This window comes from Salinisphaera sp. T31B1, from assembly GCF_040361275.1.
Lineage (GTDB): Bacteria > Pseudomonadota > Gammaproteobacteria > Nevskiales > Salinisphaeraceae > Salinisphaera.
The window spans coordinates 1,192,751-1,250,421 of sequence record NZ_APNH01000001.1 but is presented as its reverse complement, the minus strand read 5'-3'; the positions used below and the strand labels follow the sequence as shown (position 1 = coordinate 1,250,421).

At 66.2% G+C, this 57,671-nt stretch carries 41 protein-coding genes (2 of these 41 running past the window's edge); 22 read left to right on the top strand and 19 right to left on the bottom strand.

Translation table 11 applies throughout. The annotated features are described in order from the left end of the window. Positions 1-1,129: the 3' portion of a TonB-dependent siderophore receptor gene (locus T31B1_RS05745; RefSeq protein ID WP_353248483.1), read on the top strand. Its footprint begins 1,052 nt before the window's first position; only the last 1,129 of its 2,181 coding nucleotides appear in the window; the start codon falls outside the window, past its left edge; it ends in the stop codon at positions 1,127-1,129. A 41-nt stretch (positions 1,130-1,170) separates the two neighbouring features. Here the strand turns inward: T31B1_RS05745 and T31B1_RS05740 are convergent, their stop codons facing one another. After that, positions 1,171-1,764: a GNAT family N-acetyltransferase gene (locus T31B1_RS05740; protein ID WP_353248482.1), complete on the bottom strand. Its 594-nt coding sequence runs from the start codon at positions 1,762-1,764 to the stop codon at positions 1,171-1,173. Positions 1,765-2,173: 409 nt separating this feature from the next. On the opposite strand from T31B1_RS05740, the gene T31B1_RS05735 reads away from it, so the two are divergent. The 6 genes from T31B1_RS05735 to T31B1_RS05710 all read left to right on the top strand — a co-directional run bounded on the left by T31B1_RS05735 (position 2,174) and on the right by T31B1_RS05710 (position 13,394). Beyond that, positions 2,174-4,510, top strand: a complete 2,337-nt coding sequence (locus T31B1_RS05735) for a hypothetical protein (RefSeq protein ID WP_353248481.1) — start codon at positions 2,174-2,176, stop codon at positions 4,508-4,510. Continuing rightward, on the top strand, positions 4,507-6,171 hold the full coding sequence (locus tag T31B1_RS05730; RefSeq protein ID WP_353248480.1) for a hypothetical protein: 1,665 nt from the start codon (positions 4,507-4,509) through the stop codon (positions 6,169-6,171). The genes T31B1_RS05735 and T31B1_RS05730 overlap by 4 nt, the downstream gene beginning before the upstream one ends. A 34-nt stretch (positions 6,172-6,205) precedes the next feature. Continuing rightward, positions 6,206-7,804, top strand: a complete 1,599-nt coding sequence (locus tag T31B1_RS05725) for a hypothetical protein (RefSeq protein WP_353248479.1) — start codon at positions 6,206-6,208, stop codon at positions 7,802-7,804. 150 nt (positions 7,805-7,954) lie between these two features. Beyond that, entirely contained in the window at positions 7,955-10,318 is a 2,364-nt protein-coding gene (locus tag T31B1_RS05720) for a hypothetical protein (RefSeq protein ID WP_353248478.1), read from the top strand. Continuing rightward, on the top strand, positions 10,315-11,622 hold the full coding sequence (locus tag T31B1_RS05715; RefSeq protein ID WP_353248477.1) for a toxin-antitoxin system YwqK family antitoxin: 1,308 nt from the start codon (positions 10,315-10,317) through the stop codon (positions 11,620-11,622). The genes T31B1_RS05720 and T31B1_RS05715 overlap by 4 nt, the downstream gene beginning before the upstream one ends. Further along, a complete protein-coding gene (locus T31B1_RS05710; RefSeq protein WP_353248476.1) occupies positions 11,619-13,394 on the top strand; it encodes a toxin-antitoxin system YwqK family antitoxin in 1,776 nt (591 codons plus the stop codon). The genes T31B1_RS05715 and T31B1_RS05710 overlap by 4 nt, the downstream gene beginning before the upstream one ends. Before the next feature lie 13 nt (positions 13,395-13,407). Here the strand turns inward: T31B1_RS05710 and T31B1_RS05705 are convergent, their stop codons facing one another. Genes T31B1_RS05705 through T31B1_RS05695 form a run of 3 tightly spaced genes read right to left on the bottom strand, consistent with a single transcriptional unit; the run spans position 13,408 to position 17,383 of the window. Further along, the gene (locus tag T31B1_RS05705) at positions 13,408-13,935 is read right to left on the bottom strand and encodes a response regulator transcription factor (protein WP_353248475.1); all 528 of its coding nucleotides are present in this window, start codon (positions 13,933-13,935) and stop codon (positions 13,408-13,410) included. Next, on the bottom strand, positions 13,932-15,212 hold the full coding sequence (locus T31B1_RS05700) for an ATP-binding protein (protein ID WP_353248474.1): 1,281 nt from the start codon (positions 15,210-15,212) through the stop codon (positions 13,932-13,934). Before T31B1_RS05700 ends, T31B1_RS05705 begins: the two co-directional genes overlap by 4 nt. Before the next feature lie 35 nt (positions 15,213-15,247). Next, on the bottom strand, positions 15,248-17,383 hold the full coding sequence (locus T31B1_RS05695; protein WP_353248473.1) for a TonB-dependent receptor: 2,136 nt from the start codon (positions 17,381-17,383) through the stop codon (positions 15,248-15,250). A gap of 145 nt (positions 17,384-17,528) precedes the next feature. Between T31B1_RS05695 and T31B1_RS05690 the strand changes: the two genes are divergently transcribed. After that, a complete protein-coding gene (locus T31B1_RS05690) occupies positions 17,529-18,422 on the top strand; it encodes a metallophosphoesterase (protein ID WP_353248472.1) in 894 nt (297 codons plus the stop codon). On the opposite strand, the gene T31B1_RS05685 is transcribed toward T31B1_RS05690, so the two are convergent. From T31B1_RS05685 to T31B1_RS05665, 5 genes are all read right to left on the bottom strand, one after another. After that, the gene (locus T31B1_RS05685) at positions 18,419-19,648 is read right to left on the bottom strand and encodes an MFS transporter (protein ID WP_353248471.1); all 1,230 of its coding nucleotides are present in this window, start codon (positions 19,646-19,648) and stop codon (positions 18,419-18,421) included. The two genes, T31B1_RS05690 and T31B1_RS05685, sit on opposite strands and share 4 nt — an antisense overlap. A 26-nt stretch (positions 19,649-19,674) precedes the next feature. Continuing rightward, complete coding sequence (locus T31B1_RS05680; protein ID WP_353248470.1) at positions 19,675-20,688, bottom strand: bile acid:sodium symporter family protein; 1,014 nt, start codon at positions 20,686-20,688, stop codon at positions 19,675-19,677. A gap of 328 nt (positions 20,689-21,016) precedes the next feature. Beyond that, positions 21,017-22,084, bottom strand: coding sequence for an NADH:flavin oxidoreductase/NADH oxidase (locus T31B1_RS05675; RefSeq protein WP_353248469.1), 1,068 nt, complete (start codon positions 22,082-22,084; stop codon positions 21,017-21,019). 948 nt (positions 22,085-23,032) lie between these two features. Further along, a complete protein-coding gene (locus tag T31B1_RS05670) occupies positions 23,033-26,173 on the bottom strand; it encodes an efflux RND transporter permease subunit (protein WP_353248468.1) in 3,141 nt (1,046 codons plus the stop codon). A 9-nt stretch (positions 26,174-26,182) separates the two neighbouring features. Further along, positions 26,183-27,382 carry an efflux RND transporter periplasmic adaptor subunit gene (locus T31B1_RS05665; RefSeq protein ID WP_353248467.1) on the bottom strand — a complete coding sequence of 400 codons (1,200 nt, stop codon included), beginning with the start codon at positions 27,380-27,382 and terminating at the stop codon, positions 26,183-26,185. A gap of 158 nt (positions 27,383-27,540) precedes the next feature. On the opposite strand from T31B1_RS05665, the gene T31B1_RS05660 reads away from it, so the two are divergent. Both T31B1_RS05660 and T31B1_RS05655 read left to right on the top strand, forming a co-directional pair. Continuing rightward, positions 27,541-28,626 carry an alpha/beta fold hydrolase gene (locus T31B1_RS05660; protein WP_353248466.1) on the top strand — a complete coding sequence of 362 codons (1,086 nt, stop codon included), beginning with the start codon at positions 27,541-27,543 and terminating at the stop codon, positions 28,624-28,626. Positions 28,627-28,750: 124 nt separating this feature from the next. After that, positions 28,751-30,220, top strand: a complete 1,470-nt coding sequence (locus tag T31B1_RS05655; protein WP_353248465.1) for an amidase — start codon at positions 28,751-28,753, stop codon at positions 30,218-30,220. Here the strand turns inward: T31B1_RS05655 and T31B1_RS05650 are convergent. Continuing rightward, the gene (locus T31B1_RS05650) at positions 30,195-30,881 is read right to left on the bottom strand and encodes an arylesterase (protein ID WP_353248760.1); all 687 of its coding nucleotides are present in this window, start codon (positions 30,879-30,881) and stop codon (positions 30,195-30,197) included. The two genes, T31B1_RS05655 and T31B1_RS05650, sit on opposite strands and share 26 nt — an antisense overlap. Before the next feature lie 8 nt (positions 30,882-30,889). Between T31B1_RS05650 and T31B1_RS05645 the strand changes: the two genes are divergently transcribed. Next, positions 30,890-31,570, top strand: a complete 681-nt coding sequence (locus T31B1_RS05645; protein WP_353248464.1) for an ABC transporter ATP-binding protein — start codon at positions 30,890-30,892, stop codon at positions 31,568-31,570. Then, positions 31,560-34,085: an ABC transporter permease gene (locus tag T31B1_RS05640; RefSeq protein ID WP_353248463.1), complete on the top strand. Its 2,526-nt coding sequence runs from the start codon at positions 31,560-31,562 to the stop codon at positions 34,083-34,085. The genes T31B1_RS05645 and T31B1_RS05640 overlap by 11 nt, the downstream gene beginning before the upstream one ends. Positions 34,086-34,160: 75 nt before the next feature. Here the strand turns inward: T31B1_RS05640 and T31B1_RS05635 are convergent, their stop codons facing one another. Further along, positions 34,161-34,628 carry an Hsp20/alpha crystallin family protein gene (locus T31B1_RS05635; RefSeq protein ID WP_353248462.1) on the bottom strand — a complete coding sequence of 156 codons (468 nt, stop codon included), beginning with the start codon at positions 34,626-34,628 and terminating at the stop codon, positions 34,161-34,163. Between the two features lie 171 nt (positions 34,629-34,799). Here T31B1_RS05635 and T31B1_RS05630 point away from each other — a divergent pair, with 171 nt between their 5' ends. Next, on the top strand, positions 34,800-36,077 hold the full coding sequence (locus tag T31B1_RS05630) for a PQQ-dependent sugar dehydrogenase (protein WP_353248461.1): 1,278 nt from the start codon (positions 34,800-34,802) through the stop codon (positions 36,075-36,077). A gap of 92 nt (positions 36,078-36,169) precedes the next feature. Here the strand turns inward: T31B1_RS05630 and T31B1_RS05625 are convergent, their stop codons facing one another. Next, complete coding sequence (locus T31B1_RS05625) at positions 36,170-37,723, bottom strand: flavin-containing monooxygenase (protein WP_353248460.1); 1,554 nt, start codon at positions 37,721-37,723, stop codon at positions 36,170-36,172. A gap of 205 nt (positions 37,724-37,928) precedes the next feature. On the opposite strand from T31B1_RS05625, the gene fhuF reads away from it, so the two are divergent. Together fhuF and T31B1_RS05615 are read left to right on the top strand one after the other, a co-directional pair. Next, the gene (gene fhuF / locus T31B1_RS05620) at positions 37,929-38,681 is read left to right on the top strand and encodes a siderophore-iron reductase FhuF (RefSeq protein ID WP_353248759.1); all 753 of its coding nucleotides are present in this window, start codon (positions 37,929-37,931) and stop codon (positions 38,679-38,681) included. Between the two features lie 6 nt (positions 38,682-38,687). Continuing rightward, a complete protein-coding gene (locus T31B1_RS05615) occupies positions 38,688-40,358 on the top strand; it encodes a multidrug ABC transporter permease/ATP-binding protein (protein WP_353248459.1) in 1,671 nt (556 codons plus the stop codon). A 102-nt stretch (positions 40,359-40,460) separates the two neighbouring features. Here T31B1_RS05615 and fhuB read toward each other — a convergent pair whose 3' ends face one another. The 3 genes from fhuB to T31B1_RS05600 are packed head-to-tail and all read right to left on the bottom strand — an operon-like array spanning position 40,461 to position 44,172. Next, entirely contained in the window at positions 40,461-42,416 is a 1,956-nt protein-coding gene (fhuB, locus tag T31B1_RS05610; RefSeq protein WP_353248458.1) for a Fe(3+)-hydroxamate ABC transporter permease FhuB, read from the bottom strand. A 17-nt stretch (positions 42,417-42,433) separates the two neighbouring features. Further along, positions 42,434-43,408 carry an ABC transporter substrate-binding protein gene (locus T31B1_RS05605; RefSeq protein WP_353248457.1) on the bottom strand — a complete coding sequence of 325 codons (975 nt, stop codon included), beginning with the start codon at positions 43,406-43,408 and terminating at the stop codon, positions 42,434-42,436. Beyond that, positions 43,405-44,172 (bottom strand): ATP-binding cassette domain-containing protein, encoded by a 768-nt coding sequence (locus T31B1_RS05600; RefSeq protein WP_353248456.1) that lies wholly within the window; start codon positions 44,170-44,172, stop codon positions 43,405-43,407. Before T31B1_RS05600 ends, T31B1_RS05605 begins: the two co-directional genes overlap by 4 nt. Before the next feature lie 171 nt (positions 44,173-44,343). On the opposite strand from T31B1_RS05600, the gene T31B1_RS05595 reads away from it, so the two are divergent. The 4 genes from T31B1_RS05595 (at position 44,344) to T31B1_RS05580 (ending at position 47,212) form a co-directional block, all read left to right on the top strand. Further along, positions 44,344-44,589, top strand: coding sequence for a FeoA family protein (locus T31B1_RS05595; RefSeq protein ID WP_353248455.1), 246 nt, complete (start codon positions 44,344-44,346; stop codon positions 44,587-44,589). Continuing rightward, positions 44,586-46,424, top strand: coding sequence for a ferrous iron transporter B (gene feoB / locus T31B1_RS05590; protein ID WP_353248454.1), 1,839 nt, complete (start codon positions 44,586-44,588; stop codon positions 46,422-46,424). Before T31B1_RS05595 ends, feoB begins: the two co-directional genes overlap by 4 nt. 16 nt (positions 46,425-46,440) lie before the next feature. After that, complete coding sequence (locus T31B1_RS05585) at positions 46,441-46,725, top strand: DUF6587 family protein (RefSeq protein ID WP_353248453.1); 285 nt, start codon at positions 46,441-46,443, stop codon at positions 46,723-46,725. 91 nt (positions 46,726-46,816) lie between these two features. Beyond that, entirely contained in the window at positions 46,817-47,212 is a 396-nt protein-coding gene (locus tag T31B1_RS05580; RefSeq protein WP_353248452.1) for a DoxX family protein, read from the top strand. On the opposite strand, the gene T31B1_RS05575 is transcribed toward T31B1_RS05580, so the two are convergent. Beyond that, on the bottom strand, positions 47,209-48,885 hold the full coding sequence (locus T31B1_RS05575; RefSeq protein WP_353248451.1) for a phosphoethanolamine transferase: 1,677 nt from the start codon (positions 48,883-48,885) through the stop codon (positions 47,209-47,211). The genes T31B1_RS05580 and T31B1_RS05575 overlap by 4 nt on opposite strands. Before the next feature lie 413 nt (positions 48,886-49,298). Here T31B1_RS05575 and T31B1_RS05570 point away from each other — a divergent pair, with 413 nt between their 5' ends. Beyond that, the gene (locus T31B1_RS05570) at positions 49,299-50,327 is read left to right on the top strand and encodes a ketoacyl-ACP synthase III (protein WP_353248450.1); all 1,029 of its coding nucleotides are present in this window, start codon (positions 49,299-49,301) and stop codon (positions 50,325-50,327) included. A gap of 209 nt (positions 50,328-50,536) precedes the next feature. Here the strand turns inward: T31B1_RS05570 and T31B1_RS05565 are convergent, their stop codons facing one another. Continuing rightward, positions 50,537-52,717 carry a TonB-dependent receptor gene (locus T31B1_RS05565; protein WP_353248449.1) on the bottom strand — a complete coding sequence of 727 codons (2,181 nt, stop codon included), beginning with the start codon at positions 52,715-52,717 and terminating at the stop codon, positions 50,537-50,539. A gap of 407 nt (positions 52,718-53,124) precedes the next feature. Between T31B1_RS05565 and T31B1_RS05560 the strand changes: the two genes are divergently transcribed. Continuing rightward, positions 53,125-54,282, top strand: coding sequence for a TAXI family TRAP transporter solute-binding subunit (locus T31B1_RS05560; protein ID WP_353248448.1), 1,158 nt, complete (start codon positions 53,125-53,127; stop codon positions 54,280-54,282). Positions 54,283-54,409: 127 nt separating this feature from the next. Continuing rightward, positions 54,410-56,410 carry a TRAP transporter permease gene (locus T31B1_RS05555; RefSeq protein ID WP_353248447.1) on the top strand — a complete coding sequence of 667 codons (2,001 nt, stop codon included), beginning with the start codon at positions 54,410-54,412 and terminating at the stop codon, positions 56,408-56,410. On the opposite strand, the gene T31B1_RS05550 is transcribed toward T31B1_RS05555, so the two are convergent. Both T31B1_RS05550 and T31B1_RS05545 read right to left on the bottom strand, forming a co-directional pair. Then, entirely contained in the window at positions 56,407-56,841 is a 435-nt protein-coding gene (locus tag T31B1_RS05550) for a hypothetical protein (protein WP_353248446.1), read from the bottom strand. The two genes, T31B1_RS05555 and T31B1_RS05550, sit on opposite strands and share 4 nt — an antisense overlap. Beyond that, positions 56,838-57,671, bottom strand: partial view of a histone deacetylase family protein gene (locus T31B1_RS05545; protein WP_353248445.1) — the 3' portion only. It continues 96 nt past the right edge of the window; 834 of the gene's 930 nt are visible here — the last part of the coding sequence; its start codon lies beyond the right edge, outside the window — the gene reads right to left on this strand; the stop codon is at positions 56,838-56,840. The genes T31B1_RS05550 and T31B1_RS05545 overlap by 4 nt, the downstream gene beginning before the upstream one ends.

Genomic DNA, 57,671 nt, shown 5'->3' with positions numbered 1-57,671 from the left:
CAGCAACGATCTGCGTACGCTTGCGCGAAGCATGCGCCTGCGCTACGACGACGGGTCAACGGTTACGGCAGACAACCAGCTGGTTACCGAATTCGAGCACGGCGCGTTCGAACACCAGCTGCTCACCGGCTTCGACTACAAGCACATAAACTACGACTCGCGCGGCACATCATTCACCGACCCCACCGCCGATATTCCGCCGCTGGATCTTTACGACCCCGACTACAATCAGGCGTTCTCGCGCCCGACCGGCTTCACGCCACGCAGCACCGACGCCAATCAGTACGGGTTGTACCTGCAGGATCACGTACGCTTCGACGATCGCTGGGCGCTGACCGTGGGCGCCCGCCAGGACTGGGTCGACGAACAGACGACCGACGCCAGGAAGAACACACAGAACAATCTGAGCTGGCGCGCCGGTCTGGTGTATCTCGCCGACAACGGTCTGGCGCCCTACCTCAGCTATTCGGAATCATTCTCGCCTCAGTACGGTGTCAACGACGCCACCGGCCAGAAATACGAACCGATCACCGGCGAACAGTACGAAGCCGGGCTGCGTTATCGCCCGAACGGGTTTGACGCAACGTTCTCGATCGCTGCGTTTGAGCTGTCGCGCAACAACGAACTCGTCGCCGATCCGTTGCAGCCCACTATTCAGTCGCAGGTCGGCGAGACGCGCTCACGCGGTGTCGAGCTTGGTGCCGAAGTAGACCTGAGCGCCGGACTCTCGGCCATCGCCAGCTATACCTATAATGAGGTCGAAGTCGTCGAAGCCGGCGGCAGCCAGGCAATCAACGGCAAGCGCGTAGTTGATCGGCCCGATCATCTGGCCAAACTCTGGCTGAACTACGACTTCCAGTCGTCCGCCCTGGCCGGCCTGGGCGCAGGGGCAGGCGTACGCTATACCAGCTCGTCCTTCGCCAACGCCGACAACACGGCACGTTTCCCGTCGGCCACGCTCGTGGACGCCGCGGTGCGCTACGACTTCGACAATGTCCGGCTGCAGGTTTCGGCGAACAACCTGCTCGACGAGGTCAAGCTCTATTGCAACGGCAGCGCGCCGAACTCGCTCTGCGACTTCGGCACGACGCGGAACGTGGTGGGCAGCATCACCTACCGATGGGATTGACCGGCTCCCCCCGCCCGCTTGTAGCTCGAGCGGGCGGAGTACTACTCGAAGCGCTCGAGCTGGAAGTCCAGGTTCTGGCGCACGGCCGGCCATTCGGCAGCGATGATCGAAAACACCACGGTATCGCGCAGGATGCCGTCGGCGCTCACCTGGTGGTTGCGCAATACGCCATCCTGTTTCGCACCCAATCGAGCGATCGCCGCCCGCGACGCCCGGTTGTGCCAGTGGGTGCGGAACTCGATCGCGATCGCCTCCAGGTCTTCGAAGGCATGCGCCAGCATCAGCCGCTTGCATTCGGTATTGATCGCGCTGCGCTGGAAGCGGCGCGCATACCAGGTGTAGCCGATCTCGGCGCGTCGATGAGTGCTATCGACATGACAGAACCGCGTGGAGCCGACCACGGTGTCGCTGGCCAAATCACGGACGGCGAATGCCAGCCCGCCGCGTTCGCCCTCGGCCAGCGCGGACTCGATATAGCCCTCGACGCCATCGGGGGCCGGTACGAAGGTGTACCAGAGCCGCCAGAGTTGACCGTCCAGTACGGCCTCGGCGAGCGCGGGCGCGTGTTCGTGGCTCAAGGGCTCGAGCCGGACATGCCGGCCGCCCAGTGTGACGGGTTCGATCCAGACACTCATACAAACTCCCGAAATGGTTTATCCGAACTGTAATTGTATTCCAGTACAGTCGGTTGCCCTATTTTTTTGCTATATTTAACGCTTAATTCTTTTTTCCCTGTCGTAGCGGTCGGCGCGCCGCTCATACGACCGCGGCCTGCCGAAAATGGCCGCACTGTGTGACGGCTTTGTCGCGCCGTCCAACGACGTGCAAGGGGGTTGGTTTGAGTATGCGAAAGAGGCGCCGGCGCGCCGGAATGAAAATTCTATGGTCGGTGCCCGTCGCGACCGAACCGGCAAGCCGGCCATTCACGGGGGCCTCCGACGCCCAGCCGGGCTCATCGTTCACCCCATGCGCATACGCCGTGCAGGCCGGACACGCCGTCATCGCGTCGCGGCCCTTTTGTCTTTCCACCCGCCCGGTCACATTATGAGTCGCCGACACGTAATCGTGGCCGCGCTCGTGCTGAGTGTGGCCGCGGGTGCGGCAGTGTTCTTCAATCTGCGCGAATCGACGCCGTCGCTCGTGTTCGTTCCATCGGCCGGCGACCAATACCGCTACCGGGTGGGCAATCGCGTGAACGTGAAGATCGATGGCCGTAGCCTCGATCACAAGGCAACCGCCTACGGCCTGGTCAGTTATCGCGTGGTTGATGCCGGCGAACCGTTGCATCTGCACGCCGATATCGACCTGCTCGACCTGCAGTTCGACTATCGGTCGGTGTTATCCAGCCTCGATCTCGATCCCGGCGCTCCCTACACCACGCAGGTGGCCGAAGCCCTCGACGCCGGCTTCGACCTGCGCCAGGCCAGGGACGGCCGAATGCAAATCACGGCGGTCAACAAGGCCGCCATGCAGGAGCTTACCAAGCAGTTCGACCGATTCGGTGGCGATCCATTTTCGCAGGCGGTGCTCGGCCCGGCCGTGCCACCCGGCATCCCCGCTCGCGAGGGGGCCCGCGTCAAGCTCGACGGTTTTCAGGGCTTCGACGGGCTGACCGTCACGGTCGACGCACTGGACGAGACGAGCGCCCGGCTCAGCGTGTCCGGCGAGTTCGACACACTGGCCGCCGACTCGCCGCTGATCCAGCGGATGGCGCCGCCCACCGATGCGATCGAAATCTCCGATGTCCGGGTCGCTGCTCGCATGAACGTCGACCGCGAACACGGCTGGATCGAGGACATGACGCTGGTCATCCACCTGCGTATGGCCGTTGGTGAGCGGGCCGCGACGATGCGCTCGATCACCTACGCCCACCGCGACGACCACCTGCTGGCCGGCAGCACACGCACACCGCTCGACGGTTTCAGCATGCTGCCCATCGAAGCTGTTCAGGGCAGCGATCTGATGCAGGCTCAGTACAGCGGCGTGTTCGCGCCACCGCCCATGCACGAACCGCCGCCCCGGATCGAACCGATCGACAGCACGCAGATCCTGATGAGTGCGCGTGGGCACGTGATGATGTATCTCAACGACGGCGATACGCCGTGGCTGCCGTATGGCAGCCTCGAGTTGCAGAATGCGACCGCACTCGATGCCAATGGCAAACCGGTCGATATACCGCTGGCCTACAATCGAATGAATTACGACGACGCGGACGGCGGCGGCTGGCTGTTCGACCTCGTTGCACTCGGCTGGGAGAGCCCGGAACTGAGCAACATCGCCGAGGTCCGCGCCGATATCGGCTATCGCCGGCGCGAAACGGGCGAACCGGTGACCCTGGTACTCGACGACCGTCGCCATGTCCTGGAACACGGCGACGCCCGGGCCGTGGCCGAGCCGATCGCGGGCGAAACCCACGCCTGGCGTGTGACCCTGACCAGCGGCGGCCAGCGCCAATACTGGCTCGACCCGACGACCCTGCCCGACGGCGTGCACGGCACCGGCTGGGTCCAGGATCCGGACACGTGGCTGACCCCGGCCGACCAGATCATGCTCGCGCGTACCGAACATCCCGGCGCCTGGCACAACACGCTGCGAATAGAGGCCGACCGCCCGTCGCTGGCGCTCACCCTGCTGGATGCCGGCAACGGCCGGATCACCCAGACCGAGACCGTGCGCTTCACCAACCCGCTGGCGGTGGCGCCCACCACGCGCCATATCGACCAGCCGCCATACAGCGAACGCGACCTGTCGTTGGCGCAACGCGCCCCCGAGCCGGACGGGCGCGGCGGGCTGCAGATGGATCTGCCGCTGGGTCTGGACGGCCAGTGCGGGCTGGCCGCCTGGGTCGCGCGCCCGGATCGGCCGGTCCGGCTCTGGCGCAAGCTGCCGCGGCCCGACGACGCCGGCCCGCCAACCGGCATGCAACGCTGGCAGTTGACCCTGGCCGACGGCGCCCATGCCGACGTCAGCGAACTGCCGCTGGACACAATACTCACCTGCCCGGGCACGCCGGTATGGCGCAGCATCGCGGTGACCGGGGACCGGCCCTGGCAGCTGGATCTACGCAGGCTGACCGGCCGCTGGCCGCAGTCCACCGGCTCGGCCGCCGACTATTTCGATCACGTGCAGTTTCTGGATGCCAACGACCAACCGCTGCGGCCCCGGCTGCGCGGCGCCGCCGCCGAGGACACGCCCGGCGACTGGGCCGAGGAGTCGCGCCAGCACAGCGTGGACGACTACGTGGGCGACAACGGCGTGATCCGTATCTGGGGCGACGTGGCCCGGGTGGTGATGCTCGATTACGAACCACCGGTGGTGAAGAAGACCTGGCCGAACGCCGCCAGACGCCGGGCTCGAGATCTCGAGGAGCCGCCATCGTGAAACGCGCGATCATTCTGGCCGGCGCGTCGTGCGCTGTCGTCGTGGCAGGCGTGATCGTCTGGCAGACCGGCATCATACAAAGCGCGCAGGGCGACCGCTTCTCGCCGTCCGCCGGCACGACGGTGGTATACCGGGTCGGCCATCGGGTCGTGATGCGCGAGGCCGCAAACGAGAACGGGCCGACCGACCGCTGGGCCCAGACCTATGGCCTGATGCGCTATCGCGCCGAGGATTTCGGCGACACCCGCCAGCTACATATCAGCCCGCTCACGCTCGTCGCCCGCAACCAGGACGGGGCCGTGTTCACCTCACAGCTGGCCGCGCTGTATCCGTCCGGCGAGCTGCGCCGCGTCCAGAAGCGCGGCTTCGATATGCCCTTCGACAGCGACGGCGCGCTCGCGCTCGAACGCCCGCGCAGCCCGGCGCTGGCCACACTGGCCGAACAGATCGATGCGCCCGACGGCAACCCGGTCCTCGACCAGCTCATCGTACCGGCCCTGCCGCCGGCACTGGCCGCTCATCTACCCGTGCGCGTCGGTGCGACGCATAGGCTCGAACGCTATGCCGGGCTGAGCCATATCCGGGCCACCGTCGAACGGGTCGATGACGACACGTTCACGGTCCGCCTGGAAACCACCGAGCGCTCCCGAGCCGTGGCCGACGGTGCCCCTGAAACGGCCGACAGGCCGCGCCTGCTCGCGCGCCTGCGTGTGAACCGCCACGACGGCTGGATCGAGTCCATGACGCGGGTGCGCCGCGATTACGCCACCCGCGACGGCCGGGCCGTGGCCATCGACCACGTCACCCGGGCGCTGCGCAAGCGCGACCTGCTCACCGGCGACATGAACGACACGTCCGACCCGTTCTGGGGCGTGACCGACGAAAGCCCCGACGACGTCGAAGTGCGACAAAGCCCGGCCAATACACGCCAGCCCGACCCGGCCATCGACGACCCGGCGTTCGACACGCGCGAAACCGCGTTACGCGTGGAACTGAGCGTGCTGCATCTGGGCGTGCGCTACGACGACGAGCACGCGCGCCTGCCGCTGAACACCGTGGCGCTGACCGATCTCACGCTCTACGACCGCGAGGACCGGCCGGTGGAATTGCCGATCGAACTGAGCAACATCCTGCCGTCCTGGGATTACCGCACCTTCGAGCCCGGGCGTCTGTTCATCTACTCACCGCTCGCCGGCGATCCCGCGATCTTCGAACCGGTCGCCCGCGCCGAGGCGACGCTGACCTATCGCACGCTGCAATCGCAGAGCGTCACGATCGCACTCGACGACACCCGCCACGAACTGACCCACGGCCCAGCGCGGGTCAGCGTCGAGCCCGATGCAGACACCGACAACGTGTGGTGGCTGCAGATCGAAAATCGCGATGGCTACGCCTATAAGCGCAGCTGGGCACAGGCCGCACCCGGCGTGCACGCCATGGCCGGCGTCGCGCCGCACGATAGCTGGCTGAGCGCCGCCGAAGCCCAGCTTCTGGCGAGGGTCGACAGCCCGGACGCCGAGATCGAAACCATACGCGTACAGGCCGATCACGCGCCCGCCGCCTACCCGCTGATGCGTACCACGCCGGGCTCGACGCGGACCTATACCGTTGAATTCAAACGCCACGACACGCCACCAGACGAGGGCGGCGACCGGCCCTGAACCGTTCAGATTTTATTTGAGTTGGGAGTTTCGCGTGAACACAGGAAAATCGGCGCTGATCTTGATCGCCCTATGGATACTGATCGCTGCCCACGGCCCGGTCGCGGCCGCCGCGTCCGCCCAGGTCGCCTTCGACCCGGCCCAGGACGCGCCACACGCGTATCGGGTGGCCATGCGAACACAGACCGAGGGCACCCGGTATGCCTCCAGCGGCCAGTGGCTCGCGCTCCAGGGCGTGATGCGCTATCGCGTCCGTGCCGGCGCCGACGAGCCGACGCTGACGATGCACGCCGAACCGCGGTTCCTGCAGGCCGATAATCAGGACGGGGTCGTGTTTTCCAGCGCCCGGCCCGGCGGGCCCGAACACGCCCTGCTGGCGCGCGCGATGGACAGCGGTTTCGAGCTCGACATCACGCGCGAAACCGGCGCGACAAGGCTCAAGACCGGCGACGAGCAGGCCTGGCAGGCGATCGCCGCCCAGACCGACATTCCGCTCGAGCAGCTCGGGCAGCTGATACTCGCCCCGGCCGTGACCCGAGCCATACCGGCAAAGCCCGGCGCGCAGGTCACGATCGACCATTGGCACGGCATGCCCGCCTTGCGCCTGACCGTCGAGCAGGTGGATCGCGACAGCGTCACCGCGACCATAGGCCGGGCCGAGAACAGAGCCCCGGATTCCCGTACCGCCGACATCCCGGTGACCGATGTCACCGGCCGCCTGCGTATCGACCGGCGCAGCGGCTGGATCACGGCCATGACGCTGATCAGCGATCGACAGGTCGGGCGCGCCGGGCGGACCCTGCGCCTGCACAGCGCCGTAACCCTGCGCGCCGTCGACGATCCGGCCATCGGCGGCCTGTACGACAGTCTCCGTCAATTCAAGACCAATGCCATGCTCGCCGCGCTGGCCGGCGCCGACATGTACCTGCCCGAAAGTGCCGCCGACGCCCCGGAGCGCCGGGAAATCGAGCCGCCACAAAACCCGCTTGCCGATTCCGAACCCGTGTTTCATATCGACGACGAACACGGCGCGCTGGTCCTCGACATCCGTCATCACAACGGCGAGAACATCGGCATCGACCAGATCACGCTGGATACGCTCACGCTGCGCGACGCCGACGGCAACACCCTGGATCTGGGCTTCGTGCTCGAATCGATCGGGCAGAACCGCGACGAAGACAACACCTCGCGCATACGTCTGCTCGCCCTGGGGCCACAGCCCGACCGGCTCGACGAGATCGCCGAAGTCCAGGCCAGCTTCACCTATCAGCCGGTCGGCGCGCCCACCTACGTGAGCCTGCCGTTGCGCGATACCGCCACCGAACTCGAACACGGGCCGGCCCATGCCCGGGCCGTGCCCGTCGACGACGGCTGGCTCGTCACCTTGATCGGCTCATACAGCACCTACTACACCTACGACCACACGACCGTGTTCAAGGGCCGCTCGGCCATCACCAGCGACCGCGCCGACGGCGGCGCCGCACCCACGGATCAGGTGCTGCTCGACAGCGTCGACGACCCCAATGTCTGGATCCAGCAGTACGAGCTCGAGGGCGATATCGAGGCGTTCGCGCTCAGCCTGTATGCGGCCGAAGCGAACGCGAGCACGCATGAGCTGACGTTCACCCGCTAGGCCCGAAGGCGATGGCGATGGCGATGGCGATAGCGATCGTGGCCGGGCGTTGCCAAGAAGCCGGCGCACCGGCGCGGCGTATCGTGCGGCGCGCCGCATCGGGCGACCGCGCCCTGTCTTGTTTTTCTTTTTCCCCATGGGGAGTTGCACGTGTCGACTAAAAAACTGGTTCTGGCCCTTGTCGCCCTGTTGGCGCTCATCGCGGCCGGCATGGCCGCGATGTTGTTGTGGGCGCCGTCGGGTGTGACCTTCGACCCGGCCAAGGGCGAGACGCGCGATTACCGGGTCGGCGTGATTGCACAGATCCGCGAGGGTGACGACCCGCCCACCGCCTTCAACAGCCAGTCGCTGGTGATGCAGAGCGTGATGCGATATCGCGTCGACGGCGCGGGCCCGACGCTCAAGCTGCATGTCCAGCCGCGCTTCATCGATGTCGCCGACGGTGACGGGCATACGCTGTTTTCCAGCGCCAGGCCGGACAAGCACCGCCGCATGCCGATCGCCGATCTGATGAGCGACGGCTTCGAACTGATCATGGATCGCAAAAACGGCGACACACGCCTGGACGCGGTCAACCAGCGCGCCTGGGACGAGTTCAGCGAACGCGCCGGCACAACGCAGACCGATCAGTTCACGCAACAACTGGCTGCCCCGTCACTCACCGAGAAACTGCCGGCCCGCGAGGGCGCACAGATCACGGTCGATGCGTTTCAGGGCATGCCCGCGCTTACCCTGACCGTCGATACGGTCACCGACGACAGCGTGACCGTCACACTCGAGCGCGCCGACGATGCCGACAGCGCCTATACCCCGATCGGCGGCTCCGACGACAACGCCCGTATGCGCGTCACCGCGGTGCACGGGCGCATGCGCGTGGATCGCGACGGCGGCTGGATCGATGCGATGACCCTGATCAGCGATCAGGACGTCCAGACCGACGACCGAAGCGGCCATATGCATACGATCATGACCATGCACGCCGTCGACGATCCCGCGCTCGGTTCCTTGGCGAACGGTCTGGATCAACTACGCGCCACGGGACAGATGGGCCAACGATCGGACGAGGTCGAGCTGCCCCTGGCGCACCGACCGAGTGAAGCCGACCGCGGGCGCGGGTTCAACCCGGCCGAGACGCCGTATGCCGACGCCGACCCGAGTTTCTCGATCGACGAGGCCGACAACGCGCTGGTGCTCACGCTCGCGCACGATATCGGCATCGACAAAAACCTGGGCATGTCGACGCTCAAAGGCCTCACCCTGCGCGACGCCGACGGCAAGACGCTGGATATCCCGCTGGTGCTGGAGTCCATCGGGCCCGACTATGCACAGGGCAGCATGAACACCACCGTGCGCCTGCTGCCGTTGGGCTGGCAGGATGCCGGGCTGGATCGCATCACCGAGGTCGAGGCCCAATTCGACTACGCCGTACCCGCCGAACCCGAGCATGTCGAAATTCCACTGGCCGATACGCCCACCGAACTGCACGCCGGCGCCGCACAGGCACGCGCGGTGCCCACCGACGACGGCTGGCGGCTGATCCTGTCGGGCACCGAGCAGACGTTCTATATCTTTGACAGCAGTGCGGTCTTTGCGCGCGACCTGTCGGCACGGATCAGCCAAAAAGCCCACGAGGGTTTGACGCCTTCGGATCGCACCCTGCTGGCGCGCGTCGACGCCCCCGATGCCTGGGTGCAGCAGATTCTCGTCGAAGGCACGGGCAATGCTTTCGGGCTGAAGTTATACAAGAACATGCCCGGGCCGAGCACGCACGACGTGACGTTCACCAGCCGGCAGCAGCGTTATTCCAACCGCGAACTGCCGCCGCCGGAGACGCGCGAACTGTATATCGACGAGGTTCCCGACGATGCGTCGCTGAGCCTGAACGACGTTGCCCCCGAAGGCGTGGAGGAGAATCAGCTGGCCATGCGTTTGCCCATCGGCGTGGGCTCGGCCTGTGAGCTGAGCGCCGACGCCCCGACCGAATCCGGCCATGCCCTGGTCTGGCGGCCCGACGACGAGCGGGCGGCCGGTTTCGGCATCGGCAGCCGTCGCACGGGCGAACATCCGGATACCGCGCCGTGGCAGCTGATGACCGACGATGGTGTGCGCATCTATTTCTACGGCATCGATGTCATTACCACGCTGCGCTGCCCCGGCCGGCCCGCCTGGCAGGTACGCGAGGTGAATGCCGACAGCGACAAACCGTGGCTGGTCGATGTCGATACCGTGTTCGATGGCGAAATCGACCCGGATCAGAAAGCCAAGCGCTTTTTCGACAGCCATCGTTTTCTCGACGCCCGCGGCAAGCTCGTACGGCCCATGCTCAAGGACATGACACCGGACATCCAGCTCGACGATTGGCGCGTCGAAGGTGCGAACCACGCCGTGGCCGATTATCTGGACGATGCCGGGCGTATCCGCTTCTGGGGCCGGATCGCGCGGGTGAAGTCGGTGACGTTCTCGGGCGAGCCAATCGAGAAACGCTGGCATACCCATCTCGAGGGCCTGCAATGAATCGCTCGATTTATCGCTACGCGTTGCAGACCGCGCTCGTTGCCGGGCTGATACTACAGGCCGCCGGCGCGTTCGCGGCCCAGACCTACTGGCTCGACGACGACTTCGAAGCCGTGGCCAAGGCCAACGCCACGCACAAGGCCATCGTGGCCGACGAGCGCGACGGGCCCGGCTGGCCGGTCGAGATCCGTCGTATCCGCGACGACCAGCTGCATTTTCGCGGTTATAGCTCCACCCCCGACCTGCGCGATGCCGATCAGACATGGGTGGGCGCCTACCAGCTCTACCGATTCGCCGGCGAGCACAAACTCGAGGAAGTGGGTACCCGCAACTTGGCCGGCGAACTCAACGGCCTGGCCGTCGGATTCAGCCGGGACGGCGATCTCGCCTACGAAACCCCCTATGTCGACGGCGTGATGCAGGGCATGGGCCGGCGCTATGTCCGCGGCGAGCTGCGTCATCTCACCCCGCTGGTCGACGGCAAGTCGGAAGGCATTCAGACCACCTATCGCGACGGGCGTATTCGCAAGCTCATGGAACTGCACGACGGCAAGATCGACGGTGTGGTCGAAGAATACGGCTACGGCCGCTCGCCGCAGGTGCTCACCCGGCGTGCCCACTATCGCGCCGGCAAGCTCAACGGCTGGGAACGTATATGGTCGCTCGACGGTGCGCTGCTCAAGGAAACCCAGTACGTCGACGACAAGAAGAACGGCGTCGAGCGGCGGTGGGAAGACCAGGCGGCGGGCCATCTTGACGCGGTATACCACTATCGCGACGGCAAGCTATACGGCCTGCTGCAGGAGTACAGCGGCGGGCGTCTGGACGAAGAACGCGTGCTGGGGGATGACAAGCGCCGACTGCGCCGAACCCAGTTCTGGCCGATCAAGGGCAGCCCGCGCAAGGTCGAGGAGCGGATCGAAACCGACGATCAAGGCCGCGAGCAGCGCGTTACCGAGAACTTTTCCAACACCGGCCATCTCGTGGCCCGCCGGATCATCTTCGCCGACACGCCGCACCGGATCGTCACGCGCTATGCCGTCGACGGCGGGATCATATATCGCGAGGAAGTCGTGGACGGCAAGAAGACCGGCCTGCAGATCGATGAGACCTACGAGGGCGGCTACGAATGGCGTCGCTACGACGACGAAGGCCGGCTGCACGGCGAACAGGCCGACCATCGACGCGACGGCACGATTCATCGCTGGCAGATGACCCACGGCAAGCCGGCCGACGCCGCCGCCCGGGCATTGCAAGACGATCAGGCCGTACGCGCGCGCCAGGACCGGACGCGCCCGGCATGATCGCCGCCGCGCCAAATGCGAACCGGCCGAGCCACGCCCGGCGGCTGACCGCCCTCGCCCGGACGCTGCTAATCGCCGCCGCCGTGCTGGGCTACGCGCTCACGGCCCGGGCCGCGACCGTGTTCTGGTTCGACGACGGGTTGTATCCGGTCGACAGCCAGGCGCGCGCCAGCTATCGGCTGAGCGTGGCCGATGAACGCGACGGCATCGGCTGGCCGGCCGAGCTGCGCCGGATCGAAGACGATGCCCTGCGTATGCGCGGCTACGTGGAACAACCCGAAGCCGGCGACACCGACGTCACCTGGGTCGGCGCCTATCAGCTCTATCGCATGACCGGCGAACACCGCCTGGCCGAAGTCGGCACCACCGATGCCCAGGCCCGCCAGCAGGGTCTGGTCACGACCTTCGACGACCAGGGCCGGCTCGAAAGCGAAACCCCGTATCGCGACGGCAAGCGCGACGGCCAGGCCCGCCGGTATGTCGACGGCGAGCTCAATAGCATCACCCATTATAAAAACGATCAGCGCAACGGCGTGCACGTCGAGTACGTGCAGGGCCAGGTCTGGCGTATCGAGGACTATCGCGACGATCAGCTCGACGGCCTGACCGAGCAGTACACCACGGGCATGCAGCCGGGCCTGACCAGCCGCGGCCATTATCGCCACGGGGAACCGCAGGGCTGGTTTCGCCAATACGAAGCCGGCGCCACGATCAGCGAAACCCATTATATCGACGGCAAGAAAGACGGCCCTGAGCGCTACTGGCACGACCAGGCCGCCGGCCAGCTAAGCGAAATCGCCCATTACCGTCACGGCGAACGCGTGGGCCAACAGATCGTCAAGCGCTACGACGTAAACAGCCGGGTGACCGTGAAGACCGTGTTCGATAGCGCCAACAACCTCCTGGCCAAGACCGAATACGACGACGGCCGGCCGAAGATCCGCGTACGTCATCTGCGCGACGCCGAGCCGCCGCGCGAGGTGCGCGAATACTTCGATGATCACGGCTATGTCTACGCGCACATCACGGGCTTCCCCGGCCAGGCGCGGGAAATCGAAGTCCGTTTCGACGGCGAGGGCAAGCTGGTCTATCGCCGCGAGCTGCGCCACCATCATCGCGTGGGCCGCTTCTTCGAGGCCGACGAAAACCACCGCACCACGACGATCCAGTACGACGATCAGGGACAGCGCCACGGCGGCGAATACGAAACGCTCGACGGCAAGCCCCTGCGCGCGACCACCTGGGTACACGGCACACGCCAGGGCCCGTTCATCGAGATCGCCTACAACGGCCAGCAGAGCATCGGCACCTATGCCAACGGGCGGCGCGAGGGCGTATTCACCGTGAGCCGCGACGGCCAACTCATTGAGCGCAGCCACTACGACCACGGCACCCAAGACGGCGACTACGCCCGCTACGACGAAAACGGCGACCTGCTCGAACAGGGCCGCTATGCCGACGGCGCCAAGCAAGGCGCCTGGATCGAAACCACGGCGCGCCGCAGGACCTGGCACGGCCGCTACGACCACGGCAAGCGGGTCGGCCACTGGCAGGCGATCAACCCGTGGGGCTATCCGGTCGAGGCAGGCGACTACGACGACACGGGCCGGCGTACTGGATTATGGGCGGTCTACGATGACGACGGCCGGCTGCGCGAGTGTCCGCTCTACCGCGAAGACGAGCGCGTCGCGCGGCCCGAACGCCGGGCCAGCTCGGACGCCGGCATGGTGGAATACTGCAACAGCCGGTCTCGAGAGGCGGCGGGCGACTGAGCCGGAAGCCGGCCTACTCGCGTACCGGCTTCTTGGCCAGCTTGCGCTGGAGCGTGCGCCGATGCATGCCCAGCGCGCGCGCCGTCGCCGAGATATTGTACTCGTGCGCGGCCAGCACCTGCTGAATATGCTCCCACTCCAGTCGCCGCAGCGATGTCTGACCGGGCGGTTCGGGGGCCGGGGTATCGGCCGGCTCGTCCAGCGCGGCCAGGATCTGGCGTGCAGTAGCGGGTTTGGGCAGATAGTTGCACGCCCCGAGCTTGATCGCATGAATCGCCGTCGCGATGCTGGCAAAGCCGGTGAGCATGAGGATGCGCAGTTCCGCGTCGGCGGCCAGCAGCGGCTCGATCAGGGCCAGGCCACTGCGTTCGCCCAGACGCAGATCCACCACGGCGGCATCGAAACGGGCGTTTTCCACCGCCGCCAAGGCCGCCTCCGGCGTGGACGCCGTCGTCGGGTCGTGGCCCAGCCGGGTCAGCGAGCGCGCGAGCGTGGCGGCGAAGGCCGTATCGTCTTCGACGAGCAGCACCTTCAGGCTCATGACGACAGCACGCGCAGGTCGTTGGCCAGCGCGGCCATCGGCAGACGTACCTCGGTGCGCATGCCGCCGCCCGGGCGCGAGTGCCAGCTCAGCCGTCCGCCCAGCCGCACGATGCTCGCCCGTGCCAGGGTCACCCCCAGGCCGAGCCCGCCGGGCTTGGTGCTGGTGAGTCCGACACCGTCGATGAACCCCGGATCGCCGTCACGACCGTTGTCGTCAATCGACAGCCGTAAGGTAGCCGGGCCGTCGTCCTCGCCCGGTTCGCAGCCCCAGTCGATGGCCACCCGCGCGCAATCGGCGGCCAGCGAGGCGTCGGCGGCGTTATCCAGCAGGTTCTGAAACGCCTGGGCCAGCGCCGGATCGTTGCGCAGCGGCGCGGCCGGCAGCCGGTCCAGGCCGGTGACCGCGCTGTCGATCTCCGGCCGGCGCGCACGCCAGCGCTCGATCACGCCGGTCGCGAAACCGGCCACGCTCGCCTGCGCGTCTGGGTCCGGCCGGTGGGCGTCGACGAGCTGGCGCAGCTGGGCGGCACAGACCTGGGCCTGGGCATTGATGGTGTCGACCTCGGCCCGGGCGTCGTCGGGCAGGTCCGGATGCGCTTCCAGCGATTCGGCCGCCAGCGCGATCGTGCCCAGCGGCGTGTTCAAGGCGTGGGCGGCGCCGGCGGCCAGCGTGGCGACGGACACGATGGCATCGTCCCGGAGCAGGCGTTCCCGCTGGGCGGCCAGTTCACGCTCGCGGACACGCAGCGCGGCGGTGACCGCCAGCAGGAATACGCACAGCAGGATCGCGGCCAGCACGAAATTCAGCCACATGCCGATGACATGAGTCTCGAAACCGCCCATGGCGCTGCTGCCGTGGCCGCTGCGCAGGTAGCGCAGCAGCAGCAATGTATAGGCCGCGATCGCGGCAGTGGTGAGACCGGCGGCCGGGCGCGGCGGCAGCGTGACCCCGGCAATGGCCACCGGCACCAGAAACAGCGACACGAACGGGTTGGTCGCCCCGCCACTGGCCCAAAGCACGATGAACAGGGCCAGCGTGTCGAACCCCAGATGCCGAGCGATTCGCCCGGCCGTGGCGGTTCCGCGATCGGCCGAGACCCGGGCGTTGAACACCAGCAATGCCGCAGGTACGGCCCAGACCCATGGCGCCAGCGCCTGGCCGACGAGGGCCGCTACCGCCAGTGCCGCGGCATAGGCCAGGGCTACGACCAGCCGCAGCCGGGCAAGCAGCCCCAGGACCTGGGTCGCATTCAGGGTGAAGGCATGATTCAGCACAACATCGCTACCTCGAGGCCACAGCTGCCGGATAACTAGAACCGGGCGGCCAGACTCGCATACGCATTACGACCGGCCCCCGGCAAACGCGCACCGACCGGGATATCGCCGCCACCGGCCCGATTGTAGCCCGCCAGGAAGTCGCGATAGCCCTTGTCGAACAGATTGTCGATGCCAAAAGTCAGGGTAAGCGCCTGGCTGAGCCGGTAGGCGGCCGATACGTCGGTCAGCGCATAGCCGGCGGTTTCGGGCTCGGCGAGCCGGGCATCGGCATGGGTCTCGGATACCCGGTGCTGGGCGAAGACATAGCGTTGGGTCAGCGCCAGCCTCCAGTCGGTCGGCGACCAGATGAGTCTGGCCCGCAGATTGGCCGGCGCGATACGATACAGGTCGTCGCCGGTGTCGACCCGCCGGCCGCGCGTGTATCCACCGCCGCCTTCGAGCTGCCAGGTCGGGGCGAGCGCGTAGCCGGCCGACAGGTCCGCGCCGTAGAGCTCGGCCTCGACGTTGGCATAGCGCAGCGGCGTCGGATCGCCGTTGACTGCGCTCACCCGTTCGACATCGCTGTCAACGATGCCCGGCGTGTCGTCCACGGCCACGCCGGTGATGTAGTCATTGACACGGCGATAGAACAACTGCGGCGAAAACGTCAGCCGCTGGCCTTCGAAATCCGTGCCCAGATTGATCTCGTAGGCCACCTCGGGCGCCAGTCCGATATCGCCGACATGATTGTTGCCATCAGCCAGCCCGGCGGTCGCCTCGAGCGGGATATAAGCATAGCGCTCGATATAGTACGGCGAGCGGGTCTTGCGCCCGAGCCCGAGATAACCGGTCCAGCGCTGGCCGAAGCCGCGCGCCAGCCGGGCGACCACATCGACGTTGTCGTCGGTCGTGTGCCGGTCCGCGCTGGCGAATCCGGCCGCCAGATTCTGCGCCGGCCGCGGCAGACCGGCGGCCACGCCGCCTGGCCCGGCGTCCATGACCACGTGCGTATAGCGCGCGCCCAGCTCGCCGGTCCAGCGGCCGGTCAGCGGGCCGGCCCACTGGGTATAGCCGCTGTAGTAGTCGCGCCGGATGGCATCGAACGCATCGACGAAGAACATCGGATTGTCCGGGTTGCCGACGGTCGCATCATGCTGGGCCAGATGCGTATCGAAGCCGCCGGACAGCGTGCCCCCGAACAGGCGATGATCGATATCGACCTCGGCGCCGTAACCCTGGCTGCGCGCATCGATGAATCGGCGATCGGCCGCCGTGCCGTTGAGCGGACTGAAGTCGGGCGGCCGACGCAGCTCGAAGTTGGTCATGCGGTGATCGACATGGTCGAACGACACCCGGGTCTCGATCGTGGTCCGGCCCAGGGTCGCACGATGGCCGAGCTGGGCCAGCGTGGTATCGAAGAACTCGATATCCAGCGGCAGAGACGGCGTGCCGGTGCGGCCGGTATCCTGATGACGAACGAAACCGGTGGTCTCACCGAGGCCGCTGCGATGACCGAAATCCAGGCCGTACTGGTCACGCGCCACGCTCGATGCGCGAATCCGGCCGAACGGTGTGCGGGTATCGCCGGCGCGGTCGGTCGCGCCGGACAGGCCAACCTTGGTCCGGCGGCTGGCCGCCTGTACCCGCCCCCCTACACTGTGGCCGTTATCGACACTGCGGATGGTCGACGAGAGCCGGCCGCCGAAACTCAGTCGATCGTCGGCAGCGTAATCGCCGCGATCGGTCTCGGCTTCAACGACGGTGCCGATCGCATCGACGCTGTCGGCGACCGATGGAATGCCGCGCGTCACCCGAACCCGCTCGACCAGCGCCGCCGGGGCATAGTGCAGCGGCGGGTCCATCCAGTTGGGCCCCCCGCTGTCGATGCCCATGCCGTCGATACGTACGTTGTTGCGATAGCCTGACAGGCCTCGATACTGAGCCTGGCCGCTGACCCGCCCGTTATCGAGCAGTGCGGCCCCCGGCACGTCCTGCAGGGCAGCCGCGGTATCCGCCGCCTGCACGGGTGGATTGGCGGTAATCGAGCGTCCCTCCGGCCGGTCGGAGACCACTGCGATCGGGGCCAGGCCCGTCTGGCCCGCCCTCGTTCCAGGCGCGGCCGTCTGTGCCGAGGCAGGCCCAACGATCGCCAGCCCGCCGAGCCCGATCAACCATCCGATACCTCGCATACCGCCCCCTGCAAATCAAAACCGCCACCTTAGCCACGCCACGGACCAGCGACCATGCGACGGATCGCCGCAGCATCCGGCGGCCGAACAGACACGGCCCGGTGCAGGGTTTGACCGCAGCCATGCATGCCCGTAAAAGACAGGCATGAAATTCGGCGTCATCGGCGATATTCACGGCTGCTGGGACGCGGCCGATACCGCGTTCTTCAACACGGCCGGCTACGACATGCTGCTGTTCGTGGGTGACTTCGCCCGTGTAACCGCCGCCACGCCGGTGGCCCGGCGCCTGTCGGGCCTGACCACGCCGGCCTGGGCGATTGCCGGCAACCACGATGGCGTGACGCTGACCCAGCTGCTGGCCGAGATCAAGCGGCGCCGGCTGGTGCAGCGAATCGGCGCCCTGGGCATGGCACGCCGGGTGCGACGCATGGAGCGGGCCATGGCGCCGGTGCGCCTGGGCGGTTACACCCTCGCCCGGCTCGGTGACGATCTGGGGCTGATCGTGGCTCGGCCACATGCGATGGGCCCGGACCGGTTCTATTATCGTCACTATCTGAAACGCCACTACGGCGTGCACGATTTCCAGAGTAGCGCCGAGCGTCTCAAACGCCTGGTCGACGATAGCCCGCGGGATCTGATTCTGCTGGCTCATAACGGCCCGGCCGGTCTGGGTACAACGCCGGCGGATATATTCGGCTGCGACTTCAACCCCGACCACGGCGATTTCGGCGATCCGGACCTGCGCGACGCGATCACCCATGCGAGGGCGACCGGCCGCCGGGTGCGTGCCGTACTGGCCGGGCACATGCACCATCGCAGCAAGCATACGGGTCAGTGGCGCCGAACCGCGGTCGACGACGGCCAGACGCTTTTTCTCAACTGTGCGCGGGTTCCCCGTATCGAGCAGGCCGGCACCCGTCGCCACCACCTGATGCTCAACATCACCGGTCACGGCATAGAAGCCGAAACACGATTCGTGGACGCCACAGGCCGGATCGTCGAGCAGATGCCGATCGAGGCCGATGCCGTGGCTGGTTAACCAGGGCGCTTGGGTTCGCCCGCCGCCAGCCAGCGCAGCGGAAACGCCATACTCAGGACGGCCACGCCCATCACCGCATAGGTCCAGCCGAAGCCCAGCCAGCGCCCGAGTTCCAGACCGGCGGCTGGGCCCAGGGCACCGCCAAAATCGCTGGACCACTGGTAGATCGACAACGCCCGTCCATGCAGCGGACGCGGCGCGATATCGCCCAGCAGGGTGATCATGGGAATGGTCAATCCGCCGGCACCCGCCCCGATGACGAGCAATCCGAGCGCGGCCATGCCCGGGTGCCTCGCCTGACCCAGGGCAACGAATCCGGCGGCCAGCAACCCCATGGCCGGCAGCAGTAGACCAGTACGCCGGGCGCTGCGATCCAGATAGCGGCCACTGGCCAGCGCGCTGGTCGCGCGTGCGGCCATCAACACGGCCATCAGCAGGCCGCTGCTGCCTTCGGCGCCCAGCCCGAACACATACAGGCCGCGTGCGTCGACCAGCAATGCCACGGTAGCCAGCAGCACGCCCGATACGGTAAAGAACAGCAGCGCGTTGGCAGCGAAGATGATTCGCAGCGTGGGCATGGCCAGCAGCTCGCGCCATGCCTGGACGCGTGGGCTGCCGCGGCCTCGCGTGGTCGGCGGCGCCTGCTCGATGCGCGCCCGATCGGGCAGCAGGAACAGCGCCCCCACCGCGCCGACGAGACTCAGGCCGGTGGCCGTCAGAAAGGCGGCGTTGACCGAAATGCGATCGGCCACCAGTCCACCGATGACCAGGCCCGCCGGCAGGCCCAGGCTGACCGCGGTACGCACACGCGCGGTCATGCCGCCACGACGGGCCGCCGGGGCGACCGCCATGATCGCGGCCAGCGCGCCGACCAGCAGCAACGACGAGCCGATACCCCATACGATCCGCCCGGCCAGAAACCATGCCTCGGGGTGAGAGGCAGAAAGCGCCATCGAGAACATCAGCGTGCCTGCGGCTTCGATCACCAAACCGGCCGTGACGGGCCAGCGTGCCCCGAAACGGTCCAGCAGGCTGCCGGTAATTGGGTTGAAGCCGAGCCGGGTGATGCGATTGGCCGACAGGATCAGCCCGATCATGAAACCCGAGATACCCAGATCCCGTCCGATCACGGGCAGAATCGGAAACACCGCGCCGCCACCGACGCCGCCGACGAACGCGATCGCCGCAATCCCCCAGCTGCGCCGGGCGATCGTTTGTTCGTGCACGGAACCGGCGATGGCCCGGTCCGCGCTCAGGAGCGCCCGGCCACCGGCGCGGTCTTGCCGGCGCGCGCCGCGTCCGCGGCATCGGCGGCGAGTCCGTAGCGGCGCGCAACGTAGGCACAGACCAGCAGCTGAATCTGATGGAACAGCATCAGCGGCAACACGACGCTGCCGAGCGTGCCGCTGGCAAACAGCACCTTGGCGATGGGAATACCACTGGCCAGGCTCTTCTTCGAGCCGCAGAACAGCAAAACGATTTCGTCTTCACGGGCGAAAAAACGTCGCCCGATGGCGAAGGTCACGAGCATCACGATCGCGAGCAGAACGGTCACCACCACCGCGAGCACGATCAGCGCGCTCAGCGGCAGCTGCTGCCACAACCCTTCATGGACGGACGCACTGAACGCACCGTAGACCACCAGCACGATCGAACCCTGGTCGACGAACTTCACCAGCTTCGGGTGTGCAGCCACCCACCCACCGACCCAGCGGCGTGCGACCTGGCCGAGCACGAACGGCAGCAGGATCTCGAGAAAGATGGACGTCACCGCGTCCAGCGACACGCCGGCGCTGCCTTGGGTCGAGATCAACAGGCCGGCCAGCAGCGGCGTGATGAACACGCCCAGCAGATTCGACAGGCTCGCACTGCAGACCGCAGCGGGCACGTTGCCCCGGGCCACCGATGTGAAGGCGATGGACGACTGCACGGTGGAAGGCAGCACGCACAGGAACAACAGACCGGCGAACAGTTCCGGCGTCAGCCAGCCCAGCAGCAGAGGCCGCGAGGCCAGCCCGATCAGCGGAAACAGCGCGAAGGTCGCGATCAGCACGCATAGATGCAGCCGCCAGTTGGTCGCCCCGGCATAGACCGCCTCGCGCGACAGCTTGGCCCCGTGCAGAAAGAACAGCAGTGCGATGGCCGCTGTCGTGACGTGGCCGTAGATCGTCGCGGCCATGCCGGAAATCGGCAGGAAGCTGGCCAGAACGATCGCCCCCACCAGGGCGATGATGAAATTATCGGGGATGAATGCCGGTCGCTTCATAATACAATTCTAACCGCTGGCGCGCCGTCTGCCGCAACGCAGCACGAAACCGAACCGGGATTCTAGGGACTGTTGATGATTCGCGCGAGTGCCCGACCATGGCGGCGCGACGCACTCCCGAGGACCGGCACGCCAGGGCCGGGCTCGACCGCGCCGGGGCCGACCAAATCCCGACACGCCGGACGGCGGGTCAACCCGCTGCCGGGTTGGCCGACCCGCCCGATCCATCCAGAGCACGAGCCGAGGCCGCAGGCGGCCAGACGGTCGAACAGGAGGCCGAACCGAACCCGGCCGCCCGACGACCGATCGCCGGTGCGGTCCGGGCCGGTCAGCGCGCGGCGCGTTCGTACTGGACGGGCCAGTCGCCCTGTTCCCCGTGCAGTTCGGAGGCTGCTCGCAGCGGGAAATACGGATCCCGCAGCATTTCGCGCGCCAGCAGCACGCAGTCGGCCTGGCCGGAATGCAGGATATGCTCGGCCTGAACCGGATCGGTGATCAGGCCGACTGCCCCGGTGGCGATACCCACCTCGCGCCGGATACGCGCGGCGAACCCGGTCTGGTAGCCCGGCCCGACCGGAATCTTGGCCGTCGGCGTGTTGCCGCCACCCGAGCAGTCGATCAGATCGACGCCTTCAGCCTTGAGCCAGTGGGCCAACTGCACGGTCTGCTCGATATCCCAACCGCCGTCTTCCCAATCGCTGGCCGATACCCGGTAGAACAGCGGCTTGTGCTTGGGCCAGACGCGGCGTACCGCACGCACGACCTCCAGCGGGAAGCGCACACGGTTTTCCAGGCTGCCGCCGTACTCGTCTTCGCGCCGGTTGGACAACGGCGAGACGAACTCGTGCAGCAGGTAGCCGTGGGCGCCGTGGACCTCAATCATGTCCATGCCGGCTTCGTCGGCCCGGCGGGCCGCGTCCACGAACGCGTCCACGATCTCGGCCATCTCGTCGGTGCTCAATGCCTTCGGCGTCGGCGCGTTGTCGGAAAACGCGATCGCGCTCGGGGCCACCGTCTGCCAGGCCCCCTGCTCGGCGGTCAGCGCCGCGCCGCCGCGCCACGGCGCATCGCAGGACGCCTTGCGTCCGGCATGGGCCAGCTGTACGCCCACGGCAGCGCCCTGGGCCTTGATGAAATCGGCATTGCGCTTGAACTCCGCGATGTGCTCGTCAGACCAGATACCCAGATCGCCAGGCGTGATACGGCCCTCGGGGGTGACGGCCGTGGCCTCCATCATCACGAGCCCTGCACCGCCGACCGCCCGGCTGCCCAGATGCACGAAATGCCAGTCGTTGGGAAAACCGTTCTCGGCCGAGTACTGGCACATGGGCGATACGAAGATACGGTTGCGAAACGTCACGTCGCCGATCGTCCAGGGCTGGAATAGATCGCTCACTCGAAGCTCCTTGAGGCGTCCGGCCTCCACACTTGCCGGACTCGGTTGCGTGCAATGTATATCGGCCCGGCGTTGACTGTTTTCAAGCACGCCTTGTTGCCCCGGACCGGTCGGCACCCACGGGTTTGTCGAACCGTCTGTTTCGTACGGCTGTGCGACACACTTTCGTTTGCTTGTCCAAACGAATGCAAGCAAAGAAAAGGTCACCCGGGTTGCGCGCCGGCGTGAAGCACGCCGGTCGTACGAGGCGAGGAGCAGGGCGTTTCCAGCATCGCTGGGATGCGACCGCCGGCGTTCGGCAGACGCCCCGAGGCGACTACTCGTACGGTTCGCGCCGCCGAGGGTCGCATCCCACAGCACGCTGTGGGAAGACCCTGCTCCGCCTCTCGGGGCGATACTGCGATGCTCGTGCCGAAGCGATGCGGCCCTAGTCTGTTAACTAGGCTCGGATCGCTTTGGCGATCCTCAGACAGCCGGCCGGCCCGGCGCCGTGCGCCGGACACCCTTCGGCCCTGCGCTTCTCGTCGCTCCGCACGGGACCCGAATACAGGCGGCTTAGCCCGGAGTCCTGAGTCGCTACCGTGACGAACTGAATCGTCGCCTGTAGCTGCGTTCCTGTCGGCTTACGCCACCTACGAAAAATCATGCCATCGAGTGAGCCTTGGCGAGCTCGGCTGTACCTATTCCCTTGGCGGCGCGCCGAGCGGCGGAGCGCGGACGGGGATCGAGACGTTGGATATCTGAGTCGCGCGCCGCGCGGCGGGTTCCGGCGGTGCCCCGGCCGCGCGGGCAGCGCAGGGCATCAGCGCGTAGCGCCGACGCGAGCGAGGGTGTCCATTGCTTTGGTCGCTTCCATGTGAACAAGCAGAGAGGATTAGCTCGCGCAACCGCGCGAAATCCCGAGACCGAATCAATCCAGGCAGTTGATCGAGAAGCAGCGAATACAGGCTATGTCGACGACCGCAATCGCCGCTCACCATATTCCATCACGGAGGTCAGCATCGCCGGTAGAAAGGTCACCGTGGTAGCCATGGTGAACAACAGCCCGAACATCACGATGGCCCCGAGTCCACGGTAGAGCTCGGTGCCCGCGCCCGGCAGGAACACCAGCGGTGCCAGCCCGAAGGTGGTCGTGATCGTGGTCATCAGGATCGGGCGCAGGCGCACGGCCACGGCCTCGCGGACAGCCACAGCCGGTGCCAGCCCGGCGGCCCGATTGGCGCGCGCGGCCTCGACGATGAGGATCGGATTGTTGACCACGGTGCCCACCAGGATCAGAAAACCCAGCATGGTGATCAGATCGAACGGCTGGGTCAGTGGGGCCAGCCCGATCGCCGGCAGCCACCCGCCCACGGCGTTGAGCGCGGCCAGGCCGACGATGCCGCCGGCAATGCCCAGCGGCACGCTGGTCAGGATCAGCAACGGATAACCCCAGTGCGAGAAGATCGCCACCAGCAGCAGATAACATACGGCCAGCGCCACCAGGTAATTGCCGGTCAGAGCGGCACGGGTGGTATCCAGTTCGTCGCTGGCCCCGGAGATGTCGAGCGCCAGCGACGCATCGAGCACGCCCTCGTCGCGCAATGCGCCGATCACGTCACGGTTGACGCGTGCCACGCCGGCCTCGAGCGGCACGTCGGGCGGCGGAATCACGCGGACGGTCACGGTACGACGGCTGTCCAGCCGCCGGATCACGTCGGTATCGACGGTCGGAACGACGTCGGCCAGCGCGATCACCGGGAGCACGCCCGCAGCCCGGGTATAGATGGGCAGCCGGGAAATGCTATCCACGTCATCGGGCTTGCCGGACGCGTCATAGAGATAGATATCGACCTTGTCGTCCGAGAAGAAGAACTCGTCGACATACGCACCGTCGACGAGCGCGGCAATCGCATAGCCGATCTCCTCGGCGGACAAACCGAGCTCGGCGATCCGGGCATGGTCGGGCTCGATGCGCAACAACGGCTGGCCGAGCGTCAGCGTGGACGGCTCGGCCAGTATCTGGGGATTGTCGAAGACATCGCCGGCCCGGTCGTAGATCGCACTGGCGGCCGCATACAGACCGGCCAGGTCCGTCCCCGAGATATCGATATTGATCGCGCGGGTACCGCCGTCGTTGGACGAGATGATCGAGCCCTTGGTGGAAAAGGCACGCATGCCGGGCACGTCCTCGAAGGCGGTGTTGAAAGCGTTCATGAGCGCGCCGATCTGTGCCGCATCCACGGGCTCGGCGATGATGCGCAGCTCGTCGGTCGAGATGTCCATGTTCATGTAGGCGATGGCCGGCATAGCGCCGTCGGTGGCCGCGATCTCGCCGTGTTCGTCCGGCACGTAGCGCATGAAGCGAGTACGAAGGTCCTCGCCCACCGCAGCCAGTTCGGCGAGGTTGTAGCCAGGCGGGGGCAGCATCGAGGAGAACGTCTTGGCCTCCTCGCCGTCCGGCAGATACTCCGCCGGCGGGGTGAGCGTGAACAGGCCCAGGCCCAGCGCGCCGGCGATCGTGGCCATCGTGGCGTAACGACGGGCACGGCGGGCCACGATCCAGTCGCACAAACCGAGCACCACGCGTGAAAAACGCCCCCGGCCGCCGCCGTTGACCGCCGGTGCGGCCAGTACCCGCGCCGCCGCGGTGGGTACCACCAGAATCGCCACCAGCATGGAGGTCGCGATCGCAGCCGAGATCGCGATCGAGATATCGGAATACAGCTGGCCAGCCTTCTCGGTAATGAACAACACCGGCGCGAACACCATGATCGTGGTCAGCGTGGAGGCAGCCACTGCCGGCCAGACCTCGCGCACACCCTCGATGGCGGCCTGCCAGCGGCTGCGTCCGGCCTCGCGCAGCCGGGCGATGTTCTCGAGCACCACGATGGCGTTGTCCAGCGTCATGCCGATAGCGAACGCGATGCCGGCCAGCGAGATCACGTTGATCGTGCGACCGAACGCCAGCAGCCCGATGAACGCCGAGATGGCACAGATCGGAATCCCCGCCACCGCGATGAGCGTGGCATACCCCGAGCGCAGGAAGGCGAACATCACCAGCGCGGCCAGCACCGCGCCGATGGCCAGATTGCGCCAGACGCTGGCGATCGAGGCGGCGACGTAGCGCACGTCGTCGGACGACAGCGTCATCCGCATGCCAGCTGGCGCCAGCACCTCGTCGTTGAGGCGGGGCATGAGTGCGAGCATCGCGGATTTGATGTCGATGACGTTGGAGCCGGGCTGGCGACGCACCAGCAGACGAACGATGCGCTGATCGTTGTAGTAGGCCAGCGTGCGCACCTCGGCATGATCCAGCCGGACGCGGGCGACGTCGCCCAGGGTGGTGATCGTATCGCCGGTACGCTCCAGTACCACGCCGGACAGACCCTCGACATCGTCGAAGCGGCCAACCGTGCGGATCAGGTAACGACGCTTGCCGGCGTCCATGTCGCCGCCTGAAATATCGCGATTGCGCGCCCGGATGGCCTCGCGCACGTCGGTCAGGGTCAGCCCGCGCGCCGCCAGCCGGGCCGGATCGATCTGCACCTGAATCTGGCGATCGGCGCCGCCGCGCACTTCGACATCGGCCACGCCTTCAACACGTTCCATGCGCCGCCGCACTTCGTCGTCGACGAAATCACGCATGAAGTCCATATCCAGCCCGGCCGGGTTGCCGGCCACGGGCGCGACGTTGAAATACATGAACGAGTTCTGCGAGAACGAAGCCGCCACCACCTCCGGTTCGTCCACGTCCTCGGGATAACTCGGCACCTGCATGAGCGCGTTGGTCACCCGGATCAACGCTTCGTTGATATCCGCCGAAAAGGCGAATTCCAGCTCGACCTCGGCTTCGCCGGTGCGCGCGGTCGCGACCATGCGCTGCAGGCCGATGATGTTGGCCAGATATTCCTCCTGTTCGATGAGGATCTCGTTCTCGACGTCCTGTGGCGTCGCCCCGGGCCAGCTGGTGGTGACGGTGATCGTGCGAACCGCCAGATCGGGGATCATCTGTACCGGAATGCGCATGGCCGCGAGCACGCCGAACAGACAGATCAGCAGCACGACAATGGTTACCAGCGTGCCGCGACGGGCAATGGCCTCGAACATCGTGGCGTCCTATTGCGGGTCTGGCGCTGACAGGCGCAGCGAGCGTCGCTCGGCGCCAGGCGCCCCGCCCGTGTCGACAGCGGGCGGATCCGCGGCACTGGTGTGCACACCGCGATCCTGGCGTACGCGTACGGGTTGGTCGCTGCCCAGGCTTTCATTGCCACGTACCACGACCTGCTCGCCCGCCTGTACACCGGCGAGAATCTCTACCCAGCCATCGGCGCTGCGGCCAAGGCTGACCTGACGCATCACCGCGCGCACGCCGTCGCCAGCCGTATCGTCCCGGATGACCCACATACGCGTGCCGCCGCCGCCCGGCATCCGCACCAGCGCATCCCGCGGCGCCACGCGCACGTGCTCATCGGTCTGCAGATCAAACAGGACCCGGGCCGACATGCCGGGCGTCAGGCGGGCAGCGTCGTTGTCCACGAAGATACGTACTAGGAAACTGCGCGCCTGCGCATCGGAGGCGGGCACGGTCACATCCACGGCGGCCTCGATCACCCGTTCGGAACCGGCCTCGGGCAGGATACGTACCGGCATGCCGGGCCGGATCAGATCGTAATACTGCTGCGGGGCGGCCACATCCAGCCTCAGCCGATCGATCGCCACCAGCCCGACCACAGCCGTGGTCTCGGCGACATATTCGCCCGGTTCGACCAGGCGTTCACGTACCACGCCGTCGAACGGGGCCAGCACGGCATGGCGCTCGAGCCGTTCTCGCTGGCGTGCAGCCTCCGCCTCCAGACGATCCAGATTCGCCTGTCGGATCGCCAGCTGCGAGCGCCGGGCGGCCAGTTCCGTGGCCGACACCGCACCACGGTCGCCGAGCTGGCGTGACTCGCGCAGCAGTCGTCGGGCCTCGTCGCGCGCGGCACGGGCTTCGGCGACCGAGGCGATGAGCGTGTCGAGAGTGAGCTCGTCCAGCCGGCGGTCGAGCACGATCAGCGTGTCACCGGCGCGCACCCGGTCGCCGGCGTCCACGTCGACCCGTTCGACGAGCCCGGCAAGCCGCGGGGTCAGCCGCGCGTCACGCGGCGAGGTGAGCGTGCCGTGCAGCGGCACGGTCTGGCGCCATCGGCGCTGCTCGACCTCGGCCACGCTCACCAGCGCCGGCTCGGCAGCCAGCCCCGTCACAGCAAGGCCAAGCAGACTCAGGCACAGCGCGCAGCCAGCGCGCACGACGCGCGTGCTATCGGATATCGACAAGAAACCCCCTGGCCGCAGCAATCCGGCGGTGCCCGGTCCGTCAGTCCCAACGACTACGCACTTAGAACCCCGCCGGATGCCGAATGTTCCGCGCCGGTTGGCGATCGATGGCGACAACTGGGTATCCTGCGGCGGTATCGTTCAACCGCAAAACCGTCATGCCTCCATCAATTGCCTTGCCTTGCCAGTCGTGGGTCCGGACCGGCCTGGCCGCGCTGGCCCTGTCCGCCGTGCTGCTGCCGGCCCAGGCCGCAACGGCGGCGTCGAGCGATACCGGCGATACGGCCGATGTCCCCGCCCTGGGGGCCAATCTTCAGAACTACGACTACCCCTGGCCGGTGTCGCGGTTTGCCATCGACAGTCCGAACGGCGAAGTCGAGATGGCCTATATGGATATCGCACCCGACGATGAGATCGTCGACCCGCCGGTGGTGGTGCTGTTGCATGGCAAGAACTTCTGCGGCGCCTACTGGCAAGACACCGCCGAGGCGCTCACCGACAACGGTTACCGAGTGATCGTTCCCGACCAGATCGGGTTCTGCAAATCAGACAAGCCCGCCGCCTACAGCTATACCTTCCACCATCTGGCCGAAAACACCCGCGCCCTGCTCGGCTCGCTGGATATCGAGCACTTCACCCTGGTGGGCCACTCGATGGGCGGCATGCTGGCCATGCGCTACGCCCTGATGTATCCGGACACGCTCGACCAGCTGGTGCTGGTCGACCCGCTGGGCCTGGAGGACTGGAAGGCCAAGGGCGTGCCCTATCGCGGCATGAATGCCTGGTATGCCCGTGAGATGAACAAGAACTACGCCGCGATCAAGGCCTACCAGATCAAGAGCTACTACGACGGCGCATGGAATGACGACTACGACCGCTGGGCACGACTGCTGGCGGGCATGTATGCCGGCGATGACAAGGCCGAGGTCGCCTGGTCGCAGGCCGCAACCTACGACATGATCTATACCCAGCCGGTGTTCTACGAGTTCGAGCAGCTCGACATGCCCATCACGCTGATGATCGGCACCCGCGACAGGACCGCGCTCGGCAAGGATCTGGTCAGCAAGGACGTCGCCGCCACGCTCGGCGACTATCCGCAGCTGGCCGACGAAGCGGTCCGGCGCATGCCGAACGCCGAACTGGTCAGCTTCGAGGGCATCGGTCATCTGCCGCCGATCGAAGCGCCGGCGCGTTTCAAGACCGCGCTGTTCAAGGCCCTCAAACCCGCCGGGCAGTCACAATGAAAAGCCCGCTGATTCACCGGCGCACAGCCTGGCCGGCCATCCGCCATCTCGTCGGGGCACGGCTCGAACGAGTCGCGGCCAACCCGTCGCGCCGACCAACGACTATCGCCACGAGCCCGACCGCATGACCGACATACATCGACTGTCCGCCACCGCCCTGGCAGCCGCCATCGCAGACGGCCAGATAACCAGCCGTGTGGCGCTGGATCATTTTCTGGCGCGTATCGAACACATGGGTGAGGCCGTGAACGCCGTGATCGCCATGGATGTGGAAGCCGCACGTGCGCGCGCCGATGCCGCCGATGCGGCGATTGCCGCTGGCGAACGCTGGGGGCCGCTGCACGGCGTACCGATGACCGTCAAGGACACGTTCGAGGCGGCCGGACTGCCCACCGTCGTAGGCGAACCGCGTCTCAAGGACTATGTCAGTACGCACGATGCGGTGACCGTCGCCCGCCTGAAGAGTGCCGGCGCGGTGATCTTCGGCAAGACCAACACGCCGCGCCTGGCCCAGGACGTACAGAGCTTCAACAGCATCTACGGCACCACGAACAACCCGTGGAACGCCGAACGCACGTCGGGCGGCTCGTCGGGCGGCGCGGCCGCCGCTCTGGCGGCGGGTTTCACCGCGCTCGAGATCGGCTCCGACCTGGCCGGCTCGATCCGTACGCCGGCCAGCTGGTGCGGCGTGTATGGCCACAAGGCATCCTACGGGCTGATCCCGCTGCGCGGGCATATCCCCGGCCCGCCCGGCACGCGCGCCGAACCGGACCTGTGCGTGGCCGGACCGCTGGCTCGCAGTGCCGACGATCTCGCGCTTGCGCTGGAGGTACTTGCCGGCCCTGACACCATTGAAAGCACGCTCTGGCAGACCCACCTGCCCGCGCCCAAACCGGTCACCCTGGCGGACTTCCGTATCGCCTACTGTTTCGAACACGCATTCTGTCCGCTGGCCGACGCCACCCGAACCCGGCTCGAAGAGGCGCTTGAAAGCGCACGACGGGCCGGCGCCAACGTGACCCGCCTGAACGATCTGCCGGGTGGGTTCGAGGCCGGTTACGATATCTACGACCGTCTGCTCAACGGCATGGTGGGGGCGGCGATTCCCGACAAGCTCTATGCCAAGGCACGACGTGGTGCCGCACTGCTGGGCCTGCTCGGCCGTACCAAGCCGGGCACCCTTGGCGGTTTTGGCCAGCGGGCGACTGCCAGTCATCGGGACTGGGCGGACGCCAACGAGCAGCGGCATCGGCTGCGCGACGAATGGCAGGCGTTGTTCGCCGACTACGACGTGGTGCTTCTGCCCGGCGTATGCGTGCCTGCCATCCCCCATGACCACGGCGGCAACGTGCTGTCACGCAAGATCGATATCGACGGCGACAGCCACGGCTATACCCACCTGTTCCGCTGGATCGCACCGGCTACGGTGGCCGGGCTGCCGGCGACCAGCGCCCCGGTGGGCCTGTCCGACGACGGTCTGCCGGTGGGACTGCAGATCGTAGCCGGCTACGGCCAGGATCTGACCACGATTGCCTTCGCCCGACACCTGGCCGCGGCCGGACTGGACTTCACCCCGCCGCCGGCGTTTGGCTAAGCGTTTGGTCGATCAGGGGCTTGAGCGTCGGCCAGACCGCATCGAGCATGGCTGGCTGCGCCTCGGCGTTCGGGTGGATACCGTCGTCCTGGAAATTGGCCCGATCGTTGGCGATTGGCGCGAGAAAGAACGGCACGTAGGCCACATCCTGTTTATCAGCGGTCTGTTCGAACGCACGGTGGAACTGTTCGCTGTAGCGCTTGCCATAGTTGGCAGGGATACGCATGCCCAGCAGCAGCACACGTGCGCCGGCTGCGCGGCTGGCCGCAATCATGGCGGCCAGATTGGTCTGCATGTCCGCGACCGGCAACGCACGCAGTCCGTCGTTGCCGCCCAGTTCGAGAATAACGATATCCGGCTCGGTTCGCGCCAGTTCGCCCTCCAGGCGGGCACGACCGCCAGCGGTGGTCTCACCGGATACGCTGGCGTTGACCACCCGGACCGGCGTGTCGCGTTCGGCCAGTCGGCGTTCGAGCAGCGCCACCCAGCCGGCGTCGCGCGCCAGGCCGTAGCCGGCGCTGAGGCTATCGCCGAAAACCAGAACCGTGGGCGCGGCGTATACCGGCAGCGACACGGTCAGGGCCGCCAAGGCCACGAACAGCGCGATCAGCCGAGCGCGCAAGATACTGTCACGACGGCGGTTACGCCGGCTTTCATACACGGTGGTCAATGTCCTCTCCTGCAATCAAAGCAATCGATCTGGCCAAGACGGTCGCCAGTGGCGACAAACGCCTGAGTATCCTCGAGGCGGTCGAACTGGACCTGAATACCGGCGACAGCCTGGCCATCGTCGGTACGTCCGGCTCCGGCAAATCGACGCTGCTGGCGCTGCTGGCCGGGCTCGACCTGCCCACGCGCGGCCGCGTCGAACTGCTCGGGGCCGACCTGTCGGGCATGGACGAAGACGAGCGGGCGGCCTGGCGCGCTGCGCGCGTGGGCTTCGTGTTCCAGTCGTTCCAGCTGCTGGCCGGGCTGTCGGCGCTGGATAACGTGCTGCTACCACTGGAACTGGCCGGCAGCGATCCGGCCACGGCACGGACTACCGCACGCACGCTGCTCGAGCAGGTCGGTCTGGGCCATCGAATCGCGCATACGCCGCGCCAGCTATCCGGCGGTGAGCAACAGCGCGTCGCCCTAGCACGGGCCTTTGCCTGCCGCCCGCAGATCCTGTTCGCCGACGAGCCGACCGGCAATCTCGATCGGGCCACGGGTGCAGCGATCATCGATCAGCTGTTCGCGCTCAACGCCGACCAGCAGACCACGCTGGTGCTGGTCACCCACGACGAAGGGCTGGCCGCACGCTGCGATCGTACCGCCCGTCTGAGCGATGGGCGGCTCCATGTCCAGTAGCCGGCCACGCACGAGCGCGTTCGGCCTGGCGTGGCGCCACGGCGCGCGTGCCCAGGGCAAGAGTGCATGGACGATTTTGCTCGTCGCACTGATCGTGGCGGTGGCAGCGGTCACGGCAGTCAACCAGATGACCGATCGTGTACGAGCCGGCATGACCCGCCAGGGCGGGGTCACCATCGCGGCCGATCTCAAGCTTGATCTGCGCGAGCCGCTGGATGCCCGGCGCGCTGCATGGATCGACGAGGCCGGCGTGCACCGGGCGGCGACGACGGTCTTCCCGAGCGTGGTCAGCGGCGACGATCAGGTTACGCTTGTATCGGTCAAGGCGGTCACACCCGACTACCCGCTGCGTGGCGATGTGACCCTGCGTCGGGGTGCGCCGGGCAGCCCGCAGACCCGCATACGGCAGGCGCCACCACCCGGCCATGTCTGGGTCGAACAGCGTGTGCTCGATGCCCAGGGCCTTGGCGTTGGCGATACGCTGACGTTGGGCGAGGCGCGACTGGTCATCGATGCGGTGCTCGTGGTCGAGCCCGACCGCGGGCCGGGCTTTGCCAATATCGCGCCGCGCGTGATGATGGCCGCGGCCGATCTGAAAGCCACCGGCCTGCTCGGCCCGGGCAGCCGGGCGCAATATGCCGAACTGCTGGCCGGACCGCCGGCCGCCGTCTCGGCGTTGCGCGAGCGGCTGGCAGGGAGTTTGGGCACCGGCGAACGGCTGCGTACACCGGCCGAATCCAACCGGGCGCTGGCACGCGCGCTTGAACGCGCCGATGTCTTTCTCGATCTGGCGGCTCTGGTGGCCGTGGTGCTTGCCGGCGTCGCGATCGCACTGACCGCCCGCCAGCATGCCACCTCGCGTTTAGACGAGATCGCCCTGCTCAAAACTCTGGGCGCACCCCGCGGGCTGATTACGCGCATGCTCGCCTGGCAGCTGGCGATCGTCGGGATACTGGGTATCGGACTGGGGCTGGCGCTGGGCAGCCTGGCCCAGGCCGGCATCTCGGTAATCATCGCACGTGCCTTCGAGATCGACCTGCCGGCGGCCGGCTGGGCGGCCTACGCAGCGGCGCCGTTGACCGGGGCGGTTCTTCTGGCCGGCTTTGCCTGGCCGGCACTCGCCGGCGCCCGGCGCACCCCGCCGGCCCGCGTGCTGGCGCGTTCGCTCGATGGCACCGGCGGCGGGCCCTGGCCGGTATATCTGGCCGCCATCGCAGCGACCCTGGTGCTGGCCGCTGCGGCCACGGGCGACGTGATGCTCACGGTCTGGGTCGTGGTGGCAACCGCAACCGGCATCGCGCTGCTCGGCGCGGGCGCGTTCGCCCTGCTGTGGTGCGTCGCCTGGCTGCGGGGACGCCTGGGCGCTCGTCTTGGCCCCGGCCTGCGCCTGGGACTGGCCGCCACCGGCCGACGGCGAGCGGCCAGCATCCTGCAGATCGTGGCCTTCGGCGTCGGCCTGATCATGCTGTTCATGCTGGTGATCGTACGCGGCGATCTGTTATCCGGCTGGCAGACCGATATCGCCGCCGATGCGCCAAACCGGTTCTTGATCAACATCACGCCGGACCAGCGCACACAGGTCGCCGACTACCTGCACGGCCAGGGAATCGATGCGCAGTTCTATCCGCTGGTGCGCGGCCGGCTGACGGCGGTGAACGGGCAGGCCATCGATGCGGACCCGCAGCGTGCCGAAGCTGCCGGCGAACTGACCCGACGCGAACTCAACCTGTCCTGGACCGCCACGCTCAAGCCCGACAACCGAATCGTCGCCGGGCGCTGGTTCGATCCCAACGATGCCGGCACCCCACGTGTGTCGATCGACGAGTCGGTGGCCGAGCGCCTGGATGCCGGCCTCGGTGACCGACTGAGCTTCGATATCGCCGGACGCGAGATCGCCGGCGAGGTGACCAGTATCCGGTCGATCGACTGGTCCAGTCTGCAGGCCAATTTCTATGTGCTGTTCGCCCCGGAGACCCTGGCCGGGTTTCCGGCGACCTATATCACCAGCTTTTACCTGCCGCCGGAACGGCATGGGCTGATTGTCGACCTCGTACGAACATTTCCGAACGTGAGCGTGATCGATATCGATGCCATCCTCGATCAGCTGACCACGCTCGTCGACCGTGTGAGCCTGGCCGTCGAACTGGTCTTCGGCTTCACCCTGGCCGCCGGTCTGGTGGTGCTGGTGGCCGCGATGCAGGCCAGTCTCGGCCAGCGTCGGCGCGAAGCCGCCCTGCTGCGCGCGTTGGGCGCGCGTTCGCGCTGGCTGGTCCAGGCCACACTGGTCGAATGTGCGCTGATCGGCCTTTGCTCATCGATGCTCGCGGCCATCGTCGCCCAGGCAGCAGCCATCGTACTGGCCACGCAGGTACTGGATCTGAGCTATAGCTGGCGCAGCGAGGTGTGGCTGGCCGCCATCGCCGTGGCCACGCTGGTGATCACCGCCTCGGGCGTAATCGCCCTGCGCGATATCCTGCGCCAGCCGGCCTGGACGAGCCTGCGCGCGGCCGACTGAAGCCGCCGACCACGCGTCATACAGGAAAAAGCGGGGCCGCAAGGCCCCGCTCGTGCCGTTCGGCGGCGATCCGGTCTAGACCTGCACGGTGATCCGACGCGGCTCCAGCTGCGGCTTCTTGTGGATGGTCAGACGCAGCACGCCGTGGTCGGCCTGCGCCACGATGTTCTCTTCGTCGGCGGTTTCGGGCAACGAAAAACGTCGTACGAAGGCACCGAAGCGGCGCTCGCGGTAACGGGCCTGACCGGCACCACGATCATCGGCGGCATCTGCCGATGCGTCATGGTCCTGCCGCTCGCCCTTGAGCGTAAGCACGCCCTTGTCGAGCGTGATTTCGATCGCCTTGGGGTCAACGCCCGGCACTTCGGCCTCGATGAAATAGGCCTGGTCGGTCTCACGGACATCCACAGCCGGTGTCCAGTTTCCGCCGGTCAAAGACGGAAAGCTGTTGTTGTCCTGCAGGAACATGCGGTTGATCTCGTCGTTGAATTGGGCGAGCAGACTGCCCGGGGAAGCCGGATGCTGATAACGCGATAGGGACATGATGATTCCTCCTGTCTGGCCGGGCCCGACCCGCCGGGCCCGTTGATTACGACAGAAGAGATAGGGACGCCCTGCAACGTTTCAACAGTTGCTTGATCGTTTTTTTGGCTTTTTGCGACCATTCACGGTAACTGCTATAACCGGGCCGACACTCAACCCAGACCACGAGTCATGAAACACCTGCCCTTCAGGATCCTGTGCGGCGGCACGCTGCTGGCTGCCGGCACGTTCGCGGCCGTGCCCGCGGCCCTCGCCGCTGAAGGCTGCGATACCGCAGGCCTGGCATTGCCGGACGGTTTCTGTGCCACCGAGTTCGCCGCCGATGCCAGCCAGCCTCGGCATCTCGCGGTCGCCGACAACGGCGTCGTCTACGTGAATCTGGCTACCGAGGTGGACGGCCACGCCCTGTTGGCGCTGCGCGATACCGACGGCGACGGAGTGGCAGACACTCGCAAGAGTTTCGGTCAGGGCGGTGCCACCGGGCTGACAATCCATGACGGCTGGCTGTATGCGGCCACGCTCACCGATATCTATCGCTACAAACTCGGCGAATCGCTCGTGCCCGAGGGCGAGCCCGAACATCTGGTCAGCGGCCTGCCCCAGCAGAGCGCGCATTCGGCCCGAGGCCTGGCAGTCAGCGATGACGGTTCGCTGTTCGTGAATATCGGCGCGCCGTCCAACGCCTGTCAGGCACAGGATCGCTCGCCCGGATCCAAAGGCCAGGACCCCTGCCCCCTGCTAGAAGAACATGGCGGTATCTGGCGTTTTTCGGCCAGCGATACCGGACAGAAATTCTCACCGGATGCCCGTTTTGCCACGGGGATTCGAAACATGTTCGCGCTGGCCTGGCACGACGGCCAGCTCTACGGGGCCCAGCACGGGCGCGACCAACTGCATTCGAACTGGCCGGACGAGTTCACCCAGGAACAAAGCGCCCATCTACCGGCCGAGGAACTGTTCGCCGTCGATGAAGGTGACAACTTCGGCTGGCCGTTCTGCTATTACGACCCGAAGCAGAAGAAGAAGGTGCTCGGGCCCGAGTACGGCGGGGACGGTGACAAGGTTGGCCGCTGTAAGAACTTCGAGGACCCGATCGCAGCTTATCCCGCCCACTGGGCACCAATGGCAATTCAGTTCAGCCAAGGCGAGGGCCTGGGCAAAGGCTATGCCGACGGCGCATTCATCGCCTTCCACGGGTCGTGGAACCGGGCGCCCAGCCCCCAGGCCGGCTATCGTGTGATATTCCAGCCGTTCGCCGACGGTAAACCCAGCGGCGATTACAAGACCTTCGCCGGACCGAAGGGATTCACCGGCAGTGACACCATCCGTTCGCCGGGCGAGGCCGAGCATCGGCCGGCCGGGCTGGCCCAGGCAGCCGACGGCGCGCTGTACATCAGTGACGACGCCGGCAGCACGATCTTTCGTGTTACCCGCGGTCAAGCGGGATAAGCCGATCGGGGCTGATCCGTCGTCGGCGAATGCCGATGGAAAAGCCGGGGCGCGTGCGCCCCGGCTTTTTTATGCGCCCGCGCAGGTGGTGTTCAGGCGGCTCGATCGGTACGCGCGGACACTGCGTTATCGCGCTTGACCTCGTCGTATTCACTCGGCTTGAAGCGCATCAAACGCAGCCGGTACTCCCAGTTGAAGCCCGGATAAAGCGTGGTGTTCTTGCCGGAATCGGTTAGATACCAGCTGTTGCAGCCCGAGGTCCACGACGTGTGCTTCATTCGCCACTGGATACCGCGATTGAACTTGTCCTGCACTTTCTTCTTCACATCGATGAACTTCAGTCCGCGGCGTGCAACGTGGGCTATGGCCTGCAGGGCATAGTCCATCTGCTGTTCGGTGAACTCCAGCACCGACGTGTGGCTGGGCCCGGTATTCGGCCCCATCAGGAAGAACAGGTTGGGAAAGCCGGATACCGTCACACCCTTGTAGGCTTCAGCGCCATCGTCCCAGGCGGTGTTCAGATCACGCCCCTGACGTCCGGTGACCGGGAACGGCGCGGCCTTGCTGGGTACCTTGAAGCCGGTGGCACAGACGATGGCATCCACTTCGATCCGGCGCCCGTCGTGCGTGATCACGATATTGCCCTCGATACGGGCCGGGCCGTCGGCGATCAGCGTGACGTTGTCCTGCTGTAGTGCCGGATACCAGTCATTGGAAATCAACACGCGCTTGCAGCCGATGCGGTAGTCGGGCGTAACCGCCGCGCGCAGGGACGGATCGGCCACCTGTTTGCGCATGTGCTTGAGCGCCATCGCCTCGGCCTGTTTCTTGAAAAAGCCCAGATCGGAAATGACGAACGGCGCGAAGAACTCGCTCACCCAGTAGATCCGCAGGCGACGCTTTTTCAGCTTGTAGGCGGATTCGCGATACTCGGCCTGTTCGGAGGCAGGAATCGGCCGATCGGGCTTGGGCATGATCCAGCTGGGCGTGCGCTGGAACACGGTCAGCTCGCCGGCGGCCTTGGCGATTTCGGGTACGACCTGGATCGCGCTGGCGCCGGAGCCGATGACCGCCACTCGCTTGTCGGCCAGATCGTAGTCGTCGTCCCAGCGCGCGGTATGCATCAGCTTGCCGGTGAATTCGTCCAGACCCGGAATGTTCGGCCAGGCCGGATCGGCCAGCGCGCCCACCGCCGAGATCACGAAATGCGCGGTCAGCTCTTCGCCGTCGGCAGTGCGGGATATCCACACGCCGGCGTCCTCGTCAAAGCGTGCCGAGACGATGGTGGTATTGAAGCGGATATGCCGACGCAGATCGTATTTGTCGGTACAACGCTGGATATAGTCGAATATCTCGGGCTGCTGGCCGAACGCACGCGACCAGTTGGGGTTCTGCTCGAACGAGAACGAATACAGATGTGAGGCGACGTCGCAGGCCGCTCCGGGATAGTGATTGTCGCGCCAGGTGCCGCCGACATCGGCCGCCCGCTCCAGGATCGTGAAGTTTTCGATCCCGGCTTCCTTAAGGCGGATCGCCATGCCCAGCCCCGAAAAACCGGCGCCGACGATCGCGATATGCATATCGGTATCGATCTTCAGATCGGACTTCAGCGGGTTGAGCTTGGTCAGCAGATCGGTCACGGCCATGACGCACTCCGTCGCATCGATTCACACGCCGGCGGAATGCCGGCAAATGAAAAATAGCAATTTTCGGACTATCTGACAAGGCGTAATGTCAGATTGGGTGCTGCCGAGTTGTGACACATGGCTGGCCAGGGACGGCCCGGCACGTTACCGTATTGATAACGATTCTTATTCCACGCGCGGTACGACGCCGTAGCGGTCGGTGTCTATGGTCGCGGCGCTTTATCCCTCGTATTTCCACGACAACCTCGCCGGCTTTGCCGATGCGCTGCGCCCGGCCGCGTGGGATCCGGCGACTGTGCCGATGCGCCGACTGATCGAGCCGGCGTCACTGTCCGAACGTCTGGCATGTTTTTCGGCTGCGCACGACACCTACGAACCGCGTGCGGCGGCTTCGCAGTGGTCGAAATGGTTCTTCAGCCGGCTCGGCATCGCCACGCTCGTGGCCCAACTGGGCAGCGGGCGAGCCTTGCCCCTGACATTGGACGGCCTGGCACTGGCCAGCCGCGACGACGGCACGCCGGCTTATTTCCGGCTTGCCGATACACCGGGCACTGCCCACGCCGGCCACGACCTGTCGGCACTGATCGACGAGGTGTTCACGCCGGTGGTGAACGCTCTGTCCGCTCATTGCCGGCTTGCGCCCCGGGTGTTCTGGTCGAACGCCTCGACTTATATCGCCTGGGCGCTCGACGAGCTGGATCGCCAGGCGCAAGCGCCCCGCGCGCCACGCATCGCAGTTCGCGACCTGCTGAGCCGTCGCGATCGCCCGGACGGTGGCTTCAACCCTTTCTACCGTGCCTACAAGCGCTGCCCGCCCGGTACAATGGACGGCGACGGCCGGCCCGTCGATCAGTGCCGCCGCCTGTGCTGCATGCGCGATCTCGACGCCCGATGGGATCTGTGCGCGAACTGCCCGCGTGCCATGCGGTTTCCCGTCCTCGAACGCGCCTCCGGATAACCGCCCATGGAACTGCTGCGACTGATCATGCGCGACTATCGCGCGGCGTTCGTGACCGTGCTGATTGCGAGCCTGGTCAGCGCCGGGCTGGGCATCGGTGTGATCGCCTTCATCAATGCCCGCCTGATCGAAGCCGGCGGTAATCCGCTGGGCGCACTGCCCGCGTTCTTCGGGCTGGTCGTGCTGTTGCTGGCGGTGTCGCTGGGCGCCCAGCTCGGCCTGACCACGCTCGGTCACCGTTTCGTGTTCGATCTGCGGTCGCGTCTGGTCAAGCGTATTCTCGATACCGATATCGAACGCGTCGAGCGTCTGGGCAGTGCCCGTCTGCTGGCCGCCCTGTCGGCCGATGTCCGCAACGTGACCATCGCCTTCGTGCGTCTGCCCGAACTGGTTCAGGGCACGATACTCACCCTGGCCTGCGTGATCTATCTGGGCTGGCTGTCGCCGTCGATTCTGGTCGTGACCGCGGCCTGGATCGCGGCCACCATGGCCGTCGGGTCTTGGCTGGTACGCCGGGTCTATCATCATATCCGGCTCGTGCGCGAGGCCGAGGACGCGCTGTATCGCGACTACGAAACGGTGATCGGCGGACGCAAGGAACTCGGGCTCAACCGGGCGCGCGCGCAGCGCCTGTTCGACGAGGTCTACACCGCCGACGCCCAGCGCTACCGACGCCATATCATCCGGGCCGATACCTTCCATCTGTCGGCCAACAACTGGGCCAACATCATGATGCTCGGCGCGATCGGGCTGGTGTTCTTTCTGGCCAACGGCCTGGGCTGGGCCACGCCCACGGTGGCGGCCACCTACTCGCTGACCATCCTGTTTCTGCGTACGCCGCTAATCGGTGCGGTCGGAGCACTGCCGACGCTGATCGCCGCCGAAGTGGCTTTCGAAAAGCTGCGCGCACTTGCATTGGCCGACTACACGCCGGATTTCGACACGCCGGAGCCGATCAGCCGCGACTGGCAGACGCTCGAACTGCGCGGCGTGTGTTTCGCCTACGACCGCGACGAACACGACACGGCCGACGGGTTTGCCATTGGCCCGATCGATCTCACTCTCCGGCGCGGCGAGCTGGTCTTTCTCATCGGCGGCAACGGCAGCGGCAAGACCACGCTCGCCCGCGTGCTGACCGGCCTGTATGCCGTTAAATCCGGCCAGATCCTGGTCGACGGCGTGGTCGTCGATCCCGATCGGCGGGCGTCGCTACGCCGACTGTTCGCCGCCGTGTTCACCGACTTCCACCTGTTCGATCAGCTGATCGGCGACGATGGCACGCCGGCGCCGGCAGCGTTCATCGAGGACTGGCGTCGGCGTCTGGGACTGGAAGGCAAGCTCGTTCTGGCCGAGGAACGCATTCTCGATACCCAGCTGTCGCAGGGACAGCGCAAGCGGCTGGCGCTCATGCTCGCCCTGGCCGAAACGCGCGATATCCTGCTGCTGGATGAATGGGCCGCCGACCAGGACCCGGTATTCCGGCGCGTGTTCTATCGCGAACTGCTGCCGGCCTTCGCCGAGCGTGGCCATACCGTGTTCGCGATCAGTCATGACGATCACTATTTCGAACACGCCGATCGCCTGCTGGAAATGCGCAGCGGCCAGCTGGTGGAACTCACCGGGGCCACCCGCGATGCCGCCACGGCCGACGCGGTCGCACGGATCGGCCGCGGCTGAACGAAACGCGGCCCGGACAGGCGTGGTCATCGCGACCGACCGCCGCCCATCGACGCTCGGCGGCCGGTCAGCCGCGTGCAACGGGCGCGGCCAGCCAGCCGTCTAGAGACGGCGCAACCGCCACATGAAGTAGCCGCCGCCGAGCAGCGTGGCGACCATGCCCGAGGGCAGCTCGAACGGAAAGATCAGTTCACGGCCGAGCCAGTCGGCGCCGATCATCAACAGCGCGCCCAGCACGATCGAGCCGGCCATCTGTTCACGCGCGCGCGACAGGCCAAGAATTCGGGCCAGATGCGGCGCCAGCAGCCCCACGAAGCTCAGCGGGCCGACGATGAGCGTGGCCCCCGCGGTGAGCACCGACACCAGCAGAAGCAGGAACAGCCGGCTGCGATCGACGTCCAGCCCCAGCGCCCGGGCCGTGGGCCCGCCCAACGGTAGCAGATCCAGCCAGATCGCGAATGGCCGTGCCAGGGCGATGAGTGCGACGGCCACGGCCATGACCAGCAACGCGCGCGGCAGCGACACCGAATAGGTCGAACCCAGAATCCAGGCCAGCGCCCCCTGCACGCGCGGGTCGCCCCCGGCCATGACGATCTGCTGGACCGCGGTGAACAGGAACATCACGCTGATCCCGGTCAGAAGCAGCCGCTCGGGCTCGAAGCCCGAGCGTGCATTGACCGCGATCAGCAGCCCCAGGGTGGCCAGCGCGCCGATGGTGCCGGCCGTCAGCGACCACCCCGTTGAGACCTCGGGAAAGAACAGCAGCAGCCCCAGCAGCCCCAGTCCCGCACCGGCGCTGATGCCCAGGACTTCCGGACTGGCCAGCGGATTGCCTGAAACGCGCTGGATGATGGTGCCGGCCAGCGCCAGCATCATGCCGGCCGCCGCCGCGGCGGCCACCCGTGGCAGCCGCCAGGCGCCGGATTCCGACCAGGCCAGGCTCCACGGCCAGTGCCAGCCAGTGCTGCCCTGGCCGACCAGCAGCCCGATCACGGCCATGAGCAGTGCAGCGAGGGCCAGAAATGCGATGAAACGTCGGGGCGAACGGCGTCGAACCGGCGCATTGAGCGCACCGCTGGTGGGCGCGCTGCGGGCCATGCTCAAGCGTGGGATAAGCCACAGCAGCAACGGCGCGCCGAGCGCGGCGGTGACCGCGCCGGTGGGCACCAGCATGGCCGAGCTGCCCGCGAACACGTTGAGCGCCTGATCGGCCAGCGCCAGCAGCAGTGCACCCAGCACGGGCGCCCATAGCAGGCGCGCCTTGAACGTGCGCGCCCCGGCAATACGCACGATCGCGGGGGCGGCCAGGCCGATGAAGCCGATATTGCCGAGCCGGGCCACCACGCACACGGCTACGAACACGGCCAGACCGAGGCTGGCCAGGCGCAGCCACAGCAGTGAAACCCCCAGATTACGCGCGTTGACCTCGTCCAGATCGAGCAAGGCGAGTGCCCGACTGAGCAGCAGCGCGCCGATCAGCCCGAGCGCCAGACGCGGCAGCAGATAGACCACGCCGCTCCAGTTGTCCTGGGTCAGCGAGCCCGCGCCCCAGATCATCATGCCCTGCAAGGCTTCCTGGTTGAAAAGAATCAGGGCCAGCGACAGCGTGCCGGCATAGAGATTGACCACCATGCCGGCGAGCACCAGCACCGTCGGGGCCAGCCGACGCGGCCAGGCCAGCCCGAAAACCAGACCCAGGGCCAGTGCGCCGCCTGCAAACGCCACACCGCCGCGCGACCAGACCACGAGCGAGGGCGCGAACAGCGTCGCGACCAGCAGTGCCAGCTGCGCGCCACTGGCCACACCCAGGGTGGTGGGCGACGCCAGCGGGTTACGCAAGGTCTGTTGCAGCAGAACGCCCGCCAGGCCCAGCCCCGCGCCGCCCAACAGGGCCACCGCCAGGCTCGGCGCCCAGCTGTAGCGCACCACTATGGCCTTGATATCACTTCCGAACAGCAGACCCCAGGGGCCGATGCCCTGGGCGGTCTGGTTGAGGGTGTAGACCATCAGCCCGAGCAGGACCAGCATCAGCGGCGCGCACAGCCGGGCAGGCGTCATCGCAGGCCGGGACAATCTCACGAAGCGGAGGACGCCGATGCGCTGTCCGCTGCGTCGGCCGTGGCTGGCCCGGCATAGTCGGCCAGCGCGGCCACGATCAACCGGGCGAAGCGCGTGGTCGACGGCAGCCCGCCGTAACTCCATACACCCGGAATATGCACCAGCGCCCCGCGGCGGACCGTCGGCAGGCTCTGCCAGACCACGCTGTCGGCAAGCTCGGCTTCCACGCCGACCGGAATCGGCCCCATGACGACCATCAGCGCATCGTCGATCGCTGCCAGGCGCTGGATGGGCACCAGCGCAAAGCCCCACATGAGCGTGGGCTGCTGCCAGGCGTTGGTCAGGCCCATCTGCTCGATGGTCGAATCGATCAGACTGCGCTGGCCGTATACGCGCACATGACGTGCGTCCATGAACTGGACGACCAGCAGCGGCGGCGTATCTCCGTCCAGTTGGCGGGCGTACCGGGCGATCTGACGCTGGGTCTTTTCGATCAGGCGTTCAGCGGCCGCCGGGCGTCCGACCGCCGCAGCAAGTTCCCGCGTGGCGGCCAGCGTGTTGGTCCAGACATCGCCGCTGCGCTGATAGATATCGATCGACTTGACCGGCGCGATCTGCGACAGGCGCGGTTCAGCCGATGCATACATCGAAGTGATCGTGATCAGATCGAGATCGAGCTGGGACAAAAGCTCCATGTTCGGCTGTGCGCGCAGGCCCAACTCGCGGGTCGCAGCGTCGAGCTTGGGGGCGCCTACCCAGATGTTGTAGCTGTCGGTCTGCGCGGCCGCAACCGGCGGTACACCCAGCGCGGTCAATGTCTGTGCCTGCCCCCAATCGATCGCGGCGACTCGTGGCGGCGCTGCGTCCTGGCCCGTCTCGCCGTTGGCCGCTGCCGCCACGACTACAGGCCCGGCCAGCACGGTCAGACCGACCAGCAGAACGGCAAGCCGGTGCAGGACACCGGGCAAGGCTCGGCGCCTGCGCCGGCTCATTGAACGACGGCGATCGGATGGTGGTCGGTCGGATGCGCCATCACGCGCATGCGGATGCCGTAGATTGCCTCCAGCGTGGCGTCCTGCATGAGTTCGTTCGGGCTGCCCTGGGCCAGCAGCCGGCCCCCGCGCAGCGCAACCAGCTGATCGCAGTAGCGCGAGACCATGTTGACATCGTGGAGCACGATGATCACACCGATGCCGAGCGTGGTGGTCAGCTCGCGGATCAGTGCCAGCGTATCGACCTGGTGGGCAATATCCAGCGCGGACAGCGGCTCGTCCAGCAGCAAGAACCGGCTGCCCTGGGCCAGCAGCATGGCCAGCCATACACGCTGACGTTCGCCGCCGGACAACGTGTCCACCATGCGATCGGCGAATTCGGTGGTATGGGTCAGATCCAGTGCGCGATCGACCTGCTCGCGATCCTTGCGGCTCATGCGCCCGAGCAAGCCATGCCAGGGATAGCGCCCGAAGGCTACCAGCTCGCGCACGGTGAGGCTGGTCGCGCTGGGCAGCTGTTGGGGCAGATAAGCGACTTCGCGGGCGAACTCACGGTGCCCCCAGTCGTCGACCGCCCGGCCGTTGAGACAGACCTCACCACAGCTTGCGCACTGCTGGCGCGCCATGAGTTTGAGCAGCGTCGACTTGCCGGAGCCGTTGTGCCCGATCAGCCCGTACACCAACCCTTGCTTGAAGCATAGATCGGACGCCTCGAGCAGGCATCGCCCGTTGACCTCGAAGCGGCAGGCATTGAATTCGAACATGGGCTTCTCCGCGACGCCGGGCTCGGCTTGGCCACTGTGACGTGGGAACGGTTGCAGAATAAGGCAAATACGAATCATTATCAAAAGCCAGCACCCTCCCATCTCGGGTTCGCATGGCTGAATACTTGCGAGTACAATACGAATAGTTCTCATTCCTTCGGCGGCCAACGCTTGCGTCTTTCAGAACTTCCATCGGATACACCCGCGGTCGTGCGCCAGGTTACCGACCGCCAGGCACCGGACGTCATCGCCCAGCGGCTGCGTGATCTGGGGTTTGTCGACGGCGAGCCGCTGCAGATCGTCGCCCGGGCACCGCTGGGCGGCGATCCGATTCTGGTGCGTATCGGGTCCACGCGATTTGCTCTGCGTGCAAGCGAGGCCGCCCGCGTGGAAGTCGATACGAGCCGGCCCGCATGAGCGCCGCGACGCTGAGAATCGCACTGGCGGGCAACCCGAACTGCGGGAAGACCGCGCTGTTCAACCGGCTGACGGGTAGCCATCAGAAGGTCGCCAACTACGCGGGAGTGACCGTCGAGCGCAAGGAGGGCCGGCTGCAGGCCCCGTCGGGCCGCGTGTTCAGCCTGCTCGATCTGCCCGGGGCATACAGCCTGAGCTCGGCCAGCCCGGACGAGCGCGTGACCGAGTCGATCTGCAACGGCACCCACGCCGACGAGGCCCCGCCGGATCTGATCGTGTGCGTGGTGGACGCCACGAACCTGCGTCTGCACCTGCGCTTCGTGCTGGAACTGGCCCGCCTCGGCCGTCCCATGGTGGTCGCACTGAACATGATGGACAGCGCCCGTCGCCGTGGTATTCGTATCGATCGACAGGCCCTGGCCAGCGGTCTGGCCATGCCGGTGATCGAGACGGTGGCCGTACGGCGCGACGGCGTCGCCGCGCTGATCGCACAGCTGGATACCGATCTGCCGCGGCCGCCGGCCGTACCGGGGTCCGACCTGCATGGCGAGGTCCGTCATCTGATGCAAGCGGCCGTACAGATGCCTGTCCAGGCCCGGTCCACGGATGACGCCATCGACCGCTGGCTGTTGCATCCGGTGGTCGGCCTGGCTGCCCTCGCCGTGATGATGTTTCTGATCTTCCAGGCGGTGTTTTCCTGGGCCGAGCCGTTGATGGGCTGGATCGAAACCGGCATCGGCTGGCTCGGATCGCACGCGGCGTCGGTATTTCCTGCCGATAGCGCTCTCCACAGCCTGGTCACTGACGGGTTGTTCGCGGGCCTGGGCGGGGTGCTCGTCTTCCTGCCACAGATTCTGATCCTGTTCCTGTTCATCCTCATGCTGGAAGAGTCCGGCTACCTGCCCCGGGCCGCGTTTCTGCTCGATCGGATCATGTTCAAGGCCGGACTGACCGGCCGGGCCTTCATTCCGCTGCTGTCGAGTTTTGCCTGCGCGATCCCCGGCATCATGGCGGCCCGCAGCATCTCCGACCCGCGCGACCGGCTGGCGACGATTCTCGTCGCGCCATTGATGACCTGTTCAGCGCGCCTGCCCGTCTATACATTGCTCATCGCCGCCTTCATTCCACGGCAGAGCGTGCTCGGGCTGTTCAACCTGCAGGGGATGGTGCTGTTCGGTCTGTATGTCGCCAGCATCGTCAGCGCCATGTGCGTGGCCTGGGTGATGAAGCGGCTGCGCCGCGACCAGAGCGAACACGCCCTGATGATGGAACTGCCGCCCTATCGGCTGCCCAACCCGCGCGATATCGCTTTCGGGCTATGGCAACGCGCGCGGATCTTTCTGCGCCGTGTGGGCGGCATCATTTTCGTGCTCACCGTACTGCTCTGGTTCCTGGCCAGTTTTCCGGGCGCCCCGGCCGGCGCGCCGGGCCCTGCGATCGACTACAGCTTCGCCGGCATGCTCGGCCATGGTCTGGAATATGTGTTCGCACCGATCGGCTTTAATTGGCAGATCTGTGTAGCGCTGGTACCGGGCATGGCCGCACGCGAAGTCGCCGTTTCCGCGCTCGGCACTGTCTATGCGATGTCCGGCAACGAGGCCAGCGTCAGCGAACAGCTGGGCACGCTCATCGGCAACCAGTGGAGCCTGGCCACGGCGCTATCGCTACTCGCCTGGTATGTCTTTGCGCCGCAGTGTCTGTCCACCCTGGCCGTGATCCGCCGCGAGACCAATTCCTGGCGGGTCGTTGCCGCGGCCACGGGCTATCTTTTCGGGCTGGCCTATCTGGCATCGTTCGCCACCTTCCAGATCGCCCGGCTGATCGCCGGCGGCTGATCGAGGAGCTCAGACCATGTCGCTATTCCTGGTGTTCCAGGCCGTGGTGCTCGCGACACTGCTGCTGATCTGCAGCGTGGCGGCCATTCGGCGCTTCCTGCCGGCCACGTCGCTGCGTTTCCAGGCGGCGCTGGCGGCCTCGCTGACCCAGCCCCACCGGCCCGCACCGCTTCAGCGGCTGGGGCGCTGGCTTGCACCGGCGACCGACCGGGCCGGCGGCTGTGCGAGCGGAGGGTGCACCAGTTGCAGCGGCTGTGCACTCAAGACCCGGCTGGCCACGGCTCGGCGCGATCGAACCTAGCCCGAGGGCTGATGCGGACTGCGCACTGCTCGTGCTCGCTGATTCGCACCGTGCAGTTTAGAATTCGTCGATCTCTTTCGTTGCCCTGCCCATGAACCGATATCTGGCCGACGACATCGGCAAACTCATCCTGCGGCTGACCCTGGGCCTGCTGCTGATCGCCCACGGCTTTGCCAAGATCACCGGCGGCATCGACGGCGTACAGGCCATGCTTGCCGGTTACGGCCTGCCACAGGCGCTGTCCTACGGCGTGTTCTTTGGCGAGATCGTGGCACCGATCCTGCTGATTGCAGGCGCGTTCACACGCCCGGCCGCGGTGGTTGTCATCATCAACATGGTGTTCGCGCTACTGCTGGCGCATACCGGCCAGATCCTGTCGCTGGGCCCCCAGGGCGGCTGGGCGATTGAACTGCAGGCGTTCTTTCTGTTCGTGGCCGTGGCCGTGGCACTGCTCGGAAGCGGCCGCTACGCCCTGCGCGCGGACTAGTCCGCCGGCTTTTGGCCGTTCGCACCCGCCTGGCGACAGTTGGCGAAAAGATCCTCGGCCGGATCGTAGACCGTGGCCTGCACATCCATGAGCCCCAGCACGGTGTCGAACAGATTGTCCTGACTGACCCGCTCACCGGTCGCCCGGGCCAGACAGGCGGGCGCCAGTCCGGAGTCGCGCATGAAGCCCGGCGAAAGCCAGGCCACCATGGGGATATGGGTCTGTTCGGAGGGCGCGACCATGTAGGGGAAGCCGTGCAGGTAGAGCCCGTTCTCGCCCAGTGACTCGCCGTGGTCGGACAGATAGATCAGCGCCGTATCGGCTGCATCGGCACGGGTCTTGAGCTTGTCGATCAGCGAGGCCACGATGTGATCGACATAGCGAACGGTGTTGTCGTAGCTGTTGACGAGTTCGGCGCGAGAACAGTCGGCGGGCCGGTTGCTGCGGCACTCGGGGCCGAAGACGGCGAAATCCTTCGGGTAACGCTCGTAGTAGGCCGGCCCATGGCTGCCCATCGTATGCATGACGATCACGAGATCGCCCTTGCCGTCGTCCAGGGATGCGGACAGGCCGTGCAGAAACACCTCGTCGAGACAATGATCCGCGTCGCAGACGCCCTCGATTCGCCGGGCCCGCATGTTCTCGGTGGGCACGCGCTCGCAGACGCCCTTGCAGCCACCAGCCTGGTTTTCCTGCCAGTGCACCGCCACACCGGCCCGCGCGAGTACGTCCAGCAGGTTCTCGGAATGGCGCGCCTCGTACTCGTCGTAGTTCTTACGCGTCAGCGGCGAGAACATGCACGGCACCGACACCGACGTGGACGTGCCGCAGGAATGGGCATCGCCGAAGTTCAGCACGCCGCGGACGGCCAGTTCCGGCGTGGTATCGCGTTCGTAGCCGTTGAGCCCCCAGTTGGCCGCGCGCGTGGTCTCGCCGACCACCACGATCAGGATCTTGCGGCGAGCGCGGCTGCCGGCAGCCGACGTACGCGTCGCATCCTGGCCAATGTGCTTGAGTGGGATGTTCTCGGCCTCTGCGCTGCGGGTGAGGAACTGGCTCGCCGAGTAAATCGCATAAGTCGGATTGATGAACATCCGCAGGTCCCGGTTCTGGCGCAGTACCAGCGAGAAACTCTTATACTGGGCGCCGATCGCGCCGCCGGCCACGCCCAGCATGATCAGGGCGAACACGAGGCGCCAGGCAAGCGCCCGCCAGAACGGCCGGTAATCGAGACGAACCCAGAGCACGATCACAACCGGCAGCACGCCCGTGATCAGCAGATGCCAGACCAGCGCCAGACTGAACAGTCCGGCCGCCTCGGCGCTGTCGGTTTCGACCGTGTTGGCGAGCATCGTATCGTCGATGACCACGCCATAAGTCGTCATGAAATACGCCACGACGGAGGCGATCAACAGCAAACCGATGACGAACGGCTTGTAGAGATAGCGCCAGGCGAACAACGACATCAGAAAAGACAGTGCGGCCACCAGGAATACCGCGACGGCGATCGCGAACGGCCAGTTCGATATCTCGGTCAGATGCGCGGCCGCGTCGAGCTGCTGCCAGAATTCGCGGTTGTCTACCGCTACGATGAACAGCGCCACCAGCAGCGTGAACGCGTGCACCCCGATCCGCGGCCGAAACCGTGCCGTGCTGGCTCGCCTGTCGCTCATCTGTGCGCCCTCGCGCCACCGTGTCGAATAACGAGCATGAGTATGTGGCTGCCCGCGTTAGTTCATCGTAACCTGCACGGCTTCGACACAGATCTGCCCATCGGTAGGCAGGCCCGCACGCCGGGCTGGCGGCGCACCGGCCGGGCACCGGTGTCGGACACGCAACAGGCAAAGCGCGCCCAAGGCCGCTACCATGGCGGACTCGAAGGCGCGAAACGCGCGGCACCGGATGAAACCGGAACCGCACGGTCTCGCAGAATGCGAACGACCGGCGTTGACGCGGGCGCTTCGGGTGTCGATATTGTCCGCCTGTCGTTGTGGCCTACAGGCGGTTCAGGCCCATGTGGCCATCAGTTGATCGGGAGAAAACCGTTGCTACGTGATTGTCCGTTCCATCCCCGGGTACCCGAATAATGTCTGCGGTCATCAACGCCATCGAATACATGCTCCCCGAGCGGACCGAATCGATCGACGAGATCGCGGCGCGCTTTCCCAACTGGCCGCTGGAAAAGATTGCCGAAAAGACCGGCATCCGCGCGCGCCATGTCGCCAATGATGACGAATGCGCCTCGGATTTCGGCGTGATCGCCGCGCAGCGGCTGTTCGAACGCACCGGCATTGACCCCGCCGAGATCGATTACCTGATCTTCTGCACCCAGTCGCCGGATTATCTGGCCCCGACCACCGCCTGTCTGATCCAGGAACGCCTCGGCCTGCCCACGCATATCGGCGCGCTCGACATCAACCTGGGCTGCTCGGGGTACATCTACGCGCTGGGCGTGGCCAAGGCCCTGATCGAGACCGGCCAGTCGAAACGCCTGCTGCTGATCACCGCCGACACCTACAGCAAATTCGTCAACCCCGGCGACAAGAGCGTGCGCGCGCTGTTCGGCGATGCCGCGGCCGCCACCCTGATGAGCGCCGCCGAGGGAGAATCCACGATCGGCCCGTTCATCTATGGTACCGATGGATCCGGCGCCCAGGACCTGATCGTGCCCAACAGCGGCATGCGTAACCGCGGTCATGCCACGCCCTCGGAGGAGTACACCGACCGCCACGGCAACACGCGTTCGGACCACAACATTTACATGAACGGGCGTGCGGTGATCGAGTTCACTTTGCGCGAAGTCCCCCAGGCGGTCACCCAGCTATGCGAAAAGGCCGGGGTAAGCCTGGACGATATCGACGCGGTGATCCCCCATCAGGCCAGCGCGACCGTACTGGAAGGTATCCGCAAGAAACTGGCGCTGCCGGCCGAACGGTTCGTGGTGTGCATGGAGGATATCGGCAACACCGTGTCCTGCAGCGTGCCGATCGCCATGAAGCGGGCGTTGACCAACGGCCAGATCAAACCCGGCGGCCTGCTGCTGCTGGTCGGCTTCGGGGTCGGCCTGTCCTGGGGCGCCACGCTGGTCAGGCTCCCCGACGACTTCTCGCGCTAGCCGGACGGCGCCTCGGGGCACGCCCCCGGCCCTGGCGTTTTCTCCAGCCCGATCAGCGCCTGCGCACGGCCCGGGCGACCGATCGGCCCGGATTGACCGGAATTGCGCCGGAGTCGGGCCGGTAATGGCCCGGCGCGGGCTTGGCGCTGCACGACCTGGCCAACACTGTCCGCGGGCCCGGGCATTCCCGGGCCCATGGTTGCTAAAGGCTAGAAATCCACCATGGCCGACAGCTTGAACGTGCGCGGATCGCCCTGGGTGAGATAGCCACCCTGCGCCGAGGCCCAGTAGTCGCTATCGGCCACGTTCTCCACGCGCGCCCGCCAGACGACGGTTCTCTGTCCCGCCGGCATCCGGTACTGCAGGCCCAGGTCCACCCGGGTCCAGCCGTCGATCTCGAAATCGTTGGCGTCGTCGACATACTGCGAGCCGGTCCGAATGACCCGGCCGTCGACCGTCCAGCGCGGTGCCCCCGGCAGGTCCCAGTCACCACCGACCACCAGGCGGTATTCCGGAACGCCGATGGCATGGTTGCCCTCGGTCGTGCCGTCACCGGTATCCTGGAGCTTCGAATCAATCCAGGTGGCACTGCTGATCAGTCGCAAGCCGTCCACGACATCACCGTGGAAGCTCAGCTCCACCCCGCGGTTACGCTGCTCGCCGAAATAGCCGAAATCGCCGTTATCATCGAGCCGCGCATTGGGCTGTTCGATCTCGAACAATGCAATACCGCCGCCAAACCGAGAGCCCGCATATTTCGCGCCGATCTCGTTCTGCTTGGATTCGGCGATGCCGATCGTCACTCCCGGATTGTTCGCGGTGTTAGGTGCCACGTCACCGGGTTGCAGGGCCTCGATATGGTTGGCATACAGCGACACGTTCTCCCACGGCTTGACCACCAGCCCGTAGACCGGCGAGATCTTGTCGTCGTCGGGCCGGTTGTCGCGATCGAGCACGCCCTCGTAGCTGTAGTTGTTCACCTCGATCGCCTGATAGCGTGCCCCGAGCGTCAGCAGCACCCGGTCGTCGACAAAGCCCAGCGTGTCCGAGAGCGCCACCCCGTCGGCACGCGTACGGCTGCGCACGTTGGGATTATCCAGATCGCCCGATGCCGATGTCGTGGCCGGCGAATCCAGATTCACCGGATCATAGATATTGGTGTTGTTCGGCGTGGCCGGGGCGAAGGTGAACGCCGAGCTCGTCTTGCGATAGAACCCGGCATAGCCGAGGTTCAGACTATGACTGACCGGACCGGTCAGAAAACTGCCGCGTACGCCGCCCTGGCCGGCGAATGCCTGGGCTTCGTATGGCACGCCGAGACGGCCGACGCTGGCATCGCCGTTGGCGTTGTCGAGCGTGACCGAGGCGTATTCACCGAGCTCGTCGGTATCGTTGGCGCCGATCCCTGCATAGACCGTCCAGGCGTCGCTGACGTCATATTCGCCGCGCAGCATGCCGAATACGGTTTCCAGACGACTGAAGGTGTACTCCGGCGTGTAGTTGGTCTCGGCATCCGGCGCTGCCGGTACCGACTGCAGGTCGGGCCCGAGGCGCACGATCGAGCGGCCGCCGTCGATATCCTGCTTCTGATACCCGGCATCCAGGGACGCACGACTGCGCTCGCCGCGAAAATCCAGCGCAAGCGCCGTGGAAATATTCTCCCGGTGCTCGTGGTCGATGGCGGTATCGCCGTCACCGTAGGCCAGGTTGACCCGCGCGCCGAACTGCTTGTTCTCGCCGAAACGACGGCCCGCGTCGATAGCGGTCTCGCCGTAGCTGTCGGACGCGTAGCCCACACGCAGGCGAGTCAGCGGATCGTCGGTCGCACGCTTGGGCTCGAGGTTGACGGCACCCCCCACGCCCGAGCCGGTCGGCGGCACGCCGTTGGCAAAGGCGTTCGCCCCCTTGAATAGCTCCACGCGCTCGACGAAGTTCGTCGCCACGATCTGACGTGGCAGCACCCCGTACAGACCGCCGAAGGCCAGATCCTCGCCGAGAAGTTCGAATCCACGGATGGTGTAGCGCTCGGCATAGTTGCCAAAACCCAGTCCCGAGACCACCGAGGCATCGTTGACCAACACGTCGGCCACCGTATCTGCCTGCTGATCGTCAACCAGTTCGGAGGTGAAGCTGACCACGTTGAACGGCACATCGATGGCCTGCTTCTCGCCGAGGATGCCCAGCCGTCCGCCGCTGGCAACCTGACCGCCGGCATAGTTGGCCGCCGGCAGGCGATCGCCGCTCGCCAAGGCGGAACTCTGCACATCGATTGCGCCCAGCGACAACGTGTCGGCCGAACGCCCGGCATCGGCGTCCGCGGCCCAGGCGGCCTGGCCCAAACCCGCGCCCAAACAGACGATTGCCGTGCCTGCGTGCCAGAACTGTCTCATGTCGGTCCCCCGGAGGAATGAAAAAGAGGGCGGCTTCGCGCCCGGCGGCCCGGCATTCTCGAGGCCGCGAATCGAACAATGTTAATGCGAATTATTTGCAATTATCGACGAAGACGAGGCCTCGGACAAGACCGGATCGCTGTGGAACGCTGGCTGGGCAAGCCGACTTGCGCGACACGACCGGCTGCCCACGACCGAGTCCGGCACATCTCGCCGCATTGACGCCCGGACAGGCGGGCGCATGGGATAAAACCTGCTAATTACAGGGATTTATCTGCGACAAAAGTCTGAGCGTCGCTGCCGTTGACACGCCCGGCGCCGCTGTCTACTGTGAATTAGCTATTAATAAAATAGCATTTCACAAAGCGGTATATTGTCCGCACCCGCCGATCCTCGAGGAGAACATCATGCGACCGATACTCAAGGCGCTGTCTGCCGGCGCCATTGCTCTGAGCGCGTCTGCGGCCCTGGCCGCCAGCGACGTCAAACTGCCCCGCACGCTGGCCATGACCGCGTACGGTACCGGCTCGGCCGGCTATACGCAGATGGTGTCGATCGGCAATCTTCTCCAGAACGAATACGGCACGTCGGTGCGTATCCTACCGGGGGAAAACGATGTCTCGCGCATGACGCCGCTGCGGCTGGGCCGCGTGCCACTGTGCGCCTGCGGCATCGCCAGCTACTACGGCTTCGAAGGCGTGATGATGTTCGCCGGGCGTCAGTGGGGTCCTCAGCCGATCCGCGTGATTGCCACATCCACGGCCAGCTTCGGCCTGGGCGTGGCCGTAGCCGGTGATACCGGTGTCAAGACACCGGCCGATCTGAAAGGCAAGCGCGTAGCCTATATTCGCGGTGACGATGCGCTCAACAAGGGGACCGAAGCATTTCTGGCTTTCGGCGGACTGACCTGGGACGACGTCGAGAAGGTCACCTATCCGGGCTACGGCCGCTCGTTCGACGGCATCATCGCCAACCAAGCCGATGCGTCGTTCACCATGAGCGTGGCGCCGCCCGCCCAGCAGCTGGCGGCCAGCCCGCGCGGCATCGTCTGGCCCACGCTGGACCCGAACGACACCGAAGGCTGGAAACGGCTCAAGAAGGTCGCGCCCTACTTCCAGCCGCACAAGGCCACCTCGGTCGCCGGTGACTACGGCAAGGACCACCCCTGGATCGGTGCCAGCTACCCCTATCCGATCCTGATCGGCAACGACCGGCTGGACGATCAGACGGCCTACAACCTGATCAAGGTGCTCATCGAGGACTTCGACAAATACAAGGATGCAGCCCCCGGTAACGCCGGCTATGCGCTGGACAAACAGAACATGGAATGGGTGATTCCCTTCCACGACGCCGTGGTCAAGTATTACAAGGAGAAAGGCGTCTGGACCGACGAGATGCAAGCCCATCAGGACATGCTCGTCGAGCGTCAGAATCTCCTCATGAAGACCTGGAAGGACTACACCGCGGGTGATCCGCCCAGCGACGACGCCGCGTTCGAGAAAGGCTGGATGAGCGCGCGCGCCGAGGCGCTCAAGGGCGCTGACATGGACCCGGTCTTCGAATAGCGCCAACCGGATGACGTCATGACGGCGCGGCCTTTGGTGGGCCGCGCCGTCTTCGGTTTGCCCAACCGCCCCCTCATTCGCGTGATGCGCGTCGCGCATTGCGCTGCAACGCTGGCAGACATCGCCCATGACCCCCAACGAACCGATCAAGGAAACCGACAGCGCCGCGACCGAGGTGTCGGGCATCCGGCCGCTCGCCGGCGCCTGGGCCTGGCTGCCCCGTCTGGCCACCCTCGCACTGACCCTCATCACGCTCGACTATCTGCTCAACCTCGGCTACCTGTCGTTCGTTACCCAGGTCGAAAGCCAGTTCTTCTATACGGTCGTCACGCTGATGCTGCCGCTGGTGTTCGTCATGTGGCCGGCCTGGGGCCAGTCCAAACGGACCAGCCCACCTTGGTACGACATCGTGCTGTTCGCGGGCGCGTTCGCGACCTGCAGCTATTTTGTCTACAACGCCACCGATATCATCGACCTGGGCTGGGAGTACGCCGCGCCCCGTAACGCGATGATCATGAGTTTCGTGCTGTGGGCATTCGTGATCGAGGCAACACGCCGAGCCGGCGGCCTGCCGATCGCGATCATCGTCGGCCTGGCGAGCATCTATCCGATCTTCGCCGACGTCATGCCCGGCCCGATCAAGGGCTTTCCTTCGAGCTGGCCGCAGACCGCGATCTACCACGCGATGTCGCGCGAGAGCATCATGGGGATTCCCCTGCAGGCCTTTGCCAACCTGGTGATCGGCTTCCTGCTGTTCGGCGTGGCCCTGCAGAAGACCGGCGGTGGCAAGTTCTTCATCAATCTGGCGTTCGCGCTGCTCGGCCATGTCCGCGGCGGCCCGGCCAAGGTCTCGATCTTCTCCTCCGGGCTGATGGGCTCGATGAGCGGCAGCGTGATCACCAACGTGCTGACGACCGGCGTGCTCTCGATCCCGGCCATGCGCCGGGTCGGCATCGGCCGGTCTTATGCGGCAGGCGTCGAGGCCTGCGCCTCGACCGGTGGCGTACTCATGCCGCCGGTCATGGGCGCGACCGCCTTCATCATGGCCAGCTTCCTGAATATTCCCTATGGCGATATCGCCATGGCCGCGGCGATTCCGTCGGTTCTGTATTTCCTTGGCCTGTTCATACAGATCGATGCCTATGCCGCTCGCCACGAACTCAAAGGGCTACCCAAGGATGAGTTGCCCTCCACCAAGCAGACGCTCAAGGAAGGCTGGTATTTCATCTTCGTATTCATCCTGCTTATCTGGATGCTGTTCGTGTTGCGTCAGGAGGCGATCGCGCCCTTCTATGCCACCGCGCTGCTGCTGATCATCAACCAGGTGCTGCCCTACCAGCGCTGGGGCTGGGCCGAGGTCAAGGATTTCTTCCTCGGCGCGGCCAAGCTGTTCGCCGAACTGATTGCCATCCTCTCGGGCGTCGGCTTGCTCGTTGGTGCGCTGTCGGTGACGGGTCTGTCCGGCACCATTGCCAACGATCTGATCTACCTGGCCGGTGGCAGCACGCTCGTGCTGCTGTTCATGGGGGCTGCGACCAGCTTCATCCTGGGCATCGGCATGACCGTCACCGCAGCATATATCTTCCTCGCCGTCGCCCTGGCCCCGGCACTGGTCAACGGCGGCGGCATGAATGCGCTGGCCGTGCATCTGTTCATTCTCTACTGGGGCATGCTCAGCTATATCACCCCGCCGGTGGCCCTGGGCGCATTCGCTGCCGCCACGCTGGCCGGCGCGCGGCCGATGGCGACCGGTTTCCAGGCCATGCGTCTGGGCAGCATCATCTACTTCATTCCGTTCCTGTTCGTGCTCAACCCCGCGCTGATCCTGCAGGGCAGCGCGATCCAGATTCTGTACGTGTTCACCGAAGCCGTGATCGGCGTGGTACTCATCGCCGGAGCGATGCAGGGCTATCTGCTGGGCGTGGGCAACCTCTGTCGGCATACGCTGCTGCAGTGGCCGCTGCGCGCGGCACTGATCGTCGCCGGTCTGGCCGTAGCCATTCCCGGCGGCGGCCCGGTGCCGATGACCCACGCCCAGCTGTGGCTCACGGCCGCCGTGTTCGGGTTGCCGGCCCTGGCCCTGGCGTTCTGGTTCAATCGGCCCGGGCGGGCTCCGGTCGCAGGCTAGTCATTGGTACCGCCGGGTTCGACGAACTCGGCGGACTCGATCTCCCAGCGGCGTTGCAGCCCGCTCGTGCCGTCACAGCCCAGCGGCACGGGGGCCGCGCCGGGCTGGAGGGTCTTGGTACTGCTGCCTTGGCTGCGTGTCTTGCCGGTATAACTCCAGAGCACCACACGGATCGCTCGGTCGGCACTGGTATTGGCAATCTGGCGCAGCTGCGACCGATGCAGCATGCAGTCGGCGGTCAGCGTGCTGCTGAATTCCAGGAAATCGGTCGGACCCTTCGCATCGCGAGCGGCCTCAGACGGAGGCTTCGGCTCATGATCCGTCCCGACGGCCTCATCGGCGCCGGCCGGCCAGGTCGGCGCAAGCCAGAGCGCGCACAGCAGGAATCCGGCCATCGCCGCGCGCGCGCGGGACCACGACGCGAGACTCATTCGCCGGCGCGCGACAGTACGTCGATATGCACGGCCGCGCTCGCGGCCAGTGCATCCAGCGCGTAGCCGCCCTCGAGCGTACTCACCAGCCGACCGTCGCAATACAGTGCGGCCGCCTCGGCAATGCGCTCGGTCACCCAGGCGAAATCCTCGGCTTCGAGCATGAGATCGGCCAGCGGATCCGAGCGGTGGGCATCGAAACCCGCCGAGACGAAGATCATCTCGGGCGCGAACGCATCCAACGCCGGCAGCCAGTCGCGCTCGATCGCCTTGCGAAAGACATGCCCGCCCGTACCCGGGCGCAGCGGCGACTTGATCAGCCGGCCCGGTGTGCTGGTATCGCTGGTAAACGGAAACAGCGGGTTCTGGTAGCTGGAGCAGAACAGCACATGCTCGTTACCGCGGAACACGTCCTCGGTGCCATTGCCGTGGTGAACATCGAAATCCAGAATGGCCACACGCGACAGCCCGTGTACGGCCAGCGCGTGGGCAGCGGCCACCGCCACGTTGTCGAAGAAGCAGAAACCCATGGCGCGAGCGTGTTCGGCATGATGACCGGGCGGGCGTACCGCGCAGAAGGCGTTCGCGATCTCGCCGGCCAGCACGGCGTCGGTGGCCGCGATTGCGGCGCCAGCACCATGCAGTGCCGCGCCCAGGCTATGCCGATTCATCGCCGTATCGCCGTCGATACGCCGCAGGCCATCGTTGGGCGCAAACGCGATGAGTTCATCGACATAGGTGGCATCGTGTACGCGCTTGATGGCCTGCACGTCCGCCGCAGGCGCATCGCGTCGTTCGATGCGTCGATCGACGCCGACCACGCCCATGCC

What these genes read in the sequence shown, in the direction of transcription:
- T31B1_RS05740 (WP_353248482.1), bottom strand. Translation starts at nt 1,764, where the DNA reads ATGAGTGTCTGGATCGAACCCGTCACACTGGGCGGCCGGCATGTCCGG.
- T31B1_RS05735 (WP_353248481.1), top strand. Translation starts at nt 2,174, where the DNA reads ATGAGTCGCCGACACGTAATCGTGGCCGCGCTCGTGCTGAGTGTGGCC.
- T31B1_RS05715 (WP_353248477.1), top strand. Translation starts at nt 10,315, where the DNA reads ATGAATCGCTCGATTTATCGCTACGCGTTGCAGACCGCGCTCGTTGCC.
- T31B1_RS05710 (WP_353248476.1), top strand. Translation starts at nt 11,619, where the DNA reads ATGATCGCCGCCGCGCCAAATGCGAACCGGCCGAGCCACGCCCGGCGG.
- T31B1_RS05705 (WP_353248475.1), bottom strand. Translation starts at nt 13,935, where the DNA reads ATGAGCCTGAAGGTGCTGCTCGTCGAAGACGATACGGCCTTCGCCGCC.
- T31B1_RS05695 (WP_353248473.1), bottom strand. Translation starts at nt 17,383, where the DNA reads ATGCGAGGTATCGGATGGTTGATCGGGCTCGGCGGGCTGGCGATCGTT.
- T31B1_RS05690 (WP_353248472.1), top strand. Translation starts at nt 17,529, where the DNA reads ATGAAATTCGGCGTCATCGGCGATATTCACGGCTGCTGGGACGCGGCC.
- T31B1_RS05680 (WP_353248470.1), bottom strand. Translation starts at nt 20,688, where the DNA reads ATGAAGCGACCGGCATTCATCCCCGATAATTTCATCATCGCCCTGGTG.
- T31B1_RS05670 (WP_353248468.1), bottom strand. Translation starts at nt 26,173, where the DNA reads ATGTTCGAGGCCATTGCCCGTCGCGGCACGCTGGTAACCATTGTCGTG.
- T31B1_RS05660 (WP_353248466.1), top strand. Translation starts at nt 27,541, where the DNA reads ATGCCTCCATCAATTGCCTTGCCTTGCCAGTCGTGGGTCCGGACCGGC.
- T31B1_RS05655 (WP_353248465.1), top strand. Translation starts at nt 28,751, where the DNA reads ATGACCGACATACATCGACTGTCCGCCACCGCCCTGGCAGCCGCCATC.
- T31B1_RS05645 (WP_353248464.1), top strand. Translation starts at nt 30,890, where the DNA reads ATGTCCTCTCCTGCAATCAAAGCAATCGATCTGGCCAAGACGGTCGCC.
- T31B1_RS05640 (WP_353248463.1), top strand. Translation starts at nt 31,560, where the DNA reads ATGTCCAGTAGCCGGCCACGCACGAGCGCGTTCGGCCTGGCGTGGCGC.
- T31B1_RS05635 (WP_353248462.1), bottom strand. Translation starts at nt 34,628, where the DNA reads ATGTCCCTATCGCGTTATCAGCATCCGGCTTCCCCGGGCAGTCTGCTC.
- T31B1_RS05630 (WP_353248461.1), top strand. Translation starts at nt 34,800, where the DNA reads ATGAAACACCTGCCCTTCAGGATCCTGTGCGGCGGCACGCTGCTGGCT.
- T31B1_RS05625 (WP_353248460.1), bottom strand. Translation starts at nt 37,723, where the DNA reads ATGGCCGTGACCGATCTGCTGACCAAGCTCAACCCGCTGAAGTCCGAT.
- fhuF (WP_353248759.1), top strand. Translation starts at nt 37,929, where the DNA reads ATGGTCGCGGCGCTTTATCCCTCGTATTTCCACGACAACCTCGCCGGC.
- T31B1_RS05615 (WP_353248459.1), top strand. Translation starts at nt 38,688, where the DNA reads ATGGAACTGCTGCGACTGATCATGCGCGACTATCGCGCGGCGTTCGTG.
- fhuB (WP_353248458.1), bottom strand. Translation starts at nt 42,416, where the DNA reads ATGACGCCTGCCCGGCTGTGCGCGCCGCTGATGCTGGTCCTGCTCGGG.
- T31B1_RS05605 (WP_353248457.1), bottom strand. Translation starts at nt 43,408, where the DNA reads ATGAGCCGGCGCAGGCGCCGAGCCTTGCCCGGTGTCCTGCACCGGCTT.
- T31B1_RS05600 (WP_353248456.1), bottom strand. Translation starts at nt 44,172, where the DNA reads ATGTTCGAATTCAATGCCTGCCGCTTCGAGGTCAACGGGCGATGCCTG.
- feoB (WP_353248454.1), top strand. Translation starts at nt 44,586, where the DNA reads ATGAGCGCCGCGACGCTGAGAATCGCACTGGCGGGCAACCCGAACTGC.
- T31B1_RS05585 (WP_353248453.1), top strand. Translation starts at nt 46,441, where the DNA reads ATGTCGCTATTCCTGGTGTTCCAGGCCGTGGTGCTCGCGACACTGCTG.
- T31B1_RS05580 (WP_353248452.1), top strand. Translation starts at nt 46,817, where the DNA reads ATGAACCGATATCTGGCCGACGACATCGGCAAACTCATCCTGCGGCTG.
- T31B1_RS05575 (WP_353248451.1), bottom strand. Translation starts at nt 48,885, where the DNA reads ATGAGCGACAGGCGAGCCAGCACGGCACGGTTTCGGCCGCGGATCGGG.
- T31B1_RS05570 (WP_353248450.1), top strand. Translation starts at nt 49,299, where the DNA reads ATGTCTGCGGTCATCAACGCCATCGAATACATGCTCCCCGAGCGGACC.
- T31B1_RS05565 (WP_353248449.1), bottom strand. Translation starts at nt 52,717, where the DNA reads ATGAGACAGTTCTGGCACGCAGGCACGGCAATCGTCTGTTTGGGCGCG.
- T31B1_RS05560 (WP_353248448.1), top strand. Translation starts at nt 53,125, where the DNA reads ATGCGACCGATACTCAAGGCGCTGTCTGCCGGCGCCATTGCTCTGAGC.
- T31B1_RS05555 (WP_353248447.1), top strand. Translation starts at nt 54,410, where the DNA reads ATGACCCCCAACGAACCGATCAAGGAAACCGACAGCGCCGCGACCGAG.
- T31B1_RS05550 (WP_353248446.1), bottom strand. Translation starts at nt 56,841, where the DNA reads ATGAGTCTCGCGTCGTGGTCCCGCGCGCGCGCGGCGATGGCCGGATTC.